Source organism: Curtobacterium sp. PhB25, assembly GCF_004365375.1.
GTDB lineage: Bacteria > Actinomycetota > Actinomycetes > Actinomycetales > Microbacteriaceae > Curtobacterium.
In genome coordinates, this window is record NZ_SODR01000001.1 from 691,343 (window position 1) to 748,814 (window position 57,472).

General features: G+C 71.4%; 54 protein-coding genes and 1 tRNA gene (2 of these 55 cut by a window edge). 7 read left to right on the top strand and 48 right to left on the bottom strand.

Going from position 1 to position 57,472, the window contains the following annotated elements; all coding sequences use genetic code 11:
• The 5 genes from EDF51_RS03160 to EDF51_RS03180 all read right to left on the bottom strand — a co-directional run.
• On the bottom strand, positions 1–23 hold the 5' portion of the coding sequence (locus EDF51_RS03160) for a response regulator (protein WP_071291723.1). The gene continues 583 nt to the left of window position 1, outside the view; only the first 23 of its 606 coding nucleotides appear in the window; the start codon lies at positions 21–23; its stop codon lies off the left edge, out of view.
• A gap of 35 nt (positions 24–58) precedes the next feature.
• A tRNA-Leu gene (locus EDF51_RS03165) sits at positions 59–140 on the bottom strand.
• A 53-nt stretch (positions 141–193) separates the two neighbouring features.
• Positions 194–1,372: a helix-turn-helix domain-containing protein gene (locus EDF51_RS03170; RefSeq protein WP_134193811.1), complete on the bottom strand. Its 1,179-nt coding sequence runs from the start codon at positions 1,370–1,372 to the stop codon at positions 194–196.
• Between the two features lie 52 nt (positions 1,373–1,424).
• Positions 1,425–1,823 (bottom strand): DUF779 domain-containing protein, encoded by a 399-nt coding sequence (locus EDF51_RS03175; RefSeq protein ID WP_134193813.1) that lies wholly within the window; start codon positions 1,821–1,823, stop codon positions 1,425–1,427.
• Positions 1,823–3,364, bottom strand: a complete 1,542-nt coding sequence (locus EDF51_RS03180) for an aldehyde dehydrogenase family protein (RefSeq protein ID WP_134193815.1) — start codon at positions 3,362–3,364, stop codon at positions 1,823–1,825. Before EDF51_RS03180 ends, EDF51_RS03175 begins: the two co-directional genes overlap by 1 nt.
• Before the next feature lie 182 nt (positions 3,365–3,546).
• Here EDF51_RS03180 and EDF51_RS03185 point away from each other — a divergent pair, with 182 nt between their 5' ends.
• The gene (locus EDF51_RS03185) at positions 3,547–4,086 is read left to right on the top strand and encodes a DUF308 domain-containing protein (RefSeq protein ID WP_166673482.1); all 540 of its coding nucleotides are present in this window, start codon (positions 3,547–3,549) and stop codon (positions 4,084–4,086) included.
• 18 nt (positions 4,087–4,104) lie between these two features.
• Here the strand turns inward: EDF51_RS03185 and EDF51_RS03190 are convergent, their stop codons facing one another.
• From EDF51_RS03190 to EDF51_RS03270, 17 genes are all read right to left on the bottom strand, one after another.
• Positions 4,105–5,199, bottom strand: a complete 1,095-nt coding sequence (locus tag EDF51_RS03190) for a VIT1/CCC1 transporter family protein (protein ID WP_134193819.1) — start codon at positions 5,197–5,199, stop codon at positions 4,105–4,107.
• A gap of 130 nt (positions 5,200–5,329) precedes the next feature.
• The gene (gene pyk, locus EDF51_RS03195; RefSeq protein ID WP_134193821.1) at positions 5,330–6,775 is read right to left on the bottom strand and encodes a pyruvate kinase; all 1,446 of its coding nucleotides are present in this window, start codon (positions 6,773–6,775) and stop codon (positions 5,330–5,332) included.
• Positions 6,776–6,932: 157 nt separating this feature from the next.
• Positions 6,933–8,390, bottom strand: coding sequence for a glutamate synthase subunit beta (locus EDF51_RS03200; RefSeq protein ID WP_131846522.1), 1,458 nt, complete (start codon positions 8,388–8,390; stop codon positions 6,933–6,935).
• Positions 8,383–12,900 carry a glutamate synthase large subunit gene (gltB, locus tag EDF51_RS03205; protein WP_134194023.1) on the bottom strand — a complete coding sequence of 1,506 codons (4,518 nt, stop codon included), beginning with the start codon at positions 12,898–12,900 and terminating at the stop codon, positions 8,383–8,385. Before gltB ends, EDF51_RS03200 begins: the two co-directional genes overlap by 8 nt.
• A gap of 202 nt (positions 12,901–13,102) precedes the next feature.
• A complete protein-coding gene (gene lgt / locus EDF51_RS03210; protein WP_131846521.1) occupies positions 13,103–14,101 on the bottom strand; it encodes a prolipoprotein diacylglyceryl transferase in 999 nt (332 codons plus the stop codon).
• A 98-nt stretch (positions 14,102–14,199) separates the two neighbouring features.
• A complete protein-coding gene (trpA, locus tag EDF51_RS03215) occupies positions 14,200–14,994 on the bottom strand; it encodes a tryptophan synthase subunit alpha (protein WP_134193823.1) in 795 nt (264 codons plus the stop codon).
• Positions 14,991–16,205, bottom strand: a complete 1,215-nt coding sequence (gene trpB / locus EDF51_RS03220) for a tryptophan synthase subunit beta (protein ID WP_131846519.1) — start codon at positions 16,203–16,205, stop codon at positions 14,991–14,993. Before trpB ends, trpA begins: the two co-directional genes overlap by 4 nt.
• Positions 16,206–16,269: 64 nt before the next feature.
• Entirely contained in the window at positions 16,270–17,055 is a 786-nt protein-coding gene (trpC, locus tag EDF51_RS03225) for an indole-3-glycerol phosphate synthase TrpC (protein WP_123339898.1), read from the bottom strand.
• Between the two features lie 16 nt (positions 17,056–17,071).
• Complete coding sequence (locus EDF51_RS19765) at positions 17,072–17,311, bottom strand: HGxxPAAW family protein (protein WP_159571188.1); 240 nt, start codon at positions 17,309–17,311, stop codon at positions 17,072–17,074.
• Positions 17,308–17,973: a Trp biosynthesis-associated membrane protein gene (locus tag EDF51_RS03235; protein ID WP_123339700.1), complete on the bottom strand. Its 666-nt coding sequence runs from the start codon at positions 17,971–17,973 to the stop codon at positions 17,308–17,310. Before EDF51_RS03235 ends, EDF51_RS19765 begins: the two co-directional genes overlap by 4 nt.
• Positions 17,970–19,514 (bottom strand): anthranilate synthase component I, encoded by a 1,545-nt coding sequence (locus tag EDF51_RS03240; protein ID WP_134193825.1) that lies wholly within the window; start codon positions 19,512–19,514, stop codon positions 17,970–17,972. Before EDF51_RS03240 ends, EDF51_RS03235 begins: the two co-directional genes overlap by 4 nt.
• The gene (hisI, locus tag EDF51_RS03245; protein WP_134193827.1) at positions 19,511–19,909 is read right to left on the bottom strand and encodes a phosphoribosyl-AMP cyclohydrolase; all 399 of its coding nucleotides are present in this window, start codon (positions 19,907–19,909) and stop codon (positions 19,511–19,513) included. Before hisI ends, EDF51_RS03240 begins: the two co-directional genes overlap by 4 nt.
• A gap of 43 nt (positions 19,910–19,952) precedes the next feature.
• A complete protein-coding gene (gene hisF, locus EDF51_RS03250; protein WP_243650048.1) occupies positions 19,953–20,738 on the bottom strand; it encodes an imidazole glycerol phosphate synthase subunit HisF in 786 nt (261 codons plus the stop codon).
• Positions 20,735–21,574 carry an ATP phosphoribosyltransferase gene (hisG, locus tag EDF51_RS03255; protein ID WP_111083926.1) on the bottom strand — a complete coding sequence of 280 codons (840 nt, stop codon included), beginning with the start codon at positions 21,572–21,574 and terminating at the stop codon, positions 20,735–20,737. The genes hisF and hisG overlap by 4 nt, the downstream gene beginning before the upstream one ends.
• Positions 21,575–21,643: 69 nt before the next feature.
• Entirely contained in the window at positions 21,644–21,907 is a 264-nt protein-coding gene (locus tag EDF51_RS03260) for a phosphoribosyl-ATP diphosphatase (protein WP_111084162.1), read from the bottom strand.
• A 59-nt stretch (positions 21,908–21,966) separates the two neighbouring features.
• Positions 21,967–22,626, bottom strand: coding sequence for a ribulose-phosphate 3-epimerase (rpe, locus tag EDF51_RS03265; protein WP_123294325.1), 660 nt, complete (start codon positions 22,624–22,626; stop codon positions 21,967–21,969).
• A gap of 47 nt (positions 22,627–22,673) precedes the next feature.
• Positions 22,674–23,276, bottom strand: coding sequence for a TetR/AcrR family transcriptional regulator (locus EDF51_RS03270; RefSeq protein WP_131846513.1), 603 nt, complete (start codon positions 23,274–23,276; stop codon positions 22,674–22,676).
• A gap of 62 nt (positions 23,277–23,338) precedes the next feature.
• On the opposite strand from EDF51_RS03270, the gene EDF51_RS03275 reads away from it, so the two are divergent.
• A complete protein-coding gene (locus EDF51_RS03275; RefSeq protein ID WP_131846512.1) occupies positions 23,339–23,992 on the top strand; it encodes an NAD(P)H-binding protein in 654 nt (217 codons plus the stop codon).
• A 16-nt stretch (positions 23,993–24,008) separates the two neighbouring features.
• Here EDF51_RS03275 and EDF51_RS03280 read toward each other — a convergent pair whose 3' ends face one another.
• On the bottom strand, positions 24,009–25,601 hold the full coding sequence (locus EDF51_RS03280; RefSeq protein ID WP_243837066.1) for a transcription antitermination factor NusB: 1,593 nt from the start codon (positions 25,599–25,601) through the stop codon (positions 24,009–24,011).
• Positions 25,598–26,533, bottom strand: a complete 936-nt coding sequence (locus tag EDF51_RS03285; protein WP_134193829.1) for a methionyl-tRNA formyltransferase — start codon at positions 26,531–26,533, stop codon at positions 25,598–25,600. Before EDF51_RS03285 ends, EDF51_RS03280 begins: the two co-directional genes overlap by 4 nt.
• Before the next feature lie 96 nt (positions 26,534–26,629).
• Here EDF51_RS03285 and EDF51_RS03290 point away from each other — a divergent pair, with 96 nt between their 5' ends.
• Positions 26,630–27,091: a DUF4383 domain-containing protein gene (locus tag EDF51_RS03290; protein ID WP_134193831.1), complete on the top strand. Its 462-nt coding sequence runs from the start codon at positions 26,630–26,632 to the stop codon at positions 27,089–27,091.
• Positions 27,092–27,157: 66 nt separating this feature from the next.
• Here EDF51_RS03290 and EDF51_RS03295 read toward each other — a convergent pair whose 3' ends face one another.
• The 14 genes from EDF51_RS03295 to EDF51_RS03360 all read right to left on the bottom strand — a co-directional run bounded on the left by EDF51_RS03295 (position 27,158) and on the right by EDF51_RS03360 (position 43,329).
• Positions 27,158–29,164, bottom strand: coding sequence for a primosomal protein N' (locus EDF51_RS03295; RefSeq protein WP_134193833.1), 2,007 nt, complete (start codon positions 29,162–29,164; stop codon positions 27,158–27,160).
• A gap of 8 nt (positions 29,165–29,172) precedes the next feature.
• Entirely contained in the window at positions 29,173–30,384 is a 1,212-nt protein-coding gene (metK, locus tag EDF51_RS03300) for a methionine adenosyltransferase (RefSeq protein WP_111083919.1), read from the bottom strand.
• A 5-nt stretch (positions 30,385–30,389) separates the two neighbouring features.
• Positions 30,390–30,653: a DNA-directed RNA polymerase subunit omega gene (gene rpoZ, locus EDF51_RS03305; RefSeq protein ID WP_114849971.1), complete on the bottom strand. Its 264-nt coding sequence runs from the start codon at positions 30,651–30,653 to the stop codon at positions 30,390–30,392.
• Between the two features lie 27 nt (positions 30,654–30,680).
• Positions 30,681–31,583 carry a guanylate kinase gene (gmk, locus tag EDF51_RS03310; RefSeq protein ID WP_134194027.1) on the bottom strand — a complete coding sequence of 301 codons (903 nt, stop codon included), beginning with the start codon at positions 31,581–31,583 and terminating at the stop codon, positions 30,681–30,683.
• A gap of 68 nt (positions 31,584–31,651) precedes the next feature.
• On the bottom strand, positions 31,652–32,536 hold the full coding sequence (gene pyrF / locus EDF51_RS03315) for an orotidine-5'-phosphate decarboxylase (RefSeq protein WP_279586150.1): 885 nt from the start codon (positions 32,534–32,536) through the stop codon (positions 31,652–31,654).
• Entirely contained in the window at positions 32,533–35,826 is a 3,294-nt protein-coding gene (gene carB, locus EDF51_RS03320) for a carbamoyl-phosphate synthase large subunit (protein ID WP_134193837.1), read from the bottom strand. Before carB ends, pyrF begins: the two co-directional genes overlap by 4 nt.
• Positions 35,826–37,025 (bottom strand): glutamine-hydrolyzing carbamoyl-phosphate synthase small subunit, encoded by a 1,200-nt coding sequence (gene carA / locus EDF51_RS03325; protein ID WP_134193839.1) that lies wholly within the window; start codon positions 37,023–37,025, stop codon positions 35,826–35,828. The genes carB and carA overlap by 1 nt, the downstream gene beginning before the upstream one ends.
• The gene (locus EDF51_RS03330; protein ID WP_131846507.1) at positions 37,022–37,585 is read right to left on the bottom strand and encodes a hypothetical protein; all 564 of its coding nucleotides are present in this window, start codon (positions 37,583–37,585) and stop codon (positions 37,022–37,024) included. Before EDF51_RS03330 ends, carA begins: the two co-directional genes overlap by 4 nt.
• The gene (locus EDF51_RS03335; RefSeq protein WP_134193841.1) at positions 37,582–38,940 is read right to left on the bottom strand and encodes a dihydroorotase; all 1,359 of its coding nucleotides are present in this window, start codon (positions 38,938–38,940) and stop codon (positions 37,582–37,584) included. Before EDF51_RS03335 ends, EDF51_RS03330 begins: the two co-directional genes overlap by 4 nt.
• Positions 38,937–39,896, bottom strand: coding sequence for an aspartate carbamoyltransferase catalytic subunit (locus tag EDF51_RS03340; protein ID WP_123294316.1), 960 nt, complete (start codon positions 39,894–39,896; stop codon positions 38,937–38,939). The genes EDF51_RS03335 and EDF51_RS03340 overlap by 4 nt, the downstream gene beginning before the upstream one ends.
• Positions 39,896–40,495, bottom strand: a complete 600-nt coding sequence (gene pyrR / locus EDF51_RS03345) for a bifunctional pyr operon transcriptional regulator/uracil phosphoribosyltransferase PyrR (RefSeq protein ID WP_111083911.1) — start codon at positions 40,493–40,495, stop codon at positions 39,896–39,898. Before pyrR ends, EDF51_RS03340 begins: the two co-directional genes overlap by 1 nt.
• A gap of 24 nt (positions 40,496–40,519) precedes the next feature.
• On the bottom strand, positions 40,520–40,972 hold the full coding sequence (gene nusB, locus EDF51_RS03350) for a transcription antitermination factor NusB (RefSeq protein WP_123294314.1): 453 nt from the start codon (positions 40,970–40,972) through the stop codon (positions 40,520–40,522).
• An 11-nt stretch (positions 40,973–40,983) separates the two neighbouring features.
• Positions 40,984–41,547, bottom strand: coding sequence for an elongation factor P (gene efp / locus EDF51_RS03355; protein WP_111083909.1), 564 nt, complete (start codon positions 41,545–41,547; stop codon positions 40,984–40,986).
• Positions 41,548–41,637: 90 nt separating this feature from the next.
• Positions 41,638–43,329 (bottom strand): AarF/UbiB family protein, encoded by a 1,692-nt coding sequence (locus tag EDF51_RS03360; RefSeq protein WP_134193843.1) that lies wholly within the window; start codon positions 43,327–43,329, stop codon positions 41,638–41,640.
• Between the two features lie 135 nt (positions 43,330–43,464).
• On the opposite strand from EDF51_RS03360, the gene EDF51_RS03365 reads away from it, so the two are divergent.
• Positions 43,465–43,767 (top strand): hypothetical protein, encoded by a 303-nt coding sequence (locus tag EDF51_RS03365; RefSeq protein WP_131846504.1) that lies wholly within the window; start codon positions 43,465–43,467, stop codon positions 43,765–43,767.
• A complete protein-coding gene (locus EDF51_RS03370) occupies positions 43,767–43,946 on the top strand; it encodes a hypothetical protein (RefSeq protein ID WP_123937793.1) in 180 nt (59 codons plus the stop codon). Before EDF51_RS03365 ends, EDF51_RS03370 begins: the two co-directional genes overlap by 1 nt.
• 7 nt (positions 43,947–43,953) lie before the next feature.
• Here EDF51_RS03370 and EDF51_RS03375 read toward each other — a convergent pair whose 3' ends face one another.
• The gene (locus EDF51_RS03375) at positions 43,954–44,568 is read right to left on the bottom strand and encodes a nucleoside deaminase (protein WP_123937792.1); all 615 of its coding nucleotides are present in this window, start codon (positions 44,566–44,568) and stop codon (positions 43,954–43,956) included.
• A gap of 391 nt (positions 44,569–44,959) precedes the next feature.
• Between EDF51_RS03375 and EDF51_RS03380 the strand changes: the two genes are divergently transcribed.
• Positions 44,960–46,273, top strand: a complete 1,314-nt coding sequence (locus tag EDF51_RS03380; protein WP_207906699.1) for an LLM class flavin-dependent oxidoreductase — start codon at positions 44,960–44,962, stop codon at positions 46,271–46,273.
• Here EDF51_RS03380 and aroB read toward each other — a convergent pair.
• The 9 genes from aroB to EDF51_RS03425 all read right to left on the bottom strand — a co-directional run bounded on the left by aroB (position 46,270) and on the right by EDF51_RS03425 (position 56,595).
• Complete coding sequence (gene aroB, locus EDF51_RS03385; RefSeq protein WP_207895421.1) at positions 46,270–47,367, bottom strand: 3-dehydroquinate synthase; 1,098 nt, start codon at positions 47,365–47,367, stop codon at positions 46,270–46,272. The genes EDF51_RS03380 and aroB overlap by 4 nt on opposite strands.
• Positions 47,364–47,861 carry a shikimate kinase gene (locus EDF51_RS03390; protein WP_123294441.1) on the bottom strand — a complete coding sequence of 166 codons (498 nt, stop codon included), beginning with the start codon at positions 47,859–47,861 and terminating at the stop codon, positions 47,364–47,366. The genes aroB and EDF51_RS03390 overlap by 4 nt, the downstream gene beginning before the upstream one ends.
• A gap of 89 nt (positions 47,862–47,950) precedes the next feature.
• The gene (gene aroC, locus EDF51_RS03395) at positions 47,951–49,171 is read right to left on the bottom strand and encodes a chorismate synthase (protein WP_123294309.1); all 1,221 of its coding nucleotides are present in this window, start codon (positions 49,169–49,171) and stop codon (positions 47,951–47,953) included.
• Between the two features lie 43 nt (positions 49,172–49,214).
• A complete protein-coding gene (gene mltG, locus EDF51_RS03400; RefSeq protein ID WP_243837067.1) occupies positions 49,215–50,798 on the bottom strand; it encodes an endolytic transglycosylase MltG in 1,584 nt (527 codons plus the stop codon).
• 89 nt (positions 50,799–50,887) lie between these two features.
• Positions 50,888–51,331 (bottom strand): Holliday junction resolvase RuvX, encoded by a 444-nt coding sequence (gene ruvX, locus EDF51_RS03405; RefSeq protein WP_173168791.1) that lies wholly within the window; start codon positions 51,329–51,331, stop codon positions 50,888–50,890.
• Between the two features lie 8 nt (positions 51,332–51,339).
• Entirely contained in the window at positions 51,340–53,997 is a 2,658-nt protein-coding gene (alaS, locus tag EDF51_RS03410; protein ID WP_123294307.1) for an alanine--tRNA ligase, read from the bottom strand.
• A gap of 80 nt (positions 53,998–54,077) precedes the next feature.
• Positions 54,078–54,260, bottom strand: coding sequence for a hypothetical protein (locus EDF51_RS03415; protein WP_111083901.1), 183 nt, complete (start codon positions 54,258–54,260; stop codon positions 54,078–54,080).
• 132 nt (positions 54,261–54,392) lie between these two features.
• Positions 54,393–55,022, bottom strand: a complete 630-nt coding sequence (gene rpsD, locus EDF51_RS03420; protein WP_111083900.1) for a 30S ribosomal protein S4 — start codon at positions 55,020–55,022, stop codon at positions 54,393–54,395.
• 223 nt (positions 55,023–55,245) lie between these two features.
• On the bottom strand, positions 55,246–56,595 hold the full coding sequence (locus EDF51_RS03425; protein WP_134194031.1) for a replication-associated recombination protein A: 1,350 nt from the start codon (positions 56,593–56,595) through the stop codon (positions 55,246–55,248).
• A 129-nt stretch (positions 56,596–56,724) separates the two neighbouring features.
• Between EDF51_RS03425 and EDF51_RS03430 the strand changes: the two genes are divergently transcribed.
• A protein-coding gene (locus tag EDF51_RS03430; protein WP_134193845.1) for a peptidylprolyl isomerase crosses the window boundary here: on the top strand, positions 56,725–57,472 show its 5' portion. Its footprint extends 65 nt past the window's final position; the window shows 748 of its 813 coding nt (coding positions 1–748); the start codon lies at positions 56,725–56,727; its stop codon lies beyond the right edge, outside the window.

A 57,472-nucleotide genomic window follows, 5' to 3' on the forward strand; every position in this document is an offset into this window, starting at 1 on the left:
GCAGTTGCTTCTGTGTCACTCACAGCCGCAAGCCTACTAGACGCCGGATGTTGCGTTGTACGAGTGGCGGGACTTGAACCCGCACGCCGTGAGGCAGAGCATTTTGAGTGCCCCGTGTCTGCCGATTCCACCACACTCGCGAGGAGGCCAACACTACCAGCCCGCCCCGCGCCTCCCGGCCCCGCCGACCGGTTCAGGGACCCTCGAGCGCCTCGATCGCCGCCACGAGACCGGCTCGTCGCGGCGACCGCCGCGGCAGGACCGCGAGCAGCGCGCGGAGCACGCGCGCGTCCGCCGCACCGTCCGGCGTCCGCGCCCACGCGAGCAGCGCCTCGACGCTGCCGTCCGCGACGACCGACTCGCGGAACCGACCGCGCACCAGGTCGCGCACGGCGTCCACCCCCGGCGCAGCCGACCCCGGCAGGACCGGTCCGGTGTACCGGTCGACGGCCTGGAGGCGCGCCCCGCGGTCGAGCGCGGACAGCACCGTGTCGACGTCGGTCGCCATACCGGTCACCCGGTACGGTCGCGACGTCACGGTCACGCCCGACGCGTGCTCCGCGAGGACCCGTCGGAGCCGCACCACCTCGGCGCGCAGCGTCACGACGGCGCCGGCGTCGCCGTACACGGCGTGCGCGAGGTCGGCGGCCGCCAACCCGTCGGGGTGGGCGGCGAGGACGACCAGGAACTCGGAGTGCCGCGCGGACAGGTGGACCCGGCGGTCGTGGACGCGCAGGACGGCGGTGTCGGTGCCGAGGACCGTCAGTTCCGCGCCGGGTGCGCGCGGCGTCGACGCGGCGGACGCCGGGAACCGGCTCGCGGCCAGGGCGAGCTGCGCCTCGGCGGCGGCGACCGTGGCGGTGAGGAGCGAGAGGGTGTGCCGTTCGACGGCCCGGTCGTCGCCCGTCAGGTCGAGCACGCCGACGGTGGCACCGTGGGCGTCGTGCACGGGCACTGCGGTGCACGACCACGGCTTGACGGCGTTCGCGTAGTGCTCGTCGGAGCGGATCTGCACCGGCCGGTCGAGCCGCAGGGCGGTACCGGGCGCGCTCGTGCCGACGCGGTCCTCGGCCCAGTCGGCGCCGGGGACGAAGCCCATGTCCTCGGCCGCACGTCGGGCCGTCCGCGCGCCGTCGACCCACACGAGCCGACCGGAGGCGTCGCCGACGGCGAGGACGCAGCCGGCGGAACGGGTGTCGTCGAGCAGCAGGTGCCGGACCACGGGCAGCAGGGTGGCGAGGGGGCCGTCCCGGCGGGCGGCGTCGAGCTCGTCGTCACCGAGTGCGAGCGCGGGGACCCCGTCCGGGTCGACCGCCGCGGACCGTCGCCAGGACGCGGCGACGAGCGGGCGGAGCCGGTCGGGTGCGCGCATGCGTCCTCCGATCGACCCCACCCGCCGCACCGTCGCGACGAGTACGGCCAGCCTACGTCCGGTGCGCGACCGGGACCAGGCCGAGATCCGCCAGCTCGGCGTCGTCGAACATCCGCGACCGGGTCAGGAACCGCTTGCCTTCGGGACTTTCCACCGAGAACCCGCCACCCCGCCCGTCGACGACGTCGATGGTGAGGTGCGTGTACTTCCAGTACTCGAACTGCGACACCGACATGTACACCTCGACGGGGTCGATGCCGTCGACCTCGAGTGCCCCGAGCAGGACGTCGCCGGAACCGGTCCGGAACATGCCGACGGGGTAGCACATCGGGCTCGAGCCGTCGCAGCAGCCGCCCGACTGGTGGAACATCAGCGGGCCGTGCCGGGCGGTGAGGGTGCGCAGGAGCTCCCCCGCCGCCGGCGTGACCGCCACGCGTGCGGTGTCGGGCATCAGAAGAAGCCCATCGGACCATCGGCGTAGGACACGAGCAGGTTCTTCGTCTGCTGGTAGTGGTCGAGCATCATCTTGTGGTTCTCGCGCCCGATGCCGGACTGCTTGTACCCACCGAACGCCGCACCCGCCGGGTACTGGTGGTACGTGTTCGACCACACCCGTCCGGCCTGGATGTCACGTCCGGCGCGGTACAGCGTGGTGGCCTCGCGACTCCACACCCCGGCACCGAGGCCGTAGAGGGTGTCGTTGGCCGTGGCGATCGCGTCGTCGTAGCCGCTGAAGGACGTCAGCGCGAGGACCGGACCGAAGATCTCCTCCTGGAAGATCCGCATCGAGTTGACGCCCTCGAACACCGTCGGCGTGACGTAGTACCCGCCGGAGAGCTCCCCGCCGAGGTCCGCGCGCTCCCCGCCCGTGAGCAGCTTCGCGCCCTCCTGCTTGCCGATGTCGATGTAGCTCAGGATCTTCTCGAGCTGGTCGTTCGACGCCTGGGCGCCGATCATCGTGGACAGGTCGAGCGGGTGCCCCTGCTTGACGGCGCGCACCCGGTCGAGGCCGTCGGCGACGAACCCGTCGTAGATCTCCTTCGCCACGAGCGCCCGGGACGGACACGTGCAGACCTCGCCCTGGTTGAGGTTGAAGAAGGTGAAGCCCTCGAGCGCCTTGTCGTAGAAGGAGTCCTTCTCGGCGGCGACGTCGGGGAAGAAGACGTTCGGGCTCTTGCCGCCGAGCTCGAGCGTCACCGGGATGAGGCTCTGCGAGGCGTACTGCATGATCAGCCGACCGGTGGTGGTCTCGCCGGTGAACGCGATCTTCCGGATGTCCGGGTGCCGGGCGAGTGGTGCGCCGACCTCGATGCCGAAGCCGTTGACGACGTTGAGCACGCCGGCGGGCAGGAGGTCGCGGATGAGCTCGACGAGCACGTGGATCGACGCCGGGGTCTGCTCGGCGGGCTTCAGCACGACGCAGTTGCCCGCAGCCAGGGCCGGTGCGAGCTTCCACACGGCCATCAGGATCGGGAAGTTCCACGGGATGATCTGTCCGACGACGCCCAGCGGTTCGTGGAAGTGGTACGCCACGGTGTCGTGGTCGATCTCGCCGGCCGAGCCCTCCTGCGCGCGGATCGCTCCGGCGAAGTAGCGGAAGTGGTCGATCGCGAGCGGGATGTCGGCGCCGAGGGTCTCGCGGATCGGCTTGCCGTTCTCCCACGTCTCGGCGACGGCGAGCATCTCGAGGTGCTCCTCCATGCGGTCGGCGATCTTGTTGAGGATGACCGCGCGCTCGGCGGCGCTCGTCCGCCCCCAGGTCGGGAACGCCTTGCAGCCAGCCGCCACCGCACGGTCGACGTCGGTGGAGTCACCGCGCGCGACCTCGGTGAAGACCTTGCCGGTGACGGGGGTGGGGTTCTCGAAGTACTGCCCGCTCGTCGACGGGACGTACTCGCCGCCGATGAAGTGGTCGTACCGCGATCGGTACTGCACGAGGGAGCCCGGTTCGCCGGGTGCGGCGTAGCTGGTGGGCGATGGTGCGATGGTCATGGTGGTGGCCTTTCGACGACGCTGTCGGGGCACGCACGGTTCGCGTGCTGCTCGCACCGTACGACCGCGGGGGTTGCATCCGGTTGCACGGGCTCACGCCCGCTCGGGTCCGAGGACCGCACGGGCTCGCCGTCGGCCGGGTAGCGTTCGGGACTCCAGCGGTCCGATCAGGAGGAGTGTCCGTGGATTCTCGTGCCGTCCGCACGTTCCGGGTGTTCGTCGTCGTCACGGCGGTCGTCGCGATCGCCCTGGGGATCGTCGCCATCGTGTGGCCCCGGCCGTCGCTCGTCCTCGTGGCGCTGCTGTTCGGCGTCTACCTCGTCGTCGCCGGCGCCCTGCGGGTCGTGGCTGCGGCGCGCGGGCACGGGACGCCGACGGTGTGGCGGTGGACCTCCGGGATCGTCGGTGCGCTCGTCGCGGTCGCCGGACTCGTCGCGCTGCTCGACCCCGCGATCCCCCTGGTCGTCTACGCCGTGCTCGCCGGGGTCGGCTTCGTGATCGAGGGCATCGTGTCGATCGTGGGCGGCTTCGTCGGCCACCCCGGGTCGTCCCGGGTGCCGACGCTGGTGAGCGGCGTGCTGTCGATCCTCGGCGGTGTCGTCGTGCTCGTCGCGCCCGGCCTCGCGCTCACGATGTTCATGGTCTTCGCGGGCATCGCCCTCATCGTCGTCGGTGCCGCGGCCCTGCTGCTGCTCCCGCCGCGAGCCGCCGTCCGCCGGTAGGCGGTGCCCCGTCCGCCGCTACGCGGTGCCCGTCCCGAACAGCAGCCCGAGCGCGTAGGTCACGACCGCGGCGCCGAACCCGATCGCCAGCTGCCGGAACGCCCGCTTGCCCGGCGACGCACCGCTCAGCACGCCGACGACCGCACCGGTGCCGAGCAGGGCGAGTCCGACGAGCGTGCCGGCGACCGCGATGGCCGCCCACCCCTGCATGCCGAACAGGAACGGCAGCACCGGAATGATCGCGCCCGACGCGAAGAACAGGAAGCTCGACACCGCGGCACTCAGGCCGTTGCCCACCGCCTCGTGGTCGTCGGTGACGGTGACCGGACCCGTCGACGGGCGTCGCTCGCCGATGCCGGACAGCACCTGCGCTGCGTGCTCGGTCGCCTCGGCCTCGGCCATCCCGCGGGCGCGGTACACCAGAGCGAGCTCGTTCGCGTCGACGTCGAGGTCCGCCACGGCGCGGCCGGCCTCGGGGTGCGGTGCGGACGCCTCGAGCAGTTCGCGCTGCGACCGGACCGACACGTACTCCCCCGCACCCATCGACAGGGCGCCGGCGAGCAGGCCCGCGATGCCGCTCAGCAGCACGAAGTGCCGGTCGGCGCCCGACGCGCTGATGCCGATGATGAGGGCCAGGTTCGACACGAGTCCGTCGTTGGCGCCGAAGACCGCCGCGCGGAAGGTGCCCGACAACCGCATCCGTCCGCGGTTCGCGAGCCCGCGCACCACCTCGCCGTGGATGCGCTCGTCGGCGGCCATGCTCGCGGTCGCGTCGTCGTCGTCGGCGTACGGCGAGCGGTCCTCGGCGCGCTGCATCAACGCGAGGACGAACACCGACCCGAACCGCTTCGCCAGCGTCGCGAGGACCCGGGTGCGCAGACTGCCCCGCTGCGGACGTCCGACGTCGTCACCGAGCAGGTCGAGCCAGTGCTGCTCGTGCCGTCCCTCGGCCTCGGCCAGCGCGGCGAGGATCTCGCGTTCCTCGCCGGACCGCCGCGCGGCCAGGTTGCGGTAGACCGCGCCCTCGGCGCGTTCGTCGGCCAGGTAGCGGCGCCAACGGCGAACGTCGGCGCGCGGCGTCGGGTGTTCGGTCTGGAGGCTCACAGCAGCCATCCTGCCGCCTGCGGCCGATCGGTGGTCGCCACCAGGGCCGTGGAGACGCGGCAGGGCGCGGACCGGAGGCGACGCGTGTTCGTGCGCCGGGCCTCCTGTCCGCGCCCTGTCGGCGTCGGGATCCTGCGGATCAGTCCCGCACGTAGGCCGGAGCGGCCTCGGCGTGGGCGTCGCCCACCCGGTGCACGCGCAGGTCGTTCGTCGAGCCTTCGATCCCGGGAGGCGAACCGGCCGTCACGATGACGCGGTCGCCGGGGGCGGCCAGGCCGTTCTCGAGCAGGACGTCGTCCACCTGCGAGAAGAGCTCGTCGGTGTGGGTCTTGCGCTCGACCAGGAACGACCGGACGCCCCAGGTGAGCGCCATGCGGCGACGCGTGGCCTCGTTCGGGGTGAAGGCGATGATCGGCAGGCCGTGGCGCAGACGCGACATGCGGCGCGCCGAGTCGCCGGACTCGGTGAACACGCAGAGGTACGAGGCCTCGGTGAACTCCGCGATCTCGACCGCGGCGAGGGTGATCGCCCCGCCGAGGGTGCGCGGCTTCGTGCCGAGCGGCGCGATGCGCTCGAGGCCGTGGTCCTCGGTCGACTCGACGATGCGGGCCATCGTGCGGACGGTCTGCACCGGGTACTCGCCGACGCTGGTCTCGCCCGAGAGCATGACCGCGTCCGCACCGTCGAGGACGGCGTTCGCGACGTCGGAGGTCTCGGCGCGGGTCGGGATCGGCGACGAGATCATCGACTCGAGCATCTGGGTCGCGACGATGACCGGCTTCGCCATGCGGCGGGCGAGCTCGACGGCCCGCTTCTGCACGATCGGGACAGCCTCGAGCGGCAGCTCGACGCCGAGGTCACCGCGGGCGACCATGATGCTGTCGAAAGCGTCGATGATCTCCTCGAGCGCGTCGACGGCCTGCGGCTTCTCGATCTTCGCGATGACGGGGAGGCGCTTGCCCTCTTCGTCCATGATCTCGTGCGCGCGGACGACGTCCGAGGCGTTGCGGACGAAGGAGAGCGCGATGAGGTCGGCGCCCTGGCGGATGCCCCAGCGGAGGTCGGCCTCGTCCTTCTCGCTCAGCGCGGGGACGTTCACTGCGACGCCGGGCAGGTTGATGCCCTTGTTGTTCGACACCGTGCCGCCGACGACGACCTCGGTACGGACACGGACGCCGTCGGTGTCGAGCACGCGCAGGCGGACCCGACCGTCGTCGATGAGCAGCGGGTCGCCGGGCTTGACGTCCTGGGGCAGACCCTTGAACGTCGTGCCGCAGATCTCCTTGGAACCGGGGACGTCCTCGGTCGTGATCGTGAACACGTCGCCGACCGCCAGGTCGTGCGGGCCGTCGGCGAACCTTGCCAGACGGATCTTCGGACCCTGCAGGTCGACGAGGATCGCGACCGGCTTGCCGAGCTCCTCGGCAGCGCGACGGACGTTCACGTAGTTGGCCTCGTGGACGCTGTAGTCACCGTGGCTGAGGTTGAGTCGGGCGACGTCGACGCCCGCTTCGATGATCTCCTTGACGGTCTCGTAGTCCGACGTTGCCGGTCCGAGCGTCGAAACGATCTTTGCGCGTCTCAATGGATTCCTTCGTGGTGGTGGGTGATGCTCTGGTTTCCGCGCTGTGGGGCCGCGCGGAACGAAGCGAGGCCACCAGCACCTTATCGAGTGCTGGTGGCCCCTCGCTCACCGGGGGGTGAGCATCTGGTGGTGGTTGGTCATGCGGCGAACGGTCATCTCAGACCGACATCGCGCGGTCGGTCGCCTTCACCGGCGCCGGCAGGATCGTCGAGCCCTCGAGGTACTCGTCGACCTTCGCCGCCGCGGCGCGGCCCTCGGCGATCGCCCAGACGATCAGGGACTGCCCGCGGCCGGCGTCACCGGCGACGAACACGCCCGCCTCGTTCGTCGTGTAGTCGGCGCGGCGGTCGAGCGCACCGGACACCGTCGTCGGCAGACCGAGCTGCGGCTCGATCGTGTCGGATTCCGGACCGGTGAAGCCCATCGCGACGAGGACGAGGTCTGCGGGGATCTCACGCTCGGAACCGGCCTTCGGCACGCGACGGCCGTCGAGGTACTCGGTCTCGGCGACCCGGAGCGCACGGACCTCGCCGGCCTCGTTCGCCAGGAACTCGACGGTCGAGGCGAGGAAGTGCCGCTCGCCGCCCTCTTCGTGGGCGCTCGTCACCTCGAAGACGGTCGGGAACATCGGCCACGGCTGCTCGGACGGACGCTCCAGCGGCGGCTGCTTGCCGATCGCCAGGTTCGTCACGCTCAGGGCGCCCTGCCGGTGCGCGGTGCCGATGCAGTCCGCACCGGTGTCACCGCCGCCGATCACGACGACGTGCTTGCCCTCGGCGGTCAGCTGGTTGTCGACCCGGGTGCCGGCGTTCGCCTTGTTCTGCTGGACCAGGTAGTCCATCGCGAAGTGCACGCCCTCGAGGTCGCGCCCCGGGATCGGCAGGTCGCGCGGCACCGTGGCGCCGGTCGCGACGACGACCGCGTCGTAGCGCGACTTCAGGTCGTCCCAGGTGATGTCGCGGCCGATCTCGACGCCCGCACGGAAGCGGGTGCCCTCGGCCTGCATCTGGGACAGGCGCGCGTCGATCTGGCGCTTCTCCATCTTGAAGTCCGGGATCCCGTAGCGGAGCAGCCCACCGATGCGGTCGTCGCGCTCGTAGACGGCGACGGTGTGCCCGGCGCGCGTGAGCTGCTGCGCGGCGGCCAGCCCGGCGGGGCCGGAACCCACGACGGCGACGGTCTTGCCCGTCAGACGCTCCGGCGGGTGCGGGGTGACCCAGCCGTTCTGGAACGCCTCGTCGATGATCGAGACCTCGACCTGCTTGATCGTCACGGGCGGCTGGTTGATGCCGAGCACGCACGAGGACTCGCACGGAGCGGGGCACAGCCGGCCCGTGAACTCCGGGAAGTTGTTCGTCGCGTGCAGTCGCTCGATCGCCTGACGGCCTTCACCGCGCCAGGTCAGGTCGTTCCACTCCGGGATCAGGTTGCCGAGAGGGCAGCCCTGGTGGCAGAACGGCACGCCGCAGTCCATGCAGCGGCCGGCCTGGCGCTTGAGGGCACCCGACTCCTGCTGCTCGTAGACCTCTTTCCAGTCCATGAGCCGGACGGGCACGGGGCGCCGTGCCGGCAGTTCGCGTTCCTGGACCTTGAGGAATCCCTTGGGGTCAGCCACCGGTCACCTCCATGATTCGATTCCAGACGACGTCGCCGTCGGGGTCGAGCCCCTCGTCGACGGCGCGCTGACGGGTCTCGAGCACCGCCGCGTAGTCACGCGGCAGCACCTTGACGAAGTCGCTCAGGTCGCCGGACTCGAGCAGGTCGGACGCGAGCGTCGAACCGGTCTCCTCGGCGTGCCGGGTGAGCAGGTCGGTGACGATCTCGACGTCGGCGCTGTCGAGCGCCTCGAGTCGGAGTTCACCGGTCGCGAGGGCGTCGGTGTTGACGTGCTCCTCGCGCAGACCACGGACGTACGCGGTGCCGCCCGACATGCCGGCCCCGAGGTTCCGACCGGTCTCGCCCAGGATGAGCGCGAGCCCGCCCGTCATGTACTCGAGCGCGTGGTCGCCCACGCCCTCGACCACCGCGGTCGCCCCCGAGTTGCGCACCAGGAAGCGCTCGCCCACGATGCCGCGGATGAACATGCTGCCCTGGGTCGCTCCGTAGCCGATCACGTTGCCGGCGATGACGTTCTCCGCCGGGTCGAAGCCCGAACCGGCGTCCGGCCGCACGATGATCTCGCCACCGGACAGGCCCTTGCCGACGTAGTCGTTGCTGTCGCCGATGAGGCGCAGGGTGATGCCGGCGGGCATGAACGCGCCGAGCGACTGTCCGGCGGAACCGCGCAGCGTGACGTCGATCGAGCCGCTGGGCAGCCCGTGCTCGCCGTGCCGTTTGGTGACCTCGTGGCCGAGCATCGTGCCGACCGCGCGTTCGGTGTTGCGGATGGGCAGGTCGAGCGCGATCGAGCCGCCGTGGTCGAGCACGTCGGCGGTCTGCTGGATCAGCCCCACGTCGAAGTGCTGCTCGAGCTCGTGGTCCTGCTCGCGCTGGTGGCGACGGGGCTCGGCGTCCTCGAAGTGCGGACCCGCGAGGACCGGTGCGAGGTCGAGCCCTGACGCCTTCCAGTGCTCGAGGGCACGGTCGACGTCGAGGGCGTCGGACCGGCCGATCGCCTCGTCGAGGGTGCGGAAGCCGAGCTCGGCGAGGAGCTCGCGCACTTCCTGCGCGATGAACTCGAAGAAGTTCACGACGAACTCGGGCTTGCCGGAGAAGCGCTTGCGGAGCTCGGGGTTCTGCGTCGCGACCCCCACCGGACACGTGTCGAGGTGGCACACGCGCATCAGGATGCAGCCCTCGACGACGAGCGGAGCGGTGGCGAAGCCGTACTCCTCGGCGCCGAGCAGGGCTGCCACGACGACGTCGCGCCCGGTCTTCATCTGACCGTCGACCTGCACGACGACGCGGTCGCGCATGCCGTTCAGCATGAGCGTCTGCTGCGTCTCGGCGAGGCCGATCTCCCACGGGGTGCCGGCGTGCTTGAGCGAGTTGAGCGGGGACGCACCCGTGCCACCGTCGTGTCCGGACACGAGCACGACGTCGGCCAGGGCCTTCGTCACGCCGGCCGCGACCGCGCCGATGCCGGACTGGCTCACGAGCTTCACGTGGACGCGTGCGGCCGGGTTGGCGCGCTTCACGTCGAAGATCAGCTGCTTGAGGTCCTCGATCGAGTAGATGTCGTGGTGCGGCGGCGGCGAGATGAGGCCGACGCCGGCGGTGGCGTGCCGGGTGCGGGCGACCCACGGGTACACCTTCTGCGGGGGCAGCTGGCCGCCCTCGCCGGGCTTCGCACCCTGCGCCATCTTCAGCTGGATGTCGGTGGCGTGGGTGAGGTACATGCTCGTCACGCCGAACCGCCCGGAGGCGACCTGCTTGATCGCGCTGCGGCGCTCGGGGTCGAGCAGCCGGTCGACGTCCTCGCCGCCCTCGCCCGTGTTCGAGCGGCCACCGAGGCGGTTCATCGCGATCGCGAGCGTCTCGTGGGCTTCCTTCGAGATGGAGCCGTACGACATCGCACCCGTGTTGAAGCGCTTGACGATCGACTCGATCGACTCGACCTCGTCGAGCGCGACGGGCTTGCGGACGCCGTGCTTGAAGCGGAACAGCCCGCGCAGCGTCATGAGCTCCTCGGACTGGTCGTCCACGGCACTCGAGTACTCACGGAAGATGTCGTACCGGCGGGCACGGGTGGCGTGCTGCAGCCGGAAGACGGTGTCCGGGTTGAACAGGTGCGGGGGGCCTTCGCGACGCCACTGGTACTCGCCGCCGGTCTGCAGTCGCTCGTGCGACAGGACCGCGCCGTCCTGCGGGTACGCCTGGGCGTGCCGCTCGGCGTTCTCCTTCGCGATGACGTCGATGTCGACCCCGCCGAGGATCGACGACGTGCCGGTGAAGTACTTGTCGACGAACTCCTGGCTGAGCCCCACGGCTTCGAACGCCTGGGCGCCGGCGTAGCTCGACACCGTCGAGATGCCCATCTTCGACATGATCTTCAGGACGCCCTTGCCGAGCGCCTTGATCACGTTCTTGACGGCCTGCTCCGGGGTGATCCCGGTGATCATGCCGGCACGGACCAGGTTCTCGCAGGTCTCCATCGCGAGGTACGGGTTGATCGCCGACGCGCCGTACCCGATGAGGGACGCCACGTGGTGGACCTCGCGCACGTCGCCGGCCTCGACGATCAGGCCGACCTTCATGCGCTGCTCGGTGCGGATCAGGTGGTGGTGCACGGCGGCGAGCAGCAACAGGCTCGGCACGGGCGCCTGCTCGGCGTTGCCGTCGCGGTCCGACAGCACGATGAACTGCTTGCCCGACTCGATCGCGGCGTCGACCTCGTCGCACACGGCGGCGATGCGCTTCTGCATCGCCTTCTTGCCGGCGTCGACGCGGTACAGGCCCTTGATCGTGACCGTGAGGTGCCGACCCGACTCCGTCTCGAAGTGCTGCACCTTGGCGAGCTGGTCGTTGTCGATCACCGGGAAGTCGAGCGTGATCTGCTTCGCGTGCTCGGGACCGGCCGACAGCAGGTTGCGCTCCGGACCGAGGCCCATGCCCATCGAGGTGATGACCTGCTCGCGGATCGAGTCGAGCGGCGGGTTCGTCACCTGGGCGAACTGCTGGGTGAAGTAGTCGAACAGCAGCCGGGGGCGCTGCGAGAGCACCGCGATCGGGGTGTCGGACCCCATCGCACCGAGCGGCTCCGCGCCCACCTGCGCCATCGGGCGGAGCAGGATGCGGACCTCTTCTTCGGTGTACCCGAACGCACGCTGCCGACGGGTGACCGATGCCGGGGTGTGCACGATGTGCTCGCGGTCGGGCAGGTCGTTCAGGTTGATGCGGCCCTCGTCGAGCCATTCGCCCCAGGGGCCGGAGGACGCCAGGCCCTGCTTGACCTCGTCGTCCTCGATGATGCGGCCGGCCTCGGTGTCCACCAGGAACATCCGGCCGGGGCGCAGACGGCCCTTGCGGACGACCTTCGCGGCGGGCACGTCGATGACACCGGTCTCGGACCCCATGACGATGAGCCCGTCGTCGGTGACGAGGAAGCGCCCGGGACGCAGCCCGTTGCGGTCGAGGGTCGCGCCGACGAGCGAGCCGTCGGTGAAGGTGATGGCGGCCGGACCGTCCCACGGCTCCATGAGCATCGAGTGGTACTCGTAGAAGGCCCGCAGCTCCGGGTCCATCCCGACCTGGTTCTCCCAGGCCTCCGGCACCATCATCGACACCGCGTGCGGCAGCGTCCGGCCGGTCAGGGTCAGGAGCTCGAGCACCTCGTCGAACGACGCCGAGTCGCTCGCACCGGGGCTGACGATCGGCAGCAGCGGCGCGACGTCGCCGATCAGTTCGCTCTCGAGCTGCGACTGGCGTGCGCGCATCCAGTTGCGGTTGCCGCGCACCGTGTTGATCTCACCGTTGTGCGCGATCGTCCGGAAGGGCTGCGCGAGCGGCCACGACGGGAACGTGTTGGTCGAGTAGCGCGAGTGCACGATCGCGAGCTTCGACGCGAAGCGCTCGTCGCTGAGGTCCGGGTAGAACGGCTCGAGCTGCAGCGTCGTGACCATGCCCTTGTAGACCATGGTGCGGCTCGACAGCGACATGAAGTACAGGTCGTTCGCGTGCTCGGCGCGCTTGCGCAGCCGGTAGGTCTGGCGGTCCAGCGCGATGCCGCTCCACGAGGCGCCGTGCACGTCGTGGCGCACCGAGGCGACGAACAGCTGCTCGAACGCCGGCATGGCCGCGCGCGCCAGGGTGCCGAGCACCTCGGGGCGCACCGGGACCTCGCGCCAGCCGAGGACCTTGAGGCCCTCTTCGCGCGCCAGTCGTTCGACGGCGCCCTTGACGGCGTGCCGGTCGCCCTCGTCGGTCGGCAGGTAGGCCGTGCCGACCGCGTACTCCCCCGCCGCCGGCAGGTCGAACGGCACCACGGCGCGCAGGAACTCGTCCGGCACCTGGCACAGGATGCCCGCGCCGTCGCCCGTGCCGGCGTCCGAACCGACGGCACCGCGGTGCTCGAGGTTGCGGAGGGCGCCGAGTGCAGCGTCGACGATGTCGTGGCCGGGCGTCCCGCGCAGCGTCGCGACCATCGCGAGACCGCAGGCGTCCTTCTCGTTCGCCGGGTCGTACATGCCGGTGGCGTCGGGGACCGCCGAGAACCGCCGGCGCGGCGGCACGAGGGACTTCGGTGCCGAGGGCTGGAGTGGCTGGAGCGCCATGGGGGAACCGTCCTCACGAGGAAGTGGAACAGGGACAGCGGTGGCCCGGTGGTGCGTTCCGCCCAGACGGGCGGGACTGGTGCCCGTGCCCCGCTTGTGGCGGGGAGGAGTGCTCCTAGGCGCGGTCAGTGGGAGTCGTGACCGCTCCGGAGCCCTGGGCGACGAGGCGTTCGTCGTCGTCCTCGTGCTCCGAGAAGGTGTCGTCGGAGTCTACATCGGACTTCGGACGCGGCTCGCGACCGGGCAGGTACGGGCTCGGCTCCTTGCCGGTGTGCCGACGGCTCTGCACGATGAAGATGACGATCCCGAGCAGGATGGCCGCGAACGACATCCAGACGTTGGTGCGGATGCCCGCGAAGGTCTCGCTGGTGTCGACGCGGATCGACTCGAGGAAGGACCGGCCGACGCCGTACCAGATCAGGTACAGGGCGAGGACCTTGCCCCACTGGAGCGTGAACTTGCGGTCGAGCAGCAGGATGACGACGACGCCCAGGACGTTCCAGATGATCTCGTAGAGGAACGTCGGGTGGAACAGCGTGCCCTCGGGCAGGCCCTTCGGGAACGCGGCGTTCGTCGACTCGATCTGCAGGCCCCACGGCAGGCTGGTCGGCATGCCGAAGAGCTCGTGGTTGAAGTAGTTGCCGAGCCGACCGAACGCCTGCGCGAGCAGCACCCCGGGTACGACGGCGTCGATGAACGACGTGAACCGCAGGCCGACCTGGCGGCAGCCGATCCAGGCACCGACGGACCCGAGGATCAGGGCGCCGAAGATGGCGAGCCCGCCCTCCCAGATGTACAGGAAGGACAGCGGGTCGATGCCGGGGCCGAAGTAGTCGGACACGTGCGTGAACACGTGGAAGAGCCGGCCGCCGATGATGCCGGCGGGCACCGCCCAGATCGCGATGTCGATGATGATCCAGCGCTCGACGCCGCGCGCGTTGAGGCGGCGGTTCGCGAGCAGGACCGCGGCGACGATCCCGAGCAGGATGCAGATCGCGTACGCGTGGATGCGGAAGTCGAGCGGCAGCGACCAACCGAACACGTCGCGCAGCCAGGCGGTCAGGTCGAAGTACTGCCAGGCGGTGCTCGGGCTCGGGATGCTCAGGAGGGGCATGGAGGAACGGTCGCCTTTCGGAACTGACGGGGCGCGGTGTCGACGTGTCGTCGGCCCCGCTCACTGTAGCGCGGACCGTGGGCCCGCCAGGAACTGGACTAGGAGCGGCGGGCGCCGGTGGTGAGGTCGGCCGCGCGGTCGGCGACCCCCTGCACCCCGAGGTCGGCCAGTGCGCGGACGAACGCCGAGCCGACGATCGCGCCGTCGGCGTACTCTAGGACCTCGGCGACCTGCTCGGCCGTCGAGATGCCGAGGCCCACGCAGGTGCGCGCGACGCCGGCGTCACGGAGCCGCGACACCACCGTGCGTGCAGCGACGTCGACGCCTGCCCGTGCTCCGGTGACGCCCATCGTCGAGACGGCGTAGACGAACCCGCGGCTCGCCTGCACCGCCTGCTGCATCCGGGAGTCGGACGAGGACGGTGCCGCGAGGAACACGCGGTCCAGGCCGGTCCGCTCCGACGAGGCCATCCACTCGGCGGCTTCGTCCGGGATCAGGTCGGGCGTGATGAGCCCGGCGGCACCGGCGGCGACGAGGTCGTCGGCGAAGCGGTCCACGCCGTAGCGGAGGACCGGGTTCCAGTACGTCATCACGAGCACCGGCACGTCGGCGCGCTCGGTGATCTGGTTCACGGCGTCGAAGACCTGCGCGACCCGGAAGCCGTTCGCCAGGCTCTCCTCGGCCGCACGCTGGATGACCGGGCCGTCCATGACGGGGTCGGAGTACGGCAGGCCGAGCTCGATGACGTCCACGCCGTTCTCGGCGAGGGCGACGGCAGCGTCGACGCTGGTCTGCACGTCGGGGTAACCGGCGGGCAGGTAGCCGACGACGGCCCCGGCACGCTCGGCGTTGGCGGTGTCGATCGTCGTGGCGACGGTCTGGTTCGTGGTCACAGCTGCACCGCGTTCTCGTCGAGGATGCCGAAGTAGCGACTGGCGGATGCCACGTCCTTGTCGCCACGGCCGGACAGGTTCACGAGCACGACGCCCTCGGGGCCGAGCTCCTTGCCGAGCTTCATCGCACCCGCGAGCGCGTGCGACGACTCGATCGCCGGGATGATGCCCTCGGTCTGGCTGAGCAGCCGGAACGCCTCCATCGCCTCGGTGTCGGTGATCGGCGCGTACTGCGCGCGACCGATCGACGCCAGGTACGCGTGCTCCGGCCCGACGCTCGGGTAGTCGAGCCCGGCGGAGATGCTGTGGCTCTCGATGGTCTGGCCGTCCTCGTCCTGCATGAGGTAGGACTTCGCGCCCTGCAGGACGCCTTCGCGACCGAGCGTGATGCTCGCGGCGTGCCGACCGGTCTCCACGCCGTCGCCACCGGCCTCGAAGCCGTGCAGCGCGACGGACTCGTCGTCGAGGAACGCCTCGAAGATCCCCATCGCGTTCGAGCCGCCACCGACGCACGCGGCGACGGCGTCGGGGAGACGCCCGACGCGGTCGAGGACCTGCTGCCGGGCCTCTTCACCGATCACCTTGTGGAACTCGCGCACCATCTCGGGGAACGGGTGCGGGCCGGCGACCGTGCCGAGCAGGTAGTGGGTCGAGTCCACGTTCGCCACCCAGTCGCGGAGTGCCTCGTTGATGGCGTCCTTCAGCGTGCGCGACCCGGTCTCGACCGGGATCACCTCGGCGCCGAGCAGGCGCATCCGGGCGACGTTGAGCGCCTGCCGCTCGGTGTCGACGGCGCCCATGTACACGACGCAGTCCATGCCGAACAGCGCCGCCGCGGTCGCCGTGGCCACGCCGTGCTGGCCGGCACCGGTCTCCGCGATGAGGCGGGTCTTCCCGAGCCGACGGGCCACGAGCGCCTGACCGAGCACGTTGTTGATCTTGTGCGACCCGGTGTGGTTCAGGTCCTCGCGCTTCAGGATCACGCGGGCACCACCGGCGTGCTTCGCGAACCGCGGCACCTCGGTGATGATCGACGGACGACCGGTGTAGTCGCGCTGGAGCTCGTCGAGCTCGGCGCGGAAGGCCGGGTCCGCCCAGGCCGTGCGGAAGGCGGCCTCGAGCTCGTCGAGCGCGAGGACGAGCGACTCGGGGACGAAGCGTCCGCCGAAGTCACCGAAGTACGGGCCGTGCAGGTCGCGGAGTGAGGTCACGATGGGTCTTCCCGGGACGTGTCCGACACGACCGGCGGTGCCGGTGGTCGGACGGGTGGAACGTTCAGCCGCGGTCGGCGGCCTCGATGAACGACGCGAGGGTGGCGGCGGGATCGGCGCCCGTGACGAGGGCTTCCCCGACCAGGACGACGTCGGCACCCGCTGCGCGGTAGTGGGCGACGTCGGCGGGACCGGCGACCGCGGACTCGGCGACGCGCACGACCCCGTCGGGGATGCGGTCGGCGAGCGACCCGAAGAGGTCGCGGTCGAGCGAGAAGTCGGTGAGGTCGCGCGCGTTGACGCCGAGGATCCGCGCACCGGCGTCGAGGCCACGGGAGACCTCGTCGGCGGAGTGCGCCTCGACCAGCACGCGCATGCCGAGCTCTTCGGCCAGCGTGTGGAGCTCGACCAGCTGCTGCTGCTCGAGCGCGGCCACGATGAGCAGCACGACGTCGGCGCCGGCAGCTCGGGCCTCGACGACCTGGTACGGGTCGGCGATGAAGTCCTTGCGCAGCACGGGGATGCCCACGCGGGCCTTGACGGCTTCGAGGTCGGCGAGACTGCCGAGGAACTTGCGCCCCTCGGTCAGGACGCTGATCGTCGACGCACCACCGCGCTCGTAGTCGGCAGCGAGGGCGGCCGGGTCCTCGATGGGGGCCATCGAGCCACGGGACGGGCTGGCGCGCTTGACCTCGGCGAGGATCTTCACCCGGTCGCCCGGGGCGAGGAACGCGAGGGCGTCGAGCGGCGACGCCACCCGGTCGAGGTCGCGTTCGACGTCCGAGTACGGGCGGTCGACACGACGGGCGGCGGCGTCCTCGAGCGCGCCCGCGACGAGGGTCTCGAGCACGTTCGGCATGCGAGTCCTACTCGGCGTGGTGCTTGGCGACGTACTTCGGGCCGTTCACGCCGTAGCCGGCCTTCGCCATGACCGCGCCGATGACCAGACCGATGACGACGACGGCAGCGGAGACCCAGACGCCCCACGGCTGGTCGAACCAGAAGAACAGCGTGCCTGCCGCGAATCCGATCAGCATGATCACGACGGCGGTCCAGGCGGCCGGCGAGTGGCCTTCGCCGAGTTCTGCGGGCTCAGTGTTGCTCACGGTGCTCCTCGTTCTGCTCCGGCGTCGTCGGTCGACCGACGCCCATCCGATCCTACCGTGCCGTCGGTCGGGTCGACCCCAGCACTGAGGTCGTCCCAGTCCACGACGGCGTCGCGCACGACCGGGGCTGCGGCGCGGGCGTCGGCGGCGGCTCCGGCGGTCGCCGCGCCGTACTTGCGGCTCGGACCGGGCCACGCACGCTGCACGACGATGACGACGACACCGAGCAGGACGGCGAGGACGCCACCGGCGATGCCGACGGCCGGCCAGAGCGACACGTCGACGCCGGACACGACGCGGCGCACGGCGGTCAGGTCGCTGACCCCGGCCACCGCGCCGACGGCACCCTTCGCCGCGGCGACCGGGTCACCGAGTGCGGTGATGCCGCTGACCACGACGCCGAGTCCGAGCAGGATCTCGACGCACGCGAGCACGATGCGCAGCACCCGGCCGGCGATCGTCATCGCGAGGAACAGGGCCAGGCTCGCGATCGCCAGGGCGGTGTACTGCGGCACGACCGCGGCCCCGTCGGCGTCGACCGTCGAGGTGACGGCGGCACCGGCGTGCAGGTCCACGGTGAACCAGGTCTGCGTCCACGCGAGCATGATGATGCCGGCGACGAGCAGTCCGGCGACGACGACGATCGGGCGTGAGCGCTTCACGAGCGCACCTCGCGCATCCGGTTCGCCGTGGCGACGGCCCGCAGGGGTGCCGCCGCCTTGTTGATGGTCTCCTCGTGCTCGGTGGCCGGGTCGGAGTCCGCCACCAGACCGGCACCGGCCTGCACGCGTGCCACGCCGTCCTTGATCAGGGCGGTGCGGATCGCGATCGCGATGTCCGCGTCACCGGCGAAGTCGAAGTAGCCGACGACACCGGCGTAGGCACCGCGCTTCGCCGGCTCGAGCTCGTCGATGATCTCGAGCGCGCGGGGCTTCGGCGCGCCGGACAGGGTGCCGGCCGGGAACGTCGCCCGGAACACGTCGATGGCGGACATCCCCGGACGCACCGCACCCTCGACGCTCGACACCAGGTGCATGATGTGGCTGAACCGCTCGACCGTCATGAACTCGGTGACCGCGACGGTGCCGGGCTCGCAGACCTTCTGCAGGTCGTTGCGGGCCAGGTCGACGAGCATCAGGTGCTCGGCGCGTTCCTTCGGGTCGTCGAGCAGGTCGTCGCCGAAGCGGACGTCTTCTTCCGGGGTCGCACCACGTGGACGCGACCCGGCGATCGGGTGCGTGATGGCGCGACCGGACTGCACCTTCACCAGTGCCTCGGGCGAGGCACCGACGATCCAGTACCGCTCGTCGGCGGTGTCCGCCAGGGCCAGGAAGTACATGTACGGACTCGGGTTCAGCGTCCGGAGGACCCGGTACACGTCGAGCGGGTCAGCGGTCACCTCGTGGTCGAAGCGCTGCGAGACCACGACCTGGAACACGTCGCCGTCGCGGATGAACTCCTTCGAGCGCTCCACCGCAGCCATGTACTCGTCCGGCGTCGAACGGTGAGTCGGCGTCGGCTCGGCGATCTCGAAGGCCTCGGCGACGGTCGCGACGCTCGGCTGGACGAGGTCGGCCTGCAGGCGGTCCAGGCGGCGCTGCGCGTCGGACCAGAGCGTGTCGGCGTCGTCGGTGCCGTCGTTCAGCACGCTCGCGACGAGCAGGACGAGCCCCGTGCGGTGGTCGAGCGCGACGAGCTCGGAGACGAAGGACAGCGCCTGTCCGGGCACGTCGAAGTCGGCCGGCGGCACGTTCGGCAGGTGCTCGAGCTGGCGCACGGCCTCCCACCCGATGAACCCGACCGTCCCGCCGACGAGCGGTGGGGAGCCGGGCACCCGCGGGGTGGCCCAGCGCTCGTGCAGGCGTGCCAGGACCTCGAGCGGTTCGCCGTCGAGCGAACCGACCGCACGTTCGGCGTCGATGCCGGTGTCGATCCAGGCGGCGCGGTCGCCCTCCTGCGTGAGGACGCCGAAGCTGCGCACACCGACGAACGACCAGCGCGACCAGAGGCCGCCCTGGCCCGCGGACTCCAGCAGGAACGACCCGGGCCGGCCGTCGGCGAGCTTCCGGTAGACACCCACCGGCGTCTCGCTGTCGGCGTAGAGCGCGCGCACCACCGGGACGACGCGGTGGTCGCTCAGCAGGGCGTCGAACTCCGGCCGGGAGGTCGTGTGCGGCGCATCGGAGATCGTCGCGGTCGTCATCGGGTCGCCTCCACTGCCGTGTCGGCCGGGGCAGACATGGTCACGGGCGCGAGCGGATCGACGTCGAAGCAGCGGTGCGCTCCGGTGTGGCACGCGGCCCCGACCTGCTGCACGGTGACGAGCAGGGTGTCGGCGTCGCAGTCGAACGCCGCGTCGCGCACGTACTGCGCGTGCCCCGACGTGTCGCCCTTCCGCCAGTACTCGTTCCGCGACCGCGACCAGAAGGTCACGCGCCCCTCGGTGAGGGTACGGCGGAGCGCTTCCCGGTCCATGTACCCGAGCATGAGGACGTCCTTCGACGACTCCTCTTGCACGATGGCGGGGAGCAGCCCGTCCGCACCGAAACGTGCGCGGTCGAGGACCGCGTCGGTGTCGGTGCTGGTGCTGTCGGTCATGAGACTCCTAGCCTACGGCGGCGGATCAGCGGGCGGCGGCGGTTCAGCGGACGGCGTGGCCGGTCGCGCGCAGCGCGGCCTTGACGTCGCCCACCGTCATCTCGCCGCGGTGGAAGACGGACGCGGCGAGGAGGGCATCCGCACCCGCGTCGACGGCGGGGGCGAAGTGCTCGACCCGACCCGCGCCTCCCGAGGCGATGACCGGGACCCGCGCGACCGACCGCACCGCGGCGACGAGTTCGAGGTCGAACCCGTTCTTCGTGCCGTCCGCGTCGATGGAGTTGACGAGCAGCTCCCCCGCGCCCCGCTCGACGGCGTCGCGCGCCCAGGCGATCGCGTCGATGTCGGTCTCGGTGCGGCCGCCGTGCGTGGTGACCACGAAGCCGGACGCAGTTCGGTCGGAACGCTTGACGTCGAGCGACAGCACCACGGCCTGCGCGCCGAACCGGTCGGCGATCTCGCCGACGAGGTCGGGCCGGGCGATCGCGGCGCTGTTCACGCCGATCTTGTCCGCGCCGCACTGCTGCAGGCGGGACACGTCGTCGACGGAACGGACGCCGCCACCGACCGTGAGCGGGATGAAGACCTGCTCGGCGGTGCGGGTGACCGTGTCGTACATCGTGGCGCGGTTCTCGACCGTGGCACCGACGTCGAGGAAGGTCAGCTCGTCGGCGCCCTGCTCGTAGTAACGCGCGGCGAGCTCGACCGGGTCACCGGCGTCCTGCAGGTCGAGGAAGTTCACGCCCTTGACGACCCGGCCGCCCTTGACGTCGAGGCACGGGATGACGCGGACGGCCACGCCGCCCGGCGCCGTGGCTGCCGCGGTCAAAGTCGTGCCGCGTGGATCGGGCTGACGAGGATGGCGCGGGCACCGAGGTCGTACAGGGCGTCCATGATGAGGTTCGCGTCGTCGCGCGGGATCATCACGCGCACCGCGGACCAGTCGCGGCCGTGCAGCGGCGAGACCGTCGGCGACTCGATGCCGGACGCGACGGCCGTCGCCTGCTCGAGCAGCGCGGTGGGGATGTCGTAGTCGAGCATGACGTAGCCGCGGGCGACGAGCACGCCCTGCAGTCGACGGCGGAGCACGTCGATGCCCGGGATCGTCTCGTCGGTCGACACCAGCAGCGCGGTCGACTCGAGGATGACCGGACCGAAGATCTCGAGGCCGGCCTGCCGCAGCGTGCTGCCCGTCGACACCACGTCGGCCACGGCGTCGGCGACACCGAGACGCACCGCGCTCTCGACCGCCCCGTCGAGCTTGACGAGCGTCGCCGTCACCCCGTGGCGGGCGAGGAAGTCGCCGACCAGGCCCGGGTAGCTCGTGGCGACGCGGACGCCGTCGAGGTCCTGCAGGGTGCTGTACCTGCCGGGCGTGCCGGCGAAGCGGAAGGTGGAGTCGGCGAAGCCGAGCGCATCGACCTCGTGCGCCTCGGAACCGGAGTCGAGCAGCAGGTCACGGCCGGTGATCCCGACGTCGAGTGCGCCGGAGCCGACGTAGGTCGCGATGTCCCGCGGGCGCAGGAAGAAGAACTCGACGCCGTTGCGCTCGTCGAGCAGGTGCAGCGCCTTCGGGTCGCGGCGACCGGCGTACCCGGCCTCGCGCAGCATGTCGGACGCGGTCTCGGACAGGGAGCCCTTGTTGGGCACGGCGATGCGGAGCATCAGGGGGTCTGCTTTCTGGTCGGGGTCGTGGCGGATCGAGGTCGGTGCACGGGCGGGCCCGAGCGCGTCCTACAGATGTCGCCAGATGTCCGCCGGGGACAGCCCCTTCGCGACCATGAGGACCTGCAGGTGGTACACGAGCTGCGAGATCTCCTCCGAGGTGCGCTCGTCGCCCTCGTACTCGGCCGCCATCCAGACCTCGGCCGCTTCTTCTACGATCTTCTTGCCGATCTGGTGCACGCCGGCGTCCAGTTCGGCGACGGTGCCGGAGCCCTCGGGGCGCGTGCGCGCCTTCTCGGTGAGCTCCTGGAACAGGTCGTCGAACGTCTTCACGCGGTCCAGGCTACCGGTCTCCGCTGACGCTGCCGACGTACCGTCCGGACGGGTCGCGCTCATGCCCGCGCCCGTGCGGCCGCTTCGCGCAGGTCCGTGATCCGCGCGGCGGGCTCACCGCCGTACACGGCCGACCCGGCGACGAGCGTGTCGGCGCCGCTGCGCACGGCCTCGGGGACGGTGTCCACCGAGATGCCGCCGTCGACCTCGAGCCACACGTCGAGGCCCGAGGCGTCGACCGCCGCACGGGCGTCGGCGAGCTTCGGCATCACGGAGGGCATGAACGACTGCCCGCCGAAGCCGGGCTCGACGGTCATGAGCAGGATCATGTCGTAGGCGTCGAGGTGGTGCAGCACCTGCGTGATCGGGGTGCCGGGCTTCACCGCGACGGCGGCACGGGCCCCGTTCGAGCGGATCGCGGCGGCCGTGGCCACGGGGTCGTCCGCAGCCTCGAAGTGGAACGTCACGCTCGACGCACCGGTCTCGGCGTACTTCGGTGCGTTGACGTCGGCGTCGGTGATCATGAGGTGCACGTCGAGCGGCACCGGGGAGACCTGCTGCAGGCGCTCGACGATCGGCAGCCCGAGCGTCAGGTTCGGCACGAAGTGGTTGTCCATCACGTCGACGTGCACCAGGTCGGCGGTCTCGATGCGGTGGAGTTCACGCTCGAGGTTCGCGAAGTCGGCGGACAGGATGCTCGGCGAGATGCGGATCGTCACCGGGCAAGCCTACCGGCGCGAGCCTGCCGGGCCGCTCCGCGGCGACGTCAGCGCCCGCCGACCACCCGGGTGCCGAGCTCCGAGCCGAGCATCGTCTCGAGCGCGGCGTCGACGAGCCGTTCGCCCTGCGCCCGGTCGATCCGGTGCGAGACGACCAGGGTGGCGATCCCCTGCATGGTCGCCGCGAACAGGAGCTTGAAGAGGAGTCGGGCGTCCGCACCGTCGTCCCCTGCCGCCGCGGTTCCCACGGCACCCTCGAGCACGGCGAACAACGACTCCGCAGCAGCCTGCACGGGGCCCGTCCGGCTGGTCGTCTTCGCCTGGAACATGAGGTCCATCAGCGCCGCGTCGTCGATCGCGAAGTCCACGTACGCCAGGGCGACCCGGCGGAACCGGTCCTCCAGCCCGTCGGCACCCGACAGTGCCCGGCGCACGGCAGCGGTCAGCCGGTCGAAGCCGAGTTCGGCGAGGGCGTCGAGGAGCGCCTGCCGATCGACGAAGTGGCTCCGGGGGGCGCCGTGGCTGACCCCGGCGCGACGGGCGAGGTCGCGGAGCGAGAGTCCGTCGGCCCCGGACTCCCGCAGCACCGCGACGGCCTCGTCGAGCAGCACTGCCCGCAGGTTCCCGTGGTGGAAGGGCCGCTCGGTCATGAGGACATCCTAGACCCGAACTAGGCATTGACTATTTTCTAGGCATCGCCTAGTTTGGCCAGATGCCTGCAGATCAGACCCTCCTCGTGTTCGGCGCGACCGGCCAGACCGGTCAGCACTTCACCCGACTCGCGCTCGACGCCGGTCACCGAGTCCGAGCAGTCGCACGGACGCCGTCGAAGCTGGCCGTCCAGCACGACGACCTGCAGGTCGTGCGCGGCTCGGTCACCGACGACCTCGACCTCGACGCGCTGCTCGACGGCGTGACCGGCGTGGTCGTGATGCTCGGGGACGTCACCGCGCAACGCGAGCGCCCCGTCAACACGCAGTTCGTCCGCGCCCTCGTCCCCGCCATGCGCCGGAACGGCACCCGGCGCCTGCTGTACCAGGCCGGCGGGCTGAGCGCCCCTCCCGGCAAGCGGCTCGCCCCCGTGCTCCGCGTCGTCCGGTCGACGATCGCGCGGGACTACCGCGGCCAGCACGCGGACAACGAGGCGGTGATGCGCTATCTCGACGCCGACGCGCAGGACATCGCCTGGACCGTCCACCGGGCCGGCATCGGCTCGGACGGTCCCACGAAGGGCGAGCTCCGCCGGTCGGCGCGGTGGATCAGCATCGGCACGTTCCGGGACTGCGCCGCGTACAACCTGCGGGCGCTGTTCGACGACACGGCCGTGCACACCTGCGACGGCAGCGCCTACCGGCGAGCGGCCTGAACGCCGGGCGACGCGCTCAGCCCACGCGACGGAACAGCGCGATGAACATCGCGTCGGTGCCGACTCGGTGCGGCCAGAGCTGCGCCGTGTTGCCGTCCGCGATCTCCGGGTCGCGCGCGGCGACCCCCCGGACGATCGTCGCGGTGTCGAGCTGCTCGAGGACTCCCCCGTGCCGCCCCATCAGCGCGTCGACCTGGCCACGCGTCTCGGCCAGGTGCGGCGAACACGTCACGTACGCGAGCGTCCCACCCGGTGCGAGCACCCGGACCGCGGCGTCGAGCAGCTCGGTCTGCAGCACCGCGAGTTCCTGGACGTCCTCGGGGGTCTTCCGCCAGCGCGCCTCCGGACGGCGACGCAGGGCGCCGAGGCCGGTGCACGGCGCGTCGAGCAGGATGCGGTCGAAGATCATCCCGGTGCCGTCGCGGCCGTAGCGCCTGGCGTCGCCCTCGACGACGCGGACGTGGTCGCCGAACACCCCGAGGGCGTTCCGCACGAGTCCGGCACGTGCAGGCACGAGTTCGTTCGCGACGAGGGTCGCGCCGCCCTGCTGCGCCTCGGCGGCGAGCAGCGCGGCCTTACCGCCGGGGCCGGCGCACATGTCGAGCCAGCGCTCGCCCTCGCGCACCGCGGACGACCGGCTCAGCGCGAGGGCGGCGAGCTGCGAACCCTCGTCCTGCACGCGCAGGCGCCCGGCAGCGACGCCCGGCACGCGCGCGGGGTCACCGGAGATGCCGCGGATCCCGACGGGCGAGACCGGCAGGGCATCAGCGGCCGGCACGGGGTCGGCGGTCCGGACGGGAGGCACGGTGCCGGTCGCGCCGTCGGCCTCCGGTTCGTCGTCGGCGGGCACCAGGGCCGCTGGCACGTCCGCCGCGCCGGTCGCGTCGGCGAACGCGGCATCGGCGTCGTCGTCGGCGTCGGCGTCGGCGTCCTCGTCGGGCACCGTGCGCGCGGTCGCGGTGGCGATGTCCTCGTCGGTGGCGAGCCCGGGCAGCGCCGCGAGCTGCACCCGGGGCGCGGCGTTGTCGGCGGCGAGCAGGGCGGCGAGCTCGTCGCGGGAGCGTTCGGCGGCGAGGGCGTCGCGCAGCGCCGAGACGACCCAGACCGGGTGCGACCACCGCGTGGCGAGCAGGGCGTCGCCACCACGGCCCTCGGTGATCTGCGCGTCCCACTCGTCGTCGGTGCGCGCGGCGATCTTGCGCATCACGGCGTTCACGAAGCCGGTGGCACGGCGGGCACCGACCTCGCGGGCGAGCTCGACCGTGGCGTCGACCGCGGCGTGCGTCGGGGTGCGCATGGCGAGCAGCTGGTGGGCGCCGAGCCGCATCACGTCGAGGACGTCGGCCTCGATGTTCTCCGGCCGACGACCCGACGCCAGCGCGATGATGACGTCGTAGCGACCGAGCATCCGGATCGAGCCGTAGGTGAGCTCGGTGGCGAACGCGGCGTCGCGCGCGGTGAGGCCGGCACGACGGATGCGTGTCGGCAGCAGCAGGTTCGCGTACGCGTCGTCGACCTGCACGGCGCGGAGCACGTCGAACGCGACACGACGGGCGTTCGCGGGACGGGGACCGCGGCGGGCGCCCCGGGTGTTCGTCGGCTGGCTCATGCGAGGACCTTCCCGTCCAGTTCGCCCAGGCCACGGGCCCAGGCAGCGGCGTCCATCGCCTTCTTGCCGGCCGGCTGCACCTCGAGCAGCGCCAGCGGAGTGTCACCGGTCCCGACCAGCAGCCGACCGCCGTGGAGTGCCAGCGCACCGGGCGCGAGCTGCGGGGCGGGGTCCGCGGGGCCTCCTGTCAGGCGGTTGCTGCGGAGCAGCTTCACGCGGGTCTCGCCGAGGTGGGCGTACGCGCCGGGCTCGGGGGTGACCCCGCGCAGACGGGCGTGCACGACCGCCGCCGGAGCACCGAAGTCGATGCGCCCGTCGTCGATGGTCGTCTTCGGCGCGAGCGTCGGCTCGCCGGTCTGCTCGGTCGCGACGGCCGTGCCGGCGGCGATGGCGTCGACCACCCGGGCGACGGTCTCGGCGCCGGACTCCGCCATGGCGGCGAGGACCTCGCCGGCGGTGGCCTCCGGGTCGATCTCGAACGGGTCCGCTGCGAACACCGGGCCGGCGTCGAGCGCCTCGACGAGCTGGAAGACCGACGCGGCGGTGCGGGTGTCCCCCGCCATCACGGCCCGCTGGACCGGCGCCGCGCCGCGGTACGCCGGCAGGTCGGAGAAGTGCAGGTTCACCCAGCCGAGGCGCGGGGCGGCGAGCGCGGGACGGCGGAGCAACGCGCCGTAGGCGACGATGACACCGAGGTCGACGTCGAGCGCAGCGATGCGCGCGGTGACGTCGTCGTCGACGCGGCTCGCCTCGATGACGGGCAGCCCGAGCTCCGCGGCGACCTGCGCGACCGGCGTCGGCGTCAGCACGCGCTTCCGGCCCTGCGGTGTCGGCGGACGCGTGAGGACCGCGGCGATCTCGTGGTCGGACGCCGCCAGACGGCGGAGGGTGGGGACGGCCGCAGCGGGGCTGCCGGCGACGACGAGACGCATGGGTTCGATCCTCCCACGCGCGCGCTCGGTGGACTGACCCGAACCAGGCCCGCGCCGGGTGGGTACGGTCTGCGGCACAGCACGAGAGGGGTTCCCATGTCCGACGTCACCACGCCCACCGACCGCTTCGCAGGGTCCAGCATCCAGAAGGTCGCGCTGCTCGTCGGCGTCGTGTTCCTGCTCGTCGGCATCGCCGGGTTCGTGCCCGGGCTGACGTCCGGCTCGCTCGCGGGTGCCGGCCACGGGTCGATGGCGATGCTGCTCGGGGTCTTCCAGGTGTCGGTGCTGCACAACGTCGTGCACCTGTTGTTCGGGGTCGTCGGCGTGCTCGCCGCGGGGTACGCCACCGGGTCGCGGATGTACTTGGTGCTCGGCGGGGTCGTCTACTTCGTGCTCTGGGTCTACGGGCTGTTCACCGCCGGGCACTCGTTCGGCGCGAACTTCGTGCCGCTGAACTGGGCGGACAACTGGCTGCACCTCGTGCTCGCGGTCGGGATGGTCGCACTCGGCGTGGCGTTCCCGCGCGTCGGTGGGCGGGCCGTGCGCGCGGTGCGTTGACTCGGAACGACACCCTCGTCGTCGTACGACATCGAGGGTGTCGTTCTGCGTCGGAGCCGGTGCGGGTCAGACCTCGCTGAAGGGTTCGGCGTCGTCGAGCCGGACCCGCAGCGTCGGTGCCGCCCGACGCCGGTTGCCGCCCTTCAGGACCCGCCGGGTCGACGACCGCCGGATGACCTCGGCCTTCAGGGTCGCCGCGACCTCGGCACCGTGGGCGTACGGGAACCGCACGATCGCCCGGACCGTGCCCGGCAGGGCGTCGTCCTCGACGGGGACCGGGCCGAGCACCGGGCCCGCGGTCGCCCCCTCGAGGGCCTCGACCGCGGCGGTGACGGCCTCGTCGGTGCCGGTCATCGTCGCGACGCGGACCGCCGGCGGGAAGTGCAGTTCGCGCCGGTCGGTGAGTTCGTCGTGCGCGGGACCGTCGAGCCGCCAGAGCGCCATCGCCGTCGCGAGCTTGCCGCCGATGCCGACCAGGTACGCCTCGGCCCCGGGAGCACCCTTCGCGGCGGCGTTCGTCCAGAACCGGAGCACGTCCTCCTGCACGCGCAGCCCTTCGCGCGCGAGCATCTTCTCGCCGTCGAGCAGCAGGACGCACGCGTAGCCCCCGGGCACGCTCGGCTCGGCGCCACGGGTCGCGACGACGACGGAGGGCCGCGCGGGCACCTCGTCGAGCGGGCGTGAGCCGTCGGCCACCACGATCCGGGTGCCGGGGAACGCCCGCCCGAGTTCGTCGGCGGTGCGTTGGGCGCCCTGTCCCACGGGCTTCACGGTGCCGTTGCCGCACGTCGGGCAGCGGAACCCCACGGCGAGGGCACCGCAGAACCGGCACTGCGGCGTGGCACCGCGGTGCGGACTGCCGAGCGGACCGCCGCAGATGCGGCAGTGCGCCCGCTCACCGCACTCCGCGCAGACGAGTCCGGTGCCGAACCCGGGGCTCGCGACCTGCACGAGCACCGGGCCGTGCTGGCTGGCCTCGCGCGCGGCACGCCACGCGGAGCTCGGGATTCGTGCCTGCGCGGCGTACCCCTCGGCCGAGGTCTGCTGCACGGTGGGGATGACCTTCGGGGTCTTCACCCGGAACGGCGTGACGTCCTGCAGCCAGTGCAGTTCGACGAGCCGCTGCACGTCGGTGCTGCGCGCGTGCGAGACGAACAGCAGTGCGGCACCCGACTGCGCAGCCCGCACGAGGGCCACGTCACGCGTGTGCACGTACGGCGCGCGCTGCTCGATGAACGAGGCGTCGCCGTCGTCCCACATCGCGATGAGCCCGAGGTCGGTCGCCGGCGCGTACACCGCCGTGCGGTTGCCGATCGCGACGACGGGGTGCGTCCGCGCCTGCAGCAGTGCCTTGGCCCGCTGCCCGTTCGTCTGCTTGGCGTCGAAGCGCACGACCCGTTCCGGCGGCAGCACCGCGAGCAGCGCGCGCTCGAGGTCGATGACGTCGCGGAAGTCGGGGACGGCGATGACGGCGGACTGCCCGCTCGCCAGCGTGTGGGCGGCGGCCTGGGCGAGGGTGGCGGCCCAGCCCGGCACCCAGATCGGATCGGAATCGCCGTCGCCCTCGTCGCTGGTGGGCCCGGCCAGCGCCACGGGGTGGGGAACGGCGGCGACCGCAGCGCGATCGTGCTCGGCGATCACGCCTTCGAGCATGCCCGGGGTGTAGCCGGTCACCGGCAGTGCGGACACCGGGGGCGGGGACCACGAGGTGTCCCGCGCGAGCCAGGCCTTCTCGGCGCGGACCTGGCGGGTCGGCACTGCCAGGCGCAGGACGTCCGACGCCACACCGGCGGCACGGTCGGCCACGGCGCGGGCGAGCTTCCAGATCTCCGGCGCCAGGACCGGGACGGGTGACACCAGGGTCTCGATCGCGCTGAGTTCACCCGGGTAGTCGCCCTCGTCGACGATCTCGACGACGTAGCCGTCGGACATCCGGGCCCCGGTGCGGAGCGGGACCTTCACGCGGACCCCCGGCACGCAGTCGTCCTCGAGCTCGGCCGGCACCCGGTAGTCGAACAGACGGTCCAACTGCGGGAGCGGCGAGTCGAGGACGACGCGCGCGACGGTGGTCACGCGGTGCCTCAGACGGCGGCGGTGACGAGCCCTGCGGCGGCGCGGAGTTCCTCGACGCGGTCGAGCTGCTCCCAGGTGAACCCGGGGAGCTCGCGGCCGAAGTGTCCGTACGTCGCGGTCTGCGCGTAGATCGGACGGAGCAGGTCGAGGTCGCGGATGATCGCGGCCGGACGCAGGTCGAAGACCTGGCGGATCGCGGCTTCGATCGTGGCGTCGTCGACGTGTCCGGTGCCGAAGGTCTCGACGTAGAGCCCGACGGGCTTCGCGCGGCCGATCGCGTAGGCGACCTGCACCTCGAGCCGGTCGGCGAGGCCTGCGGCGACCGCGTTCTTCGCGACCCAGCGCAGCGCGTACGCCGCCGAGCGGTCGACCTTGGACGGGTCCTTGCCGCTGAAGGCGCCGCCACCGTGACGGGAGGCCCCGCCGTAGGTGTCGACGATGACCTTGCGGCCGGTGAGTCCGGCGTCGCCCTGGGGGCCACCGATCTCGAAGCGACCCGTCGGGTTGACGATGACGTCGACGTGCGAGGAGTCGAGGTCGACGAGGTCGAGCACCGGACGGATCACGTGCTCGGTGATCTCGGCGGTGAGCTGCTCCAGCGTGACGCTCGGCGAGTGCTGCGTCGACAGGACGACGGTCTCGACGGTCTTCGGCACGACGCCGTCGTAGCCGACGGTGACCTGCGTCTTGCCGTCCGGGCGCAGGAACGCCAGCTCGCCGGACTTGCGCACGGCGGCCAGACGCTCGGCCAGGCGGTGGGCGAGCCAGATCGCGACCGGCATGTACTCGGGGGTCTCGTTCGTCGCGAAGCCGAACATGATGCCCTGGTCGCCGGCACCCTGACGGTCGAGCGGGTCGACCGCGCCGGTGCGGGAGTCGAGCGACTCGTCGACGCCCTGCGCGATGTCCGGCGACTGCGCACCGATCGACACCTCGACGCCGCACGTGGCGCCGTCGAAGGAGACGTCCGACGAGTTGTAGCCGATGCCCGTGATGACATCACGGACGAGCTTGGGGATCTCGACGTAGCCCGAGGTCGTGACCTCGCCGGCAACGTGCACGAGCCCGGTCGTCACCATCGTCTCGACGGCGACCCGAGCGTGCGGGTCCACCGTGAGCAGTGCGTCGAGGATGCTGTCCGAGATCTGGTCGCAGATCTTGTCGGGGTGCCCCTCGGTCACCGACTCGGACGTGAAGAGGCGCAGAGCAGCTGCAGTCACCGGGATCAGTCGGAGGGCTGCTGCTGCTTGGTGACGGTGAGCTTGTCCTCGTTGATCTCGTGGAGAGCCACGGACAGCGGCTTGTCGTCGATCGTCGAGTCGACGAGCGGGCCGACGTTGTCGAAGAGCGAGCCCTCGTGCAGGTCGGCGTAGTAGTCGTTGATCTGACGCGCGCGCTTGGAAGCGAAGATGACGAGCGCGTACTTCGACTCGACCTTGCTGAGCAGGTCGTCGATGGGCGGGTCGATGATGCCCTGGGGGTTGGCCATGGAGTCTCCTCGTCGTCGGTGCACCCGTCAGGGCGCAGAGAACAAGTCTACGACCTGTCGTGCCGCGGTGCCGACATCGGAGTTCACGATGCGGACGTCGAACTCGTCCTGGGCGGCCAGTTCGACCTTCGCGGTGTCGAGTCGACGCGCCTGTTCCTCGGGCGACTCGGTGCCGCGGCCGATGAGTCGACGCACCAGTTCTTCCCACGTCGGGGGCAGCAGGAACACGAGCACGGCCTCGGGCATGGCGTCACGGACCTGGCGAGCACCCTGCAGGTCGATCTCGAGCATGACCCGCTCGCCAGCGTCGAGCGCTCGGTCGATCGGCGGCCGCGGGGTGCCGTACCGGTACGAGTTGTGCACCGTGGCCCACTCGAGCAGTTCGCGCTCGCGGATCATCCGGTCGAACTCGGCGTCGTCGACGAAGTAGTAGTGCACGCCGTCGACCTCGCCCGGGCGGGGCTTCCGGGTCGTGGCGGAGACGCTGAGGTTCACGTCCGGGTACTGCTCGCGGATGTACGCGCTCACCGTTCCCTTGCCGACGGCGGTCGGCCCGGCGAGGACGACGAGCTTCGAGGCACCGCGCTTGCGACCGCGCGCGGCGAGCCAATCGGCCAGGGCCGTGCGCTGCCGGGTGCCGAGGCCCCCGAGGCGCTTCGACGGGGCGATGCGCAGCGTGCCCATGATCGACTCGGCACGCGCCGGGCCGATGCCGGACAGGCTGACGAGCAGGTCGCGCACCCGGAGCGAGCGCTCCGCCGAGGTCGTGTCGACGAGGGCGTCGTCCCATGCCGAGCGAGCGACCTCGAGTGCCGAGCGCTCCCCCGACGCGATCGCAGACTTGACCGCGGCCCGGGCGCGTCGCGCGGCGACCGCCGCCTGGGCCGCCGCGACGCGGTCGACCTCCGGTGGCGTGCGGTAGGCCGGCAGTTCGGTGCCGTCGCCGTCGGAGCGGTCGCCGTCGGAGCGGTCGCCGTCGGAGCGGTCGCCGCCGGTGGTCATGCTGCGGCCCCGAGGGCGGCGCGGATCCGGTCGGCGCGGTCGGACACGAGTGCCGCGACGCCGTCCGGACCGTCGGTCAGCAGCCCGCGCGACTCGCTCACGAGCACCTGTTCGGCGCGCGCACCGTACAGCGCACGGAGGTCCCCGATCCGGGCGCCCTGGGCACCGAAGCCCGGGGCGAGCACCGGCGCGGTGCCGATCGCGTCCGCGTCGATGCCGAAGTCGTCGAGGTGAAGGGTCGCGCCGAGCACGAGCCCGACGTCGCCGAGGGCCTGGTCGCCCGCGGCCCGGTTGTCGTCTGCCACGTCCAAGACGATACCGGCAGCCACGGACCGCCCGGCACGCGGGCCCTCCGCCAGGACCGCGGTCTGCAGCACCCGCGCCTCCGGGTTGCTCGTCGCGGCGAGCACGAAGACCCCGGCACCGTTCCGCCGAGCGACGTCGACCGTCCCGCTGAGCGAGCCGTAGCCGAGGTACGGCGACACCGTCATCGCGTCGGCCGCGAACGGCCCGTCACGGTCGAGCCACGCGAGTGCGTAGTCGTCACCGGTCGACCCGATGTCGCCCCGCTTCACGTCGGCGACGACCAGGAGGCCCGCATCGCGTGCACGACGGATCGTCGCGTCGAGCGCGCGGTAGCCCGCCACCCCCGCCGCCTCGAAGAACGCGATCTGCGGCTTCACGATCGCCGCGCGGCCGGCGGCCGCGTCGACCAGGACCGCGCCGAAGGCCGTCAGGCCCTGCTCGTCGCGGCCGAGCCCCCACGCCGCCAGAGTGGTGGCGTGGGGGTCGATGCCGACGCAGAGCGGTGAACGCTCGCGCATCGCGGACGCGAGCCGATCGCCGAAGGAGGCCGGGCCTCCCGTCTGCCCCTCGCTCACCAGGTGGCGCGCTCCCGCGCGTAGTCCTGCAGGCTCCGGACGTTGAGCGGCGTGCCGATCGTCTCGATCGCCGCGACCGCCGCACCGATCTGCGCGATCGTCGTGAACAGCGGCTTGTCCGCTGCGACCGTGGCCGCACGGATCTCGTACCCGTCCGCACGACCGGCGGCACCCGACGGCGTGTTGATGACGATGTCGACCTCGTTGCGCGTCAGCAGGTCGACGACGCTCTCGCCGCCCTGGCTGTACTTGCCGACGATGCCGACCTCGATGCCGTTGCGGCGGAGGATCTCCGCCGTGCCCTCGGTCGCGATGATCGTGAAGCCGAGCTGCTGCAGGCGGTGCACCGGCAGCACGATGGCGCGCTTGTCGGTGTCCGCGACGCTCACGAAGACCGTGCCGCTGGTCGGCAGGCCGCCGTACGCGGCGTCCTGCGACTTGAGGAACGCCCGCGGGAAGTCGCGGTCGATGCCCATGACCTCGCCGGTTGAGCGCATCTCGGGGCTGAGCACCGAGTCGACGACCTGACCCTCGCGGGTGCGGAAGCGGCGGAAGGGCAGGACGGCCTCCTTGACGGCGACCGGGGCCTCCATCGGGACGAACGCCCCGTCGCGGGCCGGCAGCATGCCCTCGGCGACGAGCTCGTCGACGCTCGTGCCGGTCATGATGCGCGACGCGGCCTTGGCGAGTGCGATGCCGAGCGCCTTCGAGACGAACGGGACCGTGCGGCTGGCGCGCGGGTTCGCCTCGAGGACGTAGAGCACGCCGGCGCCGATGGCGAACTGGACGTTGAGCAGACCCTGCACGCCGATGCCGCGGGCGATCTTCTCGGTCGCGTCGACGACGCCCTGGATCTCGGCGCGGCCGAGGCCGACCGGGGGCAGGGTGCAGGCGGAGTCACCGGAGTGGATGCCGGCCTCTTCCAGGTGCTCCATGATGCCGCCGATGTAGAGCCGCTCACCGTCGAAGAGCGCGTCGACGTCGATCTCCACCGCGTCGTCCAGGAATCGGTCGACGAGCAGCGGGAGCTCCGGGCCGATGATCGCCTGGTCGGCCATCCGGTCGAAGTAGTCGGCGAGCGACGGGGAGTCGTACAGGATCTCCATGCCGCGGCCGCCGAGCACGAAGGACGGGCGGACGAGCACCGGGTAGCCGATCTCCTCGGCCACGGCGGTCGCGCTCGCCAGGTCGTGGGCGGTGCCGTTGCGCGGCGCGAGCAGCCCCGCGGCGTCGAGGATGGCGGAGAACTGGCCGCGCTCCTCGGCGGAGTCGATCGCCGTCGGGCTGGTGCCGAGGATCGGGATCCCCGCCGCCTCGAGCGGCTTCGCCAGGCCAAGGGCGGTCTGCCCGCCGAGCTGCACGACGACACCGACGAGCTCGCCCGACGCCGCCTCGGCCTCGATGACCTCGAGGACGTCCTCGGCCGTGAGCGGCTCGAAGTACAGACGGTCCGAGGTGTCGTAGTCGGTGGAGACCGTCTCGGGGTTGCAGTTGATCATGATCGTCTCGAACCCGGCGTCGCTCAGCGCGAAGGACGCGTGCACGCAGGAGTAGTCGAACTCGACGCCCTGGCCGATGCGGTTCGGGCCGGAGCCCAGGATCACGACCTTCTTGCGGTCGCTCGCGACCACCTCGGTCTCGGCGTCGTACGACGAGTAGTGGTACGGCGTCAGGGCCGGGAACTCGCCGGCGCAGGTGTCGACGGTCTTGAAGACGGGACGGATGCCGAGGGCGTGCCGGTCGTCGCGGACCTGCTGCTCGCTGACCGGGTGCTCGGGGGTGCTGCGCAGCGCCGCGATCTGGGTGTCGCTGAAGCCGTGCTCCTTGGCCCAGCGGATGGTGTCCGCGTCGAGCTCGTCGGCGGCCGCGACCTCGGCGGCGACCTCGTTGATGAGCACGATCTGGTCGATGAACCACGGGTCGATCTTCGTGGCTTCGAAGACCTCGTCGGCGGTGGCGCCGGCGACCAGGGCCTGCTGCACCGTGACGATCCGGCCGTCGGTGGGGATGGACGACTTCGCGAGCAGGGCCTCCTTGTCGAGCTCCGACGCCGGGGTGTCCCAGTGGAAGCTCGAGCCCCGCTTCTCGAGCGACCGCAGCGACTTCTGCAGCGCCGTCGCGTAGTTGCGGCCGATGGCCATCGCCTCGCCGACGCTCTTCATCGTCGTGGTGAGCGTGGCGTCCGCCGCGGGGAACTTCTCGAACGCGAAGCGCGGGGTCTTCACGACCACGTAGTCGAGCGTCGGCTCGAAGCTGGCCGGGGTGACCTTCGTGATGTCGTTCTGGATCTCGTCCAGGCGGTACCCGATGGCGAGCTTCGCGGCGATCTTCGCGATCGGGAAGCCCGTGGCCTTCGACGCCAGGGCCGACGAACGGGAGACGCGCGGGTTCATCTCGATGACGATCAGGCGGCCGTTCGACGGGTCGACGGCGAACTGGATGTTGCAGCCACCGGTGTCGACGCCGACGCGACGGATGATGTCGATGCCGATGTTGCGCATGTTCTGGTACTCGCGGTCGGTGAGCGTGAGCGCCGGGGCGACGGTGATCGAGTCGCCGGTGTGCACGCCGACCGGGTCGACGTTCTCGATGGAGCAGATGACGACGGTGTTGTCGTAGTTGTCGCGCATCAGCTCGAGCTCGTACTCCTTCCAGCCGAGGATCGATTCCTCGAGCAGGACCTCGGTCGTCGGGCTGGACTGCAGCCCGTCGCCGACGAAGCGGACGAGCTCGGCTTCGTCGTACGCGAAGCCCGAACCGAGACCACCCATGGTGAAGGACGGGCGGACGACGAGCGGGTAGCCGAGGTCCTTCGCGAACTCCTTCGCCTCTTCCAGGGTGTGGGCGATGTGGCTCCGGGCCACGTCGGCGCCGGACTCGAGCACGAGCTCCTTGAAGAGCTGGCGGTCCTCACCGCGCTGGATGGCGTCCACCTTGGCACCGATGAGCTCGACGCCGTGCTTCTCGAGGATGCCGGCCTCGTCGAGCGCGATCGCCGCGTTCAGGGCGGTCTGGCCGCCCAGCGTCGGCAGGACGGCGTCCGGCTTCTCGATGCGGATGATCTCCTCGAGGCACGCGTTCGTGATCGGCTCGATGTAGGTCGCGTCGGCGAAGTCGGGGTCGGTCATGATCGTCGCCGGGTTCGGGTTGACGAGGATGACCCGGACGCCCTCGGCACGGAGGACACGGCACGCCTGGGTGCCGGAGTAGTCGAACTCGGCGGCCTGACCGATGACGATCGGGCCGGAACCGATGACGAGGACGGAGTTGATGTCTGCGCGCTTGGGCATCAGTTCGCTTCCTTGGTGATGTCTGCTGCGGGAGTGGTCGCGTCGGCGGTGGCCGCGTCGAGCGGCTCCCCGTCACGTCGCGCGCGCACCAGGTCCGCGAACCGGTCGAAGAGGTACATGCTGTCGTGCGGACCAGCGGCGGCCTCGGGGTGGTACTGCACGCTGAACGCGGCCACGTCGAGCGCCCGCAAGCCCTCCACCACGTCGTCGTTCAGCGAGTAGTGCGAGACCTCGACACGGCCGAACCCGGCCGGCGACTCGAGGACCTGCCCCAGGGGAGCGTCGACCGCGAAGCCGTGGTTCTGGCTCGTGATCTCGACCTTGCCCGTGGTGGTGTCGAGCACCGGCTGGTTGATACCGCGGTGGCCGAAGGGCAGCTTGTAGGTGCCGAAGCCGAGCGCGCGGCCGAGCAGCTGGTTGCCGAAGCAGATGCCGAAGAACGGACGCCCGGTCCGCAGGCTGCCCTGCAGCAGTTCGACCTGGGCGTCCGACGCGGCCGGGTCCCCTGGGCCGTTCGAGTAGAAGAGCGCGTCCGGTGCCAGGGCTTCCAGGTCGGCGGCGCTGATGTCCTGCGGCACCACGTGCACCTCGAACCCGCGCTGGGCGAGGTAGCGGGTGGTCGATGCCTTCACGCCCAGGTCGAGCACGGCCAGTCGGCCGATCTGCTCGCCCTCGGCCGGCACCACGTACGTCTCGGGGGTGGACACGATCGCCGAGAAGCTCGCACCCGCCATCGTGGCCTGCGACCGGACGGCGTCCAGCTGCTCCGACTCCGGCAGCGCCGCGTCGGCACCGCTGAAGACGCCGCCCTTCATGGCCCCGGCGTCGCGGATCCGGCGCGTCAGGGCGCGGGTGTCGATCCCGGAGATGCCGACGATGCCGTCGCGCACCAGGTGGTCGTCGAGCGACGCGTTCGCGCGGTGGTTCGAGACGACGCGGCCGGGGTCGCGCACCACGTACCCGGCGACCCAGATGCGACGGGACTCGGGGTCCTCGTCGTTGACGCCGGTGTTGCCGATGTGCGGTGCGGTCTGCACCACGATCTGGCCGGCGTAGGACGGATCGGTCAGCGTCTCCTGGTAGCCGGTCATGCCGGTCGCGAAGACCACCTCGCCGAGCGTGCGCCCGCGGGCGCCGTAGGCCCAGCCGTCGTACCGGGTGCCGTCTTCGAGGACCAGGACGGCCCGTTCGCGTGTCATGCTTTCTTCCCTTCGCCCGCGGTTCGCGGGGCATCGGCCGCAGTCGCCTGCGGCCCGGTCTCGGTCAGTCCCTGCAGGGCGAGCAGCGCGGCTGCGTCGCCCTCCGGGAACCGGAAGTACGTGTCGAGGTCCGTCGCACCTGCGGCGCCGGTCGCCGTCCATCGCAGACGGACCAGTCCCCCGGGCTCGACCACCCGGTCGATCGCCCACGTCGAGCGGTCGGCCCCGCGGACCGCAGCACGTGCGATCCAGCGGTCGTCCGCGCCGGCGAGTCGCAGGACCACACCGGTCGCGTGGACGCGCACGCCGCCGCGACCCCGGAACCCGAGTCCGCCGGCGGTGATGCGTTCCAGCGGCTGGTCGGCGCGGGTCGTCGCGACGGAGAAACCGTCCCAGGACCCGACTGCCGGTCCGATCGTGGTCGGGACGGGGACGGGAGGCACGGATTCCGCCTGCTTCCTGGTCCGCGTCCGCCAGGTGCGCGCCATGGCGACGAACAGCGCGGCCACCGCGAGCAGGATCACGCCGCCGAGCAACCAGCGTGCGGCGTCGCCGCTCATGCGCGCGCCCCCGTCCGGAGCGCCGCGGCGTGCGCGGCGACGGTGTCGGCGTCGACGAGGCGGCCGTCGAGCACCGTCGGCGCGCCCAGGTGGAACGTGGCGACGACCCGGCCGGGCAGCGTCATGCCGAGGTACGGCGAGTTCTGCGACTGTCCGGCGAGGTCGGTGACCGCGAACTCGCGGCTGGCCGTCGGGTCGTAGAGCGTGATCTCGGCGGGCGCGCCCTCGGCGATGCGCTGACCGTGGCCCTCGACCTGGCCGATGCGCGCGGGCGCCTCGGACAGGACCCGTGCGACGTCGGCCCAGTCGAGCTGACCCGACGCGACGACGGCGGACTGCACGACGCTGAGCGCCGACTCGAGGCCGACCATGCCGTTCGCCGCCGCCGGCCACTCGCAGCACTTCGCCTCGGCGGTGTGCGGTGCGTGGTCGGTCGCGACGATGTCGATGGTGCCGTCGGCGAGGGCTGCGCGCAGGGCGTCGACGTCCTCGCGTGCCCGGAGCGGCGGGTTCACCTTGTAGCGGGCGTCGTACCCGGGGGCGCCGTCGTGCCCGGCGATGAGGTCCTCGGTGAGCACGAGGTGGTGCGGGGTGACCTCGGCGGTGACGTCGATGCCGCGGGACTTGGCCCAGCGGATCACCTCGACACTGCCGGCGGTCGACACGTGGCAGACGTGCAGCCGCGCGCCCACGTGGTCGGCGAGCAGGACGTCGCGGGCGATGATCGCCTCTTCCGCCACGGCCGGCCAGCCCGCCAGCCCGAGCTCCGACGACAGGCGGCCCTCGTTCATCTGCGCGCCGATGGTGAGTCGGGGTTCCTGCGCGTGCTGCGCGAGCACCCCGCCGAAGCCCTTGATGTACTCGAGTGCGCGGCGCATGAGGAGCGGGTCGGACACGCACGAGCCGTCGTCCGAGAAGACCCGGACCTTCGCCCTGCTCGTCGCCATGGCACCGATCTCGGACAGGTGCGTGCCCTGCAGCCCCTGCGACACCGCGCCGATCGGGCGGACCGTGACGTAGCCGGCGTCGTCGCCGAGTGCCTGCACCTGCTCGACGACCCCGGCGGTGTCGGCGACCGGGCTCGAGTTCGCCATCGCGTTGACGGCGGTGAAGCCTCCGGCCGCCGCGGCGCGCGAGCCGGTGAGGACCGTCTCGGATTCTTCGTGACCGGGCTCGCGCAGGTGGGTGTGCAGGTCGACGAGACCCGGCAGGGCGATGAGCCCGTCGGCGTCGACGACCGTGGCACCGCTCGCGTCCACGCCGGAGCCGATCGCCGTGATGCGGCCGTCCTGCAGTCGGATGTCGGCGCGCGAGCCGTCGACCAGCTGCGCGCCGCGGATCAGGTGAGCGGTCATGCTGCGGACTCCTTCGGTTCGGTGCCGGTCAGGGCCAGGTAGAGGACCGCCATGCGGACCGAGACGCCGTTCTCGACCTGCTCGACCACGGTGGAACGGGGGTCGTCGGCAGCGACGCCGGCGATCTCCAGCCCGCGGTTCATCGGACCGGGGTGCATGATCAGTGTGCGCTCGGACAGCCGCGCGAACCGCGCAGCCGTCAGGCCCCAGTGCCGCGTGTACTCGCGCGGGTTCGGGAAGAACGCGTCGTCCATCCGCTCCTGCTGGATCCGGAGCGTCATGACGACGTCCGGGTCCTCGGCCAGGGCGGCGTCGAGGTCGTGGTGCACCGCGGCTCCGAACGGCGTCGTCGTCGCGGGCAGGAGCGTCGGCGGTGCGGCGAAGGTCACGCTCGCGCCGAGGGTCCGGAGCAGCCACGCGTTCGACCGGGCGACGCGGCTGTGCAGCACGTCGCCGACGATCAGGACCCGGACGCCGTCGAGGCCCTGTCCACGCGACCCGGCACCGTGCAGGCGACGGCGCATGGTGAAGGCGTCGAGCAGCGCCTGCGTCGGGTGCTCGTGCGTGCCGTCGCCGGCGTTCACCACGGGGACGTCGATCCAGTCGGCGTCGGCCAGCACGCGCGGCGCACCGGACGAGCCGTGCCGCATCACGATGCCGTCGATGCCCATCGCGCCGAGGGTCTGCACGGTGTCCTTGAGGGACTCGCCCTTGGAGACGCTCGAGCCCTTGGCCGCGAAGTTGATGACGTCGGCCGACAGGCGCTTCGCCGCGGCCTCGAACGAGATGCGCGTGCGGGTCGAGTCCTCGAAGAACAGGTTCACGACGGTCTTGCCGCGCAGGGCCGGGAGCTTCCGGACCTCGCGCGTGTTGACCTCGGCCATCTCTTCGGCGACGTCGAGGATGTGCACGGCCTGGTCGCGCGACAGGTCGGCGGTGGAGAGCAGGTGCCGCATCACGCCACCCCCTGCTCGATGAACACGGTGTCGTCGCCGTCGGTCTCGGACAGGTGCAGGGTGACCCGCTCGTCCGAGGCGGTCGGCAGGTTCTTGCCCACGTGGTCCGCGCGGATCGGCAGCTCGCGGTGGCCGCGGTCGACGAGCACGGCGAGCCGGACGGCGCGCGGCCGGCCGATCCCCTGCAGGGCGTCGAGCGCTGCCCGGACCGTGCGACCGGAGTACAGGACGTCGTCGACGAGCACGACGACCTTGCCGTCGATGCCACCGGCGGGGATCACCGTGCGGTGCGGGGCACGACCGATGCCGTGCCCGAGGTCGTCCCGGTGCATGGTCACGTCGAGCGTGCCGACCCGTTCGGATCCGATGCCGGCCCGCGCGGACTGCCACTCGGGCTCGATGTCCGCCAGGACGCGGCCCAGCCGTTCGGCGAGCACGGCGCCCCGGGTTGGGATGCCCAGGAGGACGAGGTCCGAGCCGCCGTGGTTGGCCTCGAGGATCTCGTGTGCGATGCGCGTCAGAGCGCGCGTGATGTCGGGTTGCTGCAGGACCGTTCTGGTACCCACGTCGACCCCCTTCCCCGCCTCACTGGACGGCATTAAAGGATGCTGACGTGCACAAGCCTAGCGGGACTCCTGGTCCCCTGCGACCGTCCGACCGGACGGTGCACGACCGCCGGCGACGGCTCCGAGGACACCGTTCACGAAGCCCGCGGAGTCCTCGGTCGAGAGCGACTGGGCGAGCTCGACGGCCTCGGCGATCGCGACGGCGTCCGGCACCTCCGGGTTGAACCGGAGCTCCCAGACGGCCATCCGCAGGATGCAGCGGTCGAGGACCGGCATCCGGGCGATCGACCACCCCTGGGCGTGGTCGATGATGACGGAGTCGATCTCGTGGCGGGCGTCGTCGACGCCCGTCACGATCTGCCGTGCGTAGTCCCAGCTCGAGGCACGCTCGGGCTGGTCCAGGTGACGGACGGTCTCGGTCGCCAGGACGTCCGTGATCGGGAGCTCACGCACCTCGGCCACGTACAGCATGTCGAGGGCGCGCTTGCGGGCCTTCGAACGAGCACTCATACGGCCGTCGCCTAGGAGTTGACGCGGCCGAGGAAGCTGCCGTCGCGCGTGTCGATCTTCACCGTGGTGCCGCTCTCGAGGTAGAGCGGGACCTGGATGCGGTGGCCGGTCGCGATGATGGTCGCGTCCTTGGTGCCACCGGAGGAGCGGTCGCCCTGCAGGCCCGGCTCGGTCTCGACCTCGGTCACGATCGACGTCGGGAGCTCGACGTAGAGCGGGTTGCCCTCGTTCATCGCGATGGTGACCATCGCGGACTCGAGCAGGTAGTTCTTCGCGTCGCCGACGACCGTCGCCGAGACCGGGATCTGGTCGTAGGTGTCGGTGTCCATGAACACGTACGAGTCGCCGTCCTCGTAGAGGAACTGGTAGTCGCGGCGGTCGACCACGGCGGTGTCGATCTTCGCACCGGCGTTGAAGGTGCGGTCGACGACCTTGCCGGAGACGACGTTCTTCAGCTTGGTGCGGACGAACGCGCCACCCTTGCCGGGCTTGACGTGCTGGAACTCCACGACCGACCACAGCTGGCCGTCGATGATGAGAACGGCGCCGTTCTTGATGTCAGTGGTACTGGCCATGAGTCTTCGGTGTCCCGTTCGGTCGTGTTGTGAAAGGTCTTCGGGCCGCGCTGGCCCCGGACGAGTGTAGCGGACGCCCGCCCGTCGCCATCAGCGCCGTCGCCGGGCGCGCCAGGAGTCGATCGCCGCCCAGCCGAGCAGCACCACGGCCGCTCCCCCGAGCAGTACCCCGGCCACCGCGGTCGAGATCGCCGCGTCCGGTCGGGCGGGCAGTGCCAGGTAGACGATCGCCAGGATGCCGGCACCGGCGCCGAGCAGCACGAGCAGGATGCGCCGGATCATGCCGGACACGAGCTCGCGGTCGCGGCGGTCCGCGAAGAGCCGGATGTTGACGGTGAACTTGCCCGTCTCGATCGCCTCGCCGATCCGGTCGACCCGGCGGGGCAGTCGTCGGGCCGCGGAGACGACGCCGATCAGCTCCTTCGCCGCCAGGTCGCGCAGCTTGCCGGGGCGCAGCTGGTCGGTGATCTGCTCACGGGCGAGCCCGCGGGACTCCTCGAGCAGGTCGAACGACGGCGCGAGCGTGCGGAGCGTGCCCTCGAAGATCGCCAGCGCCCGCGCGGCCGCGACGAAGTCCGGCGGCGCCTTGAGCCGGTACCGCCCGAACACCTCGACGGCGTCGTCGACCGTCTCGACGCCGATGCGCGCGCCCGGTCCGAGCTCGTCCGCGACGAAGCGCGCGATGTCCCGACGGAAGTCGGGCTCGTCGTGCGCGTCGCGCACCGGTGCCATCCGCAGGACCGCATCGGCGATCCGCGAGGTGTCGTCCTGCAGGTAGGCGACCAGTAGGTCCTGGACCGTGTCCCGGAGGGTCGGGTCGAGCCTCCCGACCGATCCGAAGTCGATCAACGCGGGCCGCCCGTCGGGCAGCACCAGGACGTTCCCCGGGTGCAGGTCGGCGTGGTACAGGCCGTCGAAGACGACCTGTCGCAGGAATGCTCGCAGGATCGCGCGCATCGGGCCGTCGAGGTCGCGGTCCGCGCGCTCGGCGCGGATCGCGCTGAGCGTGTCGCCCTCCAGGAACTCCATCACGAGCACGCGGCGCCCGGACAGGTCCGGGTACGGGTCCGGGAACCGGACCTCGTCCGGACGGGCACTGCGGGCCTGTGCGGCACGCAGGGCGGTGAGGTTCCGCAGCTCCGAGACGAAGTCGACCTGGCGGACCAGGTCGTCGGCGTACTGCGCGGCCACGTCCTGCACGCCGACCTGCCGGGCCTCGGTCGACCAGCGCGCCATGAAGCGGACGACACGGAGCGCGATGTCGACGTCACGGCGGACGGCGGCGTCGATGCCGGGGCGCTGCACCTTGACCGCGACCGCGGTGCCGTCGGGTAGGCGGGCGCGGTGGACCTGGGCGATCGAGGCCGCGGCGACGGGCACTGGGTCGAAGGACGCAAAGACCTGGTCGACCGGTGCGCCGAGTTCCTGTTCGAGCAGGGCGAGCACCTGGTCGGCGGGGGCGGCGGTGACGTTGCGCTGCAGGTGGGCGAGGCCCTCGGTCCACTCCTCCGGCAGCAGGTCGTCACGGGTGGAGAGCAGCTGGCCCATCTTCACGAACCCGCCGCCCGCTTCCTCGAGCGCACGACGCAGGTGCTCGGCCTGGCTGCGGCGCAGGTCGGAGGTGGCCGGGTCGTGCGAGAAGTCGAGGCGACGGAACGGGACGAGGCGGTGGCGTCTCGCGATCGACAGCAGTTCGGTGAACCGACGGCCGCGGGACCGGAGGGTGCCGGTGTCGGCCTCCTGCGAGCCGGACAGGTCGCTCAGTCGGGGTGGGTTGGGCACGTCGTCAGTCTGCTCCCCGCTGCTGGGTCCGCCGGGTGCGCCCGTTGTCCTGCACAGGCCGGGAGGCGCGGTCCGGCATCCACAGGTCGGCTCGCGTGTCGCGTCGGGTCGCGCGCACTGCCGCAGGCTTGCCCCATGGAGACAGCACTGGTCGCGGCGTGCATCGCCGCCGGCGCGGCGATCGTGGCGGCGGTCGTCAGCTGGTTCGGGGCGTTCCAGAGCCGGCGGACGACCGATCGAGAACACGCCTGGAAGCGGTTCACCTGGTCGCTCGCCCAGCCACGAGGCGGCGGTGCATACGACATTTCGAGAACTGTGCTCCGGGAACTCGAGACCGTACGGTGGTGGTCGAAGGCGGACCGACGGCTCGCCACTCGTGCACTCCGGAGGCGAACCGCCGCCGATCACGTCCACCCTGAGGAAGAGGAGTCCACCTGATGCCGATCTTGCGACCCTTGCCGGATGCGCCCGACGTGGACGCGGACGACGACGTGCTCTTCGCGTGGGACAACGGAGCCACCGTCGCGGAGTTCCGGGAATGGCAGCGGACCGGCGTCCTCACCGTGTCGATGCAGGTCAAGTGGTGGTGGCGACGGACGCGGCGGGTGTTGCGCTGACGCCGGGTCAGGCGCCGCTGCCGTTGTAGCGCGCGGTGGCACCCGACTCGACCAGGTCGCGGTAGCGCTCGAGCGCCGTCTCGGCACCGGTGCCGTGCTCCTGGTGCACGTCGATCCCCCGAGCAACGAGCTGCTCACGCCAGTCCCCCGGCACCGGGCCCTCGTCGAAGCCCGTGATCCGCTCGACCGTGGCTCCGTCGGCGGCGAACTCCAGCGCGGAGACCCCCGACCACAGCAGGGCCCCGAGGCACATCACGCACGGTTGGGCGTTCACCACGAGCACACGCCGGTGGCCGACGTCACGGCCGAGGTTCCAGGCCCCCGTCCGAGCCTGTGCGAGTCCGAGGGTGACGACCTCGGCGTGCATCGACGACAGGTTGGTGTGCAGCACCAGGTTCACCCCGAGGGCGACGACCGCGCCGGTGTCCTCGTCGACGACGGCCGCCGCGAACGGACCGCCGGTGCCCTCCTCGACGTTCCGTTCGGCGAGGGCGTTCACGAGCGCGAACCGCTCCGCACGGGTGCCGAGGTGTTCCGGAGCAGCGGCCTGCGCGTCGCGGAGCCAGTCGGGGACGCCGACACGGAGCTCGGTCGGGAACGGGGCGAGGGCTGCTGCAGACATGCGGCGACGCTAACGGCGCATCGTTTCGACGGTGTTTCCCGATCGAAACGATGCCGAAACACCGCGCCCGTAGCGTCGTCCACCACCGGCTCGAGCCGGTGGGAGAACGCGACACGAGCACGGGCGACAGGGGGCGACGATGACGGCACACCACGCGACCGCTGCGTCCCGCTGCTGGCCCCGCGGCGCCATCGCGCACGGACACTGACGGCCGTCCGACCGACCGTTCGTCCGTCTGACCGCCGCGCGCCGATCCGCCGGGCGGTCCACGTGCCCTGGAGCGCGCCGTCTCGCCGAGCCGCGCCGATCCGCGCACCTTGCTCCGAGCCTCCTGGCCGTCCGCCGGAGGCACCCACCCACCTGCTGCACCGTCCCCTCCGAGAGGACCCCCGTGACCACGATCCACCTCGCAATGTTCCTGTTCCCCGGCTACCACCTCGGCGCCTGGCGCCTGCCGGACGCCGTCCCCGAGCTCGACCTCGGCATCGACCACTACGTCCGCGCCGCCGAACTCGCCGAGGCGGCGAAGCTCGACGCCCTGTTCTTCGAGGACCAGGCCGCAGTCCGGCGCAGCAACGACATCTTGGCCGGTGACACCTACGGTGCCGCGAACCCCCGCTCGATCCACTTCGACCCGACGATGCTCCTGCCCGCCCTGGCGATGCGGACCACGCACCTGGGTCTCGCAGCGACGTCGACCACGACCTTCAACGACCCCTACAACCTCGCGCGGCGGTTCTCGACCCTCGACCACATCAGCAAGGGCCGCGCGGGGTGGAACCTCGTGACGTCCTTCAACGAGGACGAAGCCCAGAACTTCGGACTCGACGCCCACGTGCAGCACGCCGCCCGGTACGAGCGGGCGAGCGAGTTCGTCGACGTCGTCACCGGGCTCTGGGACTCGTGGGACCCGGACGCGATCGTGCGCGACAAGGAGTCCGGCACTTACTTCGACATCGAGAAGATGCGGTTCCTGCAGCACGACGGCGAGCACTTCCGCGTGCGAGGACCGCTGACGACGGGTCGGAGTCCGCAGGGACGGCCCGTCGTGTTCCAGGCGGGTGCGTCGGAGCCGGGCCGCGCACTCGCGGCGCGCACCGCCGACGTCGTGTTCACCCTGCAGTCCGACCCGGACGAGAGCCGCGCGTTCCGCGACGACATCCGAGCGCGCGCCGAACGGTTCGGCCGCGACCCCGACCACGTCAAGGTGCTCGTCGGGATGACCCCGATCGTCGGCGACACCGACCAGGACGCACGCGACCTCGCCGACCGGATGATGGCGTTGATCCCCGACGACCTGGCACTGAGCAACCTGAAGCCCCTCGCCGGTGGCGTCGACTTCCGGCAGTTCGACCTCGACGCGCCCGTGCCGGAGCTGCCCGAGTCGAACGCCGGCAAGTCGCACCGGGCAGCGATCATGGCGGTGTCACGGCAACAGGGGCTGTCCGTCATCGAGACCGCCCGGTACTTCGCCGAGGGCAGCTACCGGAAGATGATCGGGTCACCGTCGACGATCGCCGACACCATGCAGGCGTGGTCGGAGGCCGGGGCGTGCGACGGGTTCCTGGCGGTGCCGACGCACTTCCCGGCCGGGGTCGAGGACTTCACCCAGAAGGTCGTGCCGGAGCTGCAGCGCCGCGGACTGCACCGGACCGAGTACACCGGACCGCACCTGCGCGACCACCTGGGCGTGCAGAAGTACTAGACGCCGACCTCTTGGTAGGCGGTGAACAGCAGGTGGTCCTCGGGGCCCTCGAGGATCACCGGCTTGCCGACACCGTCGAGGATGATGAAGCGGAGCATGCCAGCACGGGCCTTCTTGTCGCGACGCATCGCGGCGAGGAGGCCCTGCCACCGGCCGAGACCGTACGACGTCGGCAGGTCCAGGGAGTCCAGGATCGCCCGGTGCCGGTCCACGGTCGCGTCGTCGAGGTGGCCCGTCAGGCGTGCGAGCTCGGCGGCGAACACCATGCCGACCGACACCGCAGCACCGTGCCGCCACTGGTACCGCTCCGCGTGCTCGATGGCGTGCCCGAGCGTGTGACCGTAGTTCAGGATCTCGCGTCGTCCCTGCTCGGTGAAGTCGTCGGACACGACCTCGGCCTTCAGGGCGATGGCGAGTTCGACCACGCGGCGGAACTCCGGCGACGTCGGGTCGGTGACGCGGGCGACGTCGGACTCGATGATGTCCAGGATCTCCGGCACGGCGATGAACCCGGCCTTCACGATCTCGGCGAAGCCGGTGAGGATCTCGTTGCGCGGCAGGGTGCGGACGAGGTCGAGGTCGGCGACCACCGCGCGCGGGGCGGAGAAGGAACCGACGAGGTTCTTGCCCTCGTTCGTGTTGATGCCGGTCTTCCCGCCCACGCTGGCGTCCACCATGCCGAGCACGCTCGTCGGCACCGACACGTACGGCACCCCGCGCAGCCACGTCGCCGCGACGAAGCCCGCCAGGTCGGTGACGGCACCGCCGCCGAGGCCGATGACGGCGTCGGTGCGGGTGAAGTCGGACTGGCCCATGATCTGCCAGCAGAACGACGCGACCTCGATGCGCTTGGCGGCCTCGGCGTCCGGCACCTCGGCGATGAGGGCTTCGAGGCCGGCGTCGACGAGCAGGTCGCGCAGGTCGTTCGCCCGCGCACCGAGGGTCGGGGCGTGCACGATGAGGACCTTGGCGACGCGGGGGCCGAGGATCGCGGGCAGCGAGGCGAGCAGGCCCGAACCGACCGCCACCACGTAGCCGTCGTCACCGCCGACGCGGATCTCGGTGGTGCCTGCGGGCAGGATCGGGTCGGTCACGGTGCTCCTTCGGTGGTGGGGGCGCTGCTGTCGCTCCGCAGCCAGGTGACGACCTCGTCGACCACCCGGGACATCGGACGGCGCGAGGTGTCGACGACGACGTGCGCGAGCTCGGCGTAGGTCGCCGCTCGCTCGTCCATGATCGTCTGCCAGGCGTCGATGCCGCCGTTCGCGAGCAGGGGCCGGTCCGAGCCGGCGATCCGCTCGGCGACGGCCTCGGGCGAGACGGTGAGCAGGACGATGCGGGCGCCGGACAGTGCCTCGCGGGTGGCGGCGTGCGTCACCGCTCCGCCGCCGACTGCGATCACGCCCCCGGTGCCGAGGGCGGTCCGGACGGCGTCGGCTTCGAGGGCACGGAAGGCCGGCTCACCACGGTCCGCGAAGATGCCGGGGATCGGTCCGTGCTCGCGGACGATGACCCGGTCGGTGTCGGTGAACGGCACGCCCAGCGCCTTCGCGACGCGCTTGCCGACGCTGGACTTGCCGGCGCCCATCGGGCCGATCACGACGACGGGCGCAGCCAGACCTCGCGCGGCACCGCCGGACGGGACGTCGCCGGGCGCGGCGCCGCCGCCGTTCGTGCTCACGACGCGTCGGCCGGTGCCGCCGGCTCCGTCCGACGGGTGCGGAGCGTCTCCGGGATCGACGCGAGGTAGGCGTCGAGGTTGCGCTTGGTCTCGACGACGTTGTCGCCACCGAACTTCTCGAGCACGGCGTCGGCGAGCACGAGCGCCACCATCGCCTCGGCCACGACGCCGGCGGCCGGGACCGCGCAGACGTCGGACCGCTGGTGGTGCGCCGAGGCGTCCTCGCCCGAGACGACGTCGACGGTGTGCAGCGCGTGCGGCACGGTCGCGATCGGCTTCATGCCGGCACGGACGCGCAGGACGGTGCCCGTGGACATGCCGCCCTCGGTGCCGCCGGCGCGGTCGCTCGTGCGGTAGATCTCGCCGTCCTCGCGGTAGAGCTCGTCGTGGGCCGCGGAGCCGCGACGACCAGCGGTCGCGAAGCCGTCGCCGACCTCGACGCCCTTGATCGCCTGGATGCCCATGATCGCCGCGGCCAGACGGGCGTCGAGCCGACGGTCCCACTGCACGTGCGAGCCGAGCCCCGGCGGAACACCGTAGAACAGCACCTCGACGACGCCACCAAGGGTGTCGCCGTCCTTCTTCGCGGCCTCGACCTCGGTCACCATGCGCGCGGAGGTGTCGGCGTCGAAGCAGCGCAGCTGGTCGTCGTCGAGACGGTCGACGTCGTCGGGGAGCGGCAGGTCGGTGCCGTCCGGCACGCGGACCGTGCCGACCTGCAGAGTGTGCGCGACCGACCGCATGCCGAGTTCGGCGAGGAAGGACTTCGCGACGGCGCCGAGCGCGACGCGGGCCGCGGTCTCACGGGCGCTCGCGCGCTCGAGGATCGGGCGAGCCTCGTCGAAGCCGTACTTCTGCATGCCGACCAGGTCGGCGTGGCCCGGACGCGGGCGGGTCAACGGGGCGCTGCGGCCACGCGACATCTCGGTGGACTCGACCGGCTCGGGGTTCATGACCTCGACCCACTTCGGCCACTCGGTGTTGCCGATCCGGATCGCGATCGGGCTGCCGAGCGAGAACCCGTGCCGGACACCGCCGGACACGTGCAGCTCGTCCTGTTCGAACTTCATGCGCGAGCCTCGACCGTAGCCGAGCTTGCGGCGCGCGAGATCGGTACGGATGGACTCGAACGACACCGGGACACCCGCGGGCAGGCCCTCGAGCATCGCGATCAGTTCGGGTCCGTGGGACTCACCAGCAGTCAACCAACGAAGCATGCTGCAATCCTCCCACAGCGCACCGCTGTGCGACGTCGCCGCCCTACTGGTAGTCGGGGTGCGCCCGGAGCCACGCCTGGAACTGCTTCACGGCGACGAGGTGCTCGTCGTAGGTGTTCGAGAACACCGTCTCGCCGGTCTCCAGGTTCACCGTCACGAAGTACAGCCACTTGCCCGGGGCCTCGTTCGTCACGGCCTTGATGGCGATGTCCCCGGGGTTCGAGATCGGTGCCGGCGGCAGCCCCTCGTGCACGTACGTGTTGTACGCGTTCGACTCGTCGGCGCGTTCTGCGTCGGTCGTCGTGACGGTGTGGGTGTTGCCGGTGCCGTAGGCGACGGTGGCGTCGGACTGCAGGCGCATGCCCTGGTCGAGCCGGTTCTGGAACACCCGCGCGACCTTCGGGTAGTCGGCGGCGAGGCCGGCTTCCTTCTGCACGAGCGACGCGAACACGATGACGTGCTCCTGGTCGGCCTCCTTGACGCCGGCGGCGGCCAGGTGCTCCTTCATCGTGTCGACCATCGACCCGAAGTACTGCTCCGCCGTCCACCCCGGGTTGATCGGGTACGTCGCGGGGAACAGCCAGCCCTCGAGCGTGGTGACGCCGGACGGCAGGTCGTACGCGGACACGTCCTTCGCGGCCTTGGCGACCTCGGTCTTGGTGAGCCCGGCCTTCGAGACCATGCCGGCCTCGATGTCCGCCAGCGCGGTGCCCTCGGGGATCACGATCGAGGCCTGCACGCGGTTCTTCTCGTCCTGCAGCGCGGCCAGGGCCGACTTCGAGCTCATCTGCTTCTTCAGCGAGTACGAACCCGGCTGGAACTGCACGTCGGGCGACGCCAGCAGCAGCTTGTAGAAGACCTTCGAGTCCTTCACGACCCCGCTGCGCTGCAACGTCGCGGCGACGTTCTCGCCGATGTCGCCCTGCTTGATCGTGATGGTGACCTTGGCCTTGCCGGAGCCGGTGTAGTCGTCCGGTTCGGTCGAGCCGCTGACCGCGGCGACGATCTGCTGGATCTTCGGGGCGGCGAACGCGTACGCGCTCACCCCGCCGGCCACGACCACGGCGACGATCACGATGCCGGCGATGAGCGGCCCGCGTCGGCGCTTCGGGCGCGGTTCGCGCGGCGGCCTGGAGGCTCCCCCGCGTCCGCCACGGCCACCACGTCCGCCGCCTCCCGCGGCTCCACCGCCACCGGTGCGCCCGGCGTCGTCGGTACCGTCGGGCCCGTCGGACCCGGCTCCGCCGGCGGCGGGCGCCGAGGGCACCTCGCCGGTCAGCAGCGCGGCGACCTCGGGATGGAGTTCGGGGGCCGCCTGCTGCGGTCGCACGGGCTCCGGTGCCGGCTGCTCGCGCGGAGCGGTCGAGTCGGGGTCCACGCGGTCGGCAGCGGCGGCGGGCTCCTCGGGTGCCGGCTCGGAGTCGGGCCCGGGGGCGGCGTCGCGACGAGCGCGCTCCGCTTCGAGCGCCCGAGCCTCGCGGCGGGACATCGGACGGTCCGGCTGCGGGGTCACCCGCGCGGAGTCATCACGGTCATCGGTACCTGCTGCGCGGTCGGAAGTGGTCTTCCGCCGCTCGGCTTCGTTGCCGGGCGCGATGATCGCGTTCCAGTCCAGATCGTCTGCCAACGGTTCTCGGTCTCTCGGTCGGGAACTCCGCCTGGGCACCGTCGTCCTCGGGTGACGGAAGGGCAGCCGGGTCGCGGCGGGTTGCCCTGTCAGGGAAGCGTGGTACCCGGAGGGGCACCGGCACTGCGTTCGTGGTCGAGCGCGTGTTGCAGAATGATAACAGCGGCCGCTTGGTCGATCACGGACCGCGACTTCTTCGTGTTCTTGCCGGCCTGGTGCAGTCCGCGTTGCGCGGTCACCGTGGACAGTCGTTCGTCGACCAGCCGGACCGGGCGGCGCTCGGCGATCCGGGCCGCGAACGCCCGCGCGTCGTCCGTCGACGGGGTGTCGCCGCCGGACATCGACAGGGGCAGTCCGACGACGAGCTCGAGCACGTCGTACTCGTCCGCGATCTCGAGGATCCGACGCAGGTCGGTCGAGTCGTCGCGGCGCACGGTCTCGACCGGCGTCGCCAGCAACCCGTCGCGGTCGCACACGGCGATCCCGATCCGGGCACGGCCGACGTCCACGCCGAGCCGCCGCCCGGACCGGATCGCCACGATCAGCCCGCGATCCGAGCGGTCACGGCGCGGAGCGCAGCCGGGAGCGCAGCCGGGTCGGTGCCGCCGCCCTGGGCCAGGTCCGGCTTGCCGCCGCCACCACCACCGAGCACACCGGCGGCCTCCTTGGCGAGCGGACCCGCCTGGACGCCCGCGGAACGCGCCGCGTCGTTCGTCGCGACGATCACGATCGGCTTCCCGCTCACCACGGCACCGAGCACGACGACGGCAGCGCCGTCACCGAGCTGCGCACGGACACCGGTCGCCAGCGAGCGCAGGTCGTCGCCGGACTGCAGGCCGTCGACGGTCTCGGCCACGACGGTGGTCGTGCCGACGGTCGTCGCGGTCCGGGCGATCGACGGGACCCGTTGCTGCAGGTTCGCCGACTCGAACTCGGCGATCCGCTTCTGCGCGGTGCGGAGGTCCTCCATGAGCGACTGCACACGCGTGGGCAGGTCGGCACGGGGGGCCTTCAGCGCGCTGGAGAGCTGCGAGACGATGGTCCGCTCGACCGCGAGGTCACGGAAACCCTCGAGCCCGACGAGCGCTTCGACACGACGGTTGGTCGACCCGACGCTCGACTCCCCCACCAGGTTGACGAGTCCGATCTGGGCACTCGAGGCGACGTGCGTCCCACCGCAGAGCTCGCGCGACCACGGACCACCGATGTCGACCATGCGGACCTCGGCGCCGTACTTCTCGCCGAAGAGCGCCTGCGCACCGAGGGCCTTGGCCTCGTCGATCGGCATGATGCGGGTCGAGACCTCGAGGTCGGTGCGGATCGCGGTGTTGACGACCTCCTCGATCTCGGAACGGGTCGCGAGCGAGATCGGCTGCGACCACGAGAAGTCGAGGCGCATGTAGCCGGACTTGTTGTACGAACCCGCCTGCAGCGCCTCCGGGCCGAGGATGTCGCGGAGCGCGGCGTTCACCAGGTGCGTGGCGGAGTGCGCCTGCGTGGCGCCGCGACGGTACTCGGCGTCGACCACGGTGCTCGCCGCGTCGCCCACGCCGACCTCGCCCGAGCGGACCTGGACGGTGTGGCTCCAGAGGCCGGCGACGGGACGCTGGACGTCGAGGACCTCGAGGTCGAAGCCGTTGCCGACGATCGATCCCTGGTCAGCGTCCTGGCCACCCGACTCGGCGTACAGCGACGTCTCGCCGAGGACGACCTCGGCGATGTCGCCCGCCACGGCCCGGTCGACGCTGACGCCGCCGACGATGATGCCGAGCACGTTCGTCTCGGCCTCGAGCGCGTCGTAGCCGAGGAAGACCGTCTCGCCCTTCGCCCGGAACGCGCTGTACACGCTCAGGTCGGCGATCGCGGTCTTCTTGCTCTTCGCGTCGGCCTTCGCCCGGGCACGCTGCTCGGACATCAGGGTCTCGAACGCGGTCCGGTCGACGTGGACCCCGGCCTCTTCGGCCATCTCCATCGTCAGGTCGATCGGGAACCCGAAGGTGTCGTGCAGCAGGAACGCGGTGTCCCCGCCGATGGACGGAGCACCGTCCTGCTTCGCGCGCTCGACGGCGACGTCGAGGATCGTCGTGCCCTGCGCGAGCGTGCGGAGGAACGTCTCCTCTTCCGCGTAGGCGATCCGCGCGATGCGGTCGTAGTCCGAGGCGACCTCGGGGTAGGCGTCGCGCATCGCGTCGCGGGACGCCGGGAACAGCTCCGGGAAGGTCGCGGTCTCGACCCCGAGCAGGCGCATCGCACGGACCGTGCGGCGCAGCAGGCGACGCAGGATGTACCCGCGGCCCTCGTTCGACGGGCTCACACCGTCGGCGATGAGCATGAGCGCGGAGCGCACGTGGTCCGCGATGACCCGCATGCGGACGTCGTCCTCGTGCACGGCGCCGTAGCGGCGGCCGGAGATCTCGGACGCGCGGTCGAGGACCGGGCGGACCTGGTCGATCTCGTACATGTTGTCGACGCCCTGCTTGATGAAGGCGACGCGCTCGAGCCCCATGCCGGTGTCGATGTTCTTGTTCGGCAGCTCGCCGGTGATCTCGAAGTCGTACTTCGAGCGGACGTCCGCGATCTGGTACTGCATGAACACGAGGTTCCAGATCTCGACGTACCGGTCGTCGTCGGTGGCCGGGCCGCCGTCGATGCCGTACTCGGGCCCCCGGTCGAAGAAGATCTCGGAGCAGGGACCCGCGGGTCCGGGCTGGCCGGTGGACCAGTAGTTCGTGTCCTTGCCGAGTCGCTGGATGCGCTCCTCGGGCAGGGAGGAGTGCTGCTTCCAGAACGCGATCGCCTCGTCGTCGTCCTCGTAGACCGTCACCCAGAGGTCGTCGGGCGAGAAGCCGAGCCCGCCGTCGGACTCCGGGTTCGTCAGGAACTCCCAGGCGAACTGGATCGCCTGCTCCTTGAAGTAGTCGCCGAACGAGAAGTTGCCGTTCATCTGGAAGAACGTGCCGTGGCGAGGGGTCTTGCCGACCTCTTCGATGTCGTTCGTGCGGATGCACTTCTGCACGCTCGTGGCACGGGGGTACGGCGCGGGGACGAGCCCGGTCAGGTACGGGATGAACGGCACCATGCCCGCGACCGTGAAGAGGAGCGACGGGTCGTCGGAGACGAGGGACGCGGACGGGACGACGGTGTGGCCGCGGTCACCGAAGTACTGGAGCCAACGGCGGCGGATCTCTGCGGTCTGCATGGTGCTTCCTGGGTTCAGGTCGGGGGTGGGAGGTGGAGGCGGGACGACGGTGCGGCCGGACCGCGGTGGAGCTCGACGACTCAGACGTCGGTGCGGAGCTCGGCCCCGCGGGACCGGTACCCGTCGGCGACCGCGCCCGTGAAGGCCTTCGTGCTCGCGTCGACGACGGCGAAGAGCCGTGCGCCTCCGGGGGTCCTGGCGACCTGGTGCGCCACGGCGAACCCGATGACGACGCCGACCGCGACGAAGAACAGCTGCTTCACGGTGCCTCTCCCTCTGTGCACCCTGGCGGTGCATGCCCGGACAAGCTTAGCCGCCGGGCACTTCGGGGCCGGAACGCCGAACGGCGGGCCGTCCTCGAGAGGACGACCCGCCGTTCGGGTGTGATCAGTGGATCAGCGAGCTGCGTAGTACTCGACGACGAGCTGCACTTCACAGGTCACGGGGACCTCGGCGCGCTTCGGGCGACGCACGAGGCGGGCCTGGAGCTTGTCGATCTCGACCTCGAGGTAACCCGGGACCTTCGGCAGGACTTCCTGGTGGCCACCGGCAGCGGCGACCTGGAAGGGCTCCATCGACTCGGACTTCGGCTTGACGTGGATCAGCTGGCCCTCCTTGACGCGGAAGGAGGGGCGGTCCACGAGCTTGCCGTCGACCAGCAGGTGACGGTGCACGATCAGCTGACGGGCCTGCGCGGTGGTGCGGGCGAAGCCGGCACGGACCACGAGGGCGTCGAGGCGCTGCTCGAGGAGCTCGACCAGGTTCTCACCGGTCAGGCCCTTCGTCTTGCGGGCCTCTTCGAAGACGATGCGGAGCTGCTTCTCGCGGATGCCGTACTGGGCACGCAGACGCTGCTTCTCACGGAGGCGGACGGCGTAGTCGCTGTCCGCACGACGGCGCGTACGGCCGTGCTCACCGGGGCCGTAGGGGCGCTTCTCGAGGTAACGGGCGGCCTTCGGCGTCAGCGGGATGCCGAGTGCGCGCGACAGGCGGGTCTTGCTGCGGGTACGTGACTTGGTAGACACAGGGTCCTTTTCTCTGTTCGAACTGAATACTCACCGGAGGCCGGGCACGCGAGTGCCCGTGGCCCCGACGACGGGATCCAGAGGGATGAGCCTGTGGGATCGGACGGCTACAGTCCGAACCTCTGCCCCCGTACCACCGGAGTGGCACTCTGTCCTCAACGCAGCCGTGCTCGAGGACCAGGACGTAGGCCCGGCAATGCTAGCAGGAAGTCGACGTGCCGTCCTACTGCCCGCGGGTGATCTTCCGGAGTCGTTCGAGCCGCGGACCGACCTCGCGCTCGTAGCCGTTCGCGGTCGGGGTGTAGTACTCGGTGCCCTCGAGCGCATCGGGCAGGTACTGCTGCTCGGCGACCCCGTGCTCGGCGTCGTGCGAGTAGACGTAGCCCTTGCCGTGGCCGAGTCGCTTCGCCCCGGCGTAGTGCGCGTCGCGCAGGTGCATCGGCACGGTGCCCATCCGGCCGGCCTTGACGTCCGCCATCGCCGCGTTCACACCGTTGTAGGCGGCGTTCGACTTCGGCGCGGTCGCCAGGTACACGACGGCCTCGGCCAGGGGGATGCGTCCCTCGGGCATGCCGATGAGCTGCACGGCCTGGGCCGCCGCGACGGCGATGGGCAGCGCCTGCGGGTCCGCCATGCCGATGTCCTCGGACGCCGAGATGATGATCCGGCGCGCGATGAACCGGGAGTCCTCGCCCGCTTCGATCATCCGCGCGAGGTAGTGCAGCGCGGCGTCGACGTCGCTCCCCCGCACCGACTTGATGAAGGCGCTGATGACGTCGTAGTGCTCGTCGCCCTGCCGGTCGTACCGCAGGAGTGCACGGTCGACGGCCGCGGCGACGGTGTCCGCGTCGACCACCGGCACGGTGTCGTCGTCGTCCTGGGCCGCGGTGGCCGAGGCCGCAGCGGCCTCGAGCGCCGTGAGGGCGCGTCGGGCGTCACCCGAGGCCAACCGGACGATGGCCCCACGTGCCTCGTCACCGAGGACGACCGCGCCACCGAGGCCGCGGGGGTCCTCCACCGCACGGTCGACGAGCATGCCGAGGTCGGCGTCGGTGAGCGGCTTGAGCGTCAGGAGCAGGGACCGGGACAGCAGCGGCGAGATGACCGAGAACGACGGGTTCTCGGTGGTGGCCGCGATGAGGATCACCCACCCGTTCTCGACACCGGGAAGCAGGGCGTCCTGCTGGGCCTTGCTGAACCGGTGGATCTCGTCGAGGAACAGCACCGTCGTGGACCCGTACAGGTCGCGGTGGGTGAGGGCCTTCTCCATGACCTCGCGCACGTCCTTGACGCCCGCGGTCACCGCGGAGAGCTCGACGAACTCGCGCCCGGACTGCCGCGCGATGGCCTGCGCCAACGTGGTCTTGCCGGTGCCGGGAGGACCCCAGAGGATGACCGACACACCGCCCGGGTTGTCGCGGGTACCGGTGGCGAGCTGCACGAGCGGCGACCCGCGGCCGAGCAGGTGCTGCTGGCCGGCGACCTCGTCGAGGCTCGTCGGGCGCATCCGGACCGCGAGCGGGACGGAGCCCTGCGCGAGACCGGCACGACCGCCCGTCGTGGGCGCACGCATGCTCGAACGGTCCGCTGCCATGCACCAATCGTAGGCCGACCCACTGACAGCCCCGCGCCTCCCAGGCCGTTGATGGTGACGACTCGGATACGCTCGTTCCACACTGCGACGAGAGGGCAGAACAGCACCGTGGCACCGAAGAACCCAGCGCGCGACAACCGCGAGGCGCGCGAGCGCCTCCGTCTCTACCAGGCCCGCCAGGGACTCCACGACCGGCAGCGCCGCCGGCGGGTGCGCGACAACCTGGTCGGCGCCGGTGTCCTCGTGCTGGTCGCCGCCCTGGCCACCGGGTCGCAGCTCGCCTTCGCGGGCTCGCAGGGGAACGGGTCGGCGGACGCCAGCGCGAGCGCCACCGCCACACCGACGCCCTCGGCCAGCGCCACGGCGGCGAACACGGGCGACGTGCCGAGCAAGGAGATCGCGAAGGGCGCGACCTGGACGGGCTCACTGACGCTCAACAAGTCGATCGACCTCGGCATCGAACTGGACGGCGAGAAGGCCCCGCAGGCCGCGAGCGTCGAGATCTCGTTGATCAAGGAGCAGTTCTACAACGGCACCACCTGCCACCGGCTCGCCGACAGCGACGGGCTGAAGTTCCTGCAGTGCGGTTCGGCGAACGGCGACGGCACGGGCGACGCCGGGTTCGAGTACGGCCCGCTCGAGAACGTCCCGAGCGACGGCGTCTACGACGAGGGCACCATCGCGATCGCGCGGTCGACGTCGCCGTACTCGCAGTCGACCCAGTTCTTCATCGTCTACGGCGACACCACGCTCGACGGCTCCACGGGCGGCTACACGGTCGTCGGGAAGGTCACGAGCGGCCTGTCCGAACTCGAGTCGAAGATCGCCGCGAAGGGCATCTCGTCACCTGGTGACG

Excerpts from the sequence above, each read along its gene's own strand:
- lgt (WP_131846521.1), bottom strand. The coding sequence starts at position 14,101 with ATGCCCCTCCTGAGCATCCCGAGCCCGAGCACCGCCTGGCAGTACTTC.
- EDF51_RS03190 (WP_134193819.1), bottom strand. The coding sequence starts at position 5,199 with ATGGCTGCTGTGAGCCTCCAGACCGAACACCCGACGCCGCGCGCCGAC.
- EDF51_RS03340 (WP_123294316.1), bottom strand. The coding sequence starts at position 39,896 with ATGCGGCACCTGCTCTCCACCGCCGACCTGTCGCGCGACCAGGCCGTG.
- efp (WP_111083909.1), bottom strand. The coding sequence starts at position 41,547 with ATGGCCAGTACCACTGACATCAAGAACGGCGCCGTTCTCATCATCGAC.
- EDF51_RS03285 (WP_134193829.1), bottom strand. The coding sequence starts at position 26,533 with ATGCGTCTCGTCGTCGCCGGCAGCCCCGCTGCGGCCGTCCCCACCCTC.
- pyrR (WP_111083911.1), bottom strand. The coding sequence starts at position 40,495 with ATGCCGTCCAGTGAGGCGGGGAAGGGGGTCGACGTGGGTACCAGAACG.
- carA (WP_134193839.1), bottom strand. The coding sequence starts at position 37,025 with ATGACACGCGAACGGGCCGTCCTGGTCCTCGAAGACGGCACCCGGTAC.
- EDF51_RS03375 (WP_123937792.1), bottom strand. The coding sequence starts at position 44,568 with ATGTCTGCAGCAGCCCTCGCCCCGTTCCCGACCGAGCTCCGTGTCGGC.
- EDF51_RS03170 (WP_134193811.1), bottom strand. The coding sequence starts at position 1,372 with ATGCGCGCACCCGACCGGCTCCGCCCGCTCGTCGCCGCGTCCTGGCGA.
- EDF51_RS03240 (WP_134193825.1), bottom strand. The coding sequence starts at position 19,514 with ATGACGACCGCGACGATCTCCGATGCGCCGCACACGACCTCCCGGCCG.
- carB (WP_134193837.1), bottom strand. The coding sequence starts at position 35,826 with ATGCCCAAGCGCGCAGACATCAACTCCGTCCTCGTCATCGGTTCCGGC.
- EDF51_RS03370 (WP_123937793.1), top strand. The coding sequence starts at position 43,767 with ATGCCGATCTTGCGACCCTTGCCGGATGCGCCCGACGTGGACGCGGAC.
- EDF51_RS03290 (WP_134193831.1), top strand. The coding sequence starts at position 26,630 with ATGTCCGACGTCACCACGCCCACCGACCGCTTCGCAGGGTCCAGCATC.
- EDF51_RS03365 (WP_131846504.1), top strand. The coding sequence starts at position 43,465 with ATGGAGACAGCACTGGTCGCGGCGTGCATCGCCGCCGGCGCGGCGATC.
- gltB (WP_134194023.1), bottom strand. The coding sequence starts at position 12,900 with ATGTACGACCCGGCGAACGAGAAGGACGCCTGCGGTCTCGCGATGGTC.
- rpoZ (WP_114849971.1), bottom strand. The coding sequence starts at position 30,653 with ATGGCCAACCCCCAGGGCATCATCGACCCGCCCATCGACGACCTGCTC.
- nusB (WP_123294314.1), bottom strand. The coding sequence starts at position 40,972 with ATGAGTGCTCGTTCGAAGGCCCGCAAGCGCGCCCTCGACATGCTGTAC.
- hisG (WP_111083926.1), bottom strand. The coding sequence starts at position 21,574 with ATGCTCCGCATCGCCGTGCCCAACAAGGGCTCCCTGTCCGAGACCGCG.
- hisI (WP_134193827.1), bottom strand. The coding sequence starts at position 19,909 with ATGACCGACAGCACCAGCACCGACACCGACGCGGTCCTCGACCGCGCA.
- EDF51_RS03175 (WP_134193813.1), bottom strand. The coding sequence starts at position 1,823 with ATGCCCGACACCGCACGCGTGGCGGTCACGCCGGCGGCGGGGGAGCTC.
- EDF51_RS03425 (WP_134194031.1), bottom strand. The coding sequence starts at position 56,595 with ATGCGTGCGCCCACGACGGGCGGTCGTGCCGGTCTCGCGCAGGGCTCC.
- EDF51_RS03330 (WP_131846507.1), bottom strand. The coding sequence starts at position 37,585 with ATGAGCGGCGACGCCGCACGCTGGTTGCTCGGCGGCGTGATCCTGCTC.
- EDF51_RS03335 (WP_134193841.1), bottom strand. The coding sequence starts at position 38,940 with ATGACCGCTCACCTGATCCGCGGCGCGCAGCTGGTCGACGGCTCGCGC.
- EDF51_RS03390 (WP_123294441.1), bottom strand. The coding sequence starts at position 47,861 with ATGGGCGCCGGCAAGTCCAGCGTCGGCAAGCGCGTCGCGAAGGCGCTG.
- EDF51_RS03275 (WP_131846512.1), top strand. The coding sequence starts at position 23,339 with ATGCCTGCAGATCAGACCCTCCTCGTGTTCGGCGCGACCGGCCAGACC.
- EDF51_RS03270 (WP_131846513.1), bottom strand. The coding sequence starts at position 23,276 with ATGACCGAGCGGCCCTTCCACCACGGGAACCTGCGGGCAGTGCTGCTC.
- EDF51_RS03180 (WP_134193815.1), bottom strand. The coding sequence starts at position 3,364 with ATGACCATCGCACCATCGCCCACCAGCTACGCCGCACCCGGCGAACCG.
- EDF51_RS03280 (WP_243837066.1), bottom strand. The coding sequence starts at position 25,601 with ATGAGCCAGCCGACGAACACCCGGGGCGCCCGCCGCGGTCCCCGTCCC.
- aroC (WP_123294309.1), bottom strand. The coding sequence starts at position 49,171 with ATGCTTCGTTGGTTGACTGCTGGTGAGTCCCACGGACCCGAACTGATC.
- alaS (WP_123294307.1), bottom strand. The coding sequence starts at position 53,997 with ATGCAGACCGCAGAGATCCGCCGCCGTTGGCTCCAGTACTTCGGTGAC.